At 51.3% G+C, this 57671-nt stretch carries 51 protein-coding genes and 1 tRNA gene (2 of these 52 only partly in view); 19 read left to right on the plus strand and 33 right to left on the minus strand.

Features of this window, described 5'->3' with window-relative positions; all coding sequences use genetic code 11:
* Positions 1-462: the 5' portion of a hypothetical protein gene (locus JXQ85_RS13670; RefSeq protein ID WP_421749495.1), read on the minus strand. Its footprint begins 15 nt before the window's first position; the window shows 462 of its 477 coding nt (coding positions 1-462); the start codon lies at positions 460-462; its stop codon lies off the left edge, out of view.
* Between the two features lie 89 nt (positions 463-551).
* Positions 552-1145, minus strand: a complete 594-nt coding sequence (locus tag JXQ85_RS13675; RefSeq protein ID WP_421749496.1) for a riboflavin synthase — start codon at positions 1143-1145, stop codon at positions 552-554.
* Positions 1146-1322: 177 nt separating this feature from the next.
* Here JXQ85_RS13675 and JXQ85_RS13680 point away from each other — a divergent pair, with 177 nt between their 5' ends.
* The 3 genes from JXQ85_RS13680 to JXQ85_RS13690 all read left to right on the plus strand — a co-directional run bounded on the left by JXQ85_RS13680 (position 1323) and on the right by JXQ85_RS13690 (position 5855).
* The gene (locus JXQ85_RS13680) at positions 1323-2615 is read left to right on the plus strand and encodes a capsule biosynthesis protein (RefSeq protein WP_421749497.1); all 1293 of its coding nucleotides are present in this window, start codon (positions 1323-1325) and stop codon (positions 2613-2615) included.
* Positions 2616-2712: 97 nt separating this feature from the next.
* Positions 2713-3849 carry a polysaccharide biosynthesis/export family protein gene (locus JXQ85_RS13685; protein ID WP_421749498.1) on the plus strand — a complete coding sequence of 379 codons (1137 nt, stop codon included), beginning with the start codon at positions 2713-2715 and terminating at the stop codon, positions 3847-3849.
* Complete coding sequence (locus tag JXQ85_RS13690) at positions 3849-5855, plus strand: capsular polysaccharide biosynthesis protein (RefSeq protein WP_421749499.1); 2007 nt, start codon at positions 3849-3851, stop codon at positions 5853-5855. The genes JXQ85_RS13685 and JXQ85_RS13690 overlap by 1 nt, the downstream gene beginning before the upstream one ends.
* On the opposite strand, the gene ribD is transcribed toward JXQ85_RS13690, so the two are convergent.
* The 3 genes from ribD to JXQ85_RS13705 all read right to left on the minus strand — a co-directional run bounded on the left by ribD (position 5852) and on the right by JXQ85_RS13705 (position 7983).
* Positions 5852-6952, minus strand: coding sequence for a bifunctional diaminohydroxyphosphoribosylaminopyrimidine deaminase/5-amino-6-(5-phosphoribosylamino)uracil reductase RibD (ribD, locus tag JXQ85_RS13695; RefSeq protein WP_421749500.1), 1101 nt, complete (start codon positions 6950-6952; stop codon positions 5852-5854). The two genes, JXQ85_RS13690 and ribD, sit on opposite strands and share 4 nt — an antisense overlap.
* Complete coding sequence (gene nrdR / locus JXQ85_RS13700) at positions 6949-7416, minus strand: transcriptional regulator NrdR (RefSeq protein WP_421749501.1); 468 nt, start codon at positions 7414-7416, stop codon at positions 6949-6951. The genes ribD and nrdR overlap by 4 nt, the downstream gene beginning before the upstream one ends.
* Before the next feature lie 150 nt (positions 7417-7566).
* Positions 7567-7983 carry a secondary thiamine-phosphate synthase enzyme YjbQ gene (locus JXQ85_RS13705; RefSeq protein ID WP_421749502.1) on the minus strand — a complete coding sequence of 139 codons (417 nt, stop codon included), beginning with the start codon at positions 7981-7983 and terminating at the stop codon, positions 7567-7569.
* 165 nt (positions 7984-8148) lie between these two features.
* Between JXQ85_RS13705 and JXQ85_RS13710 the strand changes: the two genes are divergently transcribed.
* Positions 8149-8871 (plus strand): family 16 glycosylhydrolase, encoded by a 723-nt coding sequence (locus JXQ85_RS13710; RefSeq protein ID WP_421749503.1) that lies wholly within the window; start codon positions 8149-8151, stop codon positions 8869-8871.
* Positions 8872-8886: 15 nt separating this feature from the next.
* On the opposite strand, the gene JXQ85_RS13715 is transcribed toward JXQ85_RS13710, so the two are convergent.
* From JXQ85_RS13715 to JXQ85_RS13735, 5 genes are all read right to left on the minus strand, one after another.
* On the minus strand, positions 8887-9153 hold the full coding sequence (locus tag JXQ85_RS13715; protein ID WP_421749504.1) for an HlyU family transcriptional regulator: 267 nt from the start codon (positions 9151-9153) through the stop codon (positions 8887-8889).
* Positions 9154-9209: 56 nt separating this feature from the next.
* Entirely contained in the window at positions 9210-11183 is a 1974-nt protein-coding gene (rpoD, locus tag JXQ85_RS13720) for an RNA polymerase sigma factor RpoD (protein ID WP_421749505.1), read from the minus strand.
* Positions 11184-11305: 122 nt separating this feature from the next.
* Positions 11306-13267, minus strand: coding sequence for a DNA primase (dnaG, locus tag JXQ85_RS13725; RefSeq protein ID WP_421749506.1), 1962 nt, complete (start codon positions 13265-13267; stop codon positions 11306-11308).
* Between the two features lie 89 nt (positions 13268-13356).
* A complete protein-coding gene (locus JXQ85_RS13730) occupies positions 13357-13662 on the minus strand; it encodes a hypothetical protein (RefSeq protein WP_421749507.1) in 306 nt (101 codons plus the stop codon).
* A gap of 102 nt (positions 13663-13764) precedes the next feature.
* Positions 13765-15195, minus strand: coding sequence for a Glu/Leu/Phe/Val family dehydrogenase (locus JXQ85_RS13735; protein ID WP_421749508.1), 1431 nt, complete (start codon positions 15193-15195; stop codon positions 13765-13767).
* A gap of 439 nt (positions 15196-15634) precedes the next feature.
* Here JXQ85_RS13735 and JXQ85_RS13740 point away from each other — a divergent pair, with 439 nt between their 5' ends.
* The 3 genes from JXQ85_RS13740 to JXQ85_RS13750 are packed head-to-tail and all read left to right on the plus strand — an operon-like array spanning position 15635 to position 18785.
* Positions 15635-17449, plus strand: coding sequence for a pilus assembly protein TadG-related protein (locus JXQ85_RS13740; protein ID WP_421749509.1), 1815 nt, complete (start codon positions 15635-15637; stop codon positions 17447-17449).
* Positions 17446-18000, plus strand: a complete 555-nt coding sequence (locus tag JXQ85_RS13745; RefSeq protein ID WP_421749510.1) for a TadE/TadG family type IV pilus assembly protein — start codon at positions 17446-17448, stop codon at positions 17998-18000. The genes JXQ85_RS13740 and JXQ85_RS13745 overlap by 4 nt, the downstream gene beginning before the upstream one ends.
* A gap of 5 nt (positions 18001-18005) precedes the next feature.
* On the plus strand, positions 18006-18785 hold the full coding sequence (locus JXQ85_RS13750) for a TadE/TadG family type IV pilus assembly protein (protein ID WP_421749511.1): 780 nt from the start codon (positions 18006-18008) through the stop codon (positions 18783-18785).
* Here JXQ85_RS13750 and JXQ85_RS13755 read toward each other — a convergent pair.
* Together JXQ85_RS13755 and JXQ85_RS13760 are read right to left on the minus strand one after the other, a co-directional pair.
* Positions 18782-19270, minus strand: coding sequence for a hypothetical protein (locus tag JXQ85_RS13755; protein ID WP_421749512.1), 489 nt, complete (start codon positions 19268-19270; stop codon positions 18782-18784). The two genes, JXQ85_RS13750 and JXQ85_RS13755, sit on opposite strands and share 4 nt — an antisense overlap.
* A gap of 72 nt (positions 19271-19342) precedes the next feature.
* Positions 19343-20386 (minus strand): aldo/keto reductase, encoded by a 1044-nt coding sequence (locus JXQ85_RS13760; protein ID WP_421749513.1) that lies wholly within the window; start codon positions 20384-20386, stop codon positions 19343-19345.
* Positions 20387-20588: 202 nt separating this feature from the next.
* Between JXQ85_RS13760 and metG the strand changes: the two genes are divergently transcribed.
* Positions 20589-22304, plus strand: coding sequence for a methionine--tRNA ligase (gene metG / locus JXQ85_RS13765; RefSeq protein ID WP_421749514.1), 1716 nt, complete (start codon positions 20589-20591; stop codon positions 22302-22304).
* Positions 22305-22395: 91 nt separating this feature from the next.
* Here the strand turns inward: metG and JXQ85_RS13770 are convergent, their stop codons facing one another.
* The 6 genes from JXQ85_RS13770 to JXQ85_RS13795 are packed head-to-tail and all read right to left on the minus strand — an operon-like array spanning position 22396 to position 27827.
* On the minus strand, positions 22396-23154 hold the full coding sequence (locus tag JXQ85_RS13770; RefSeq protein WP_421749515.1) for a LamB/YcsF family protein: 759 nt from the start codon (positions 23152-23154) through the stop codon (positions 22396-22398).
* Positions 23155-23168: 14 nt separating this feature from the next.
* Positions 23169-24155, minus strand: coding sequence for a biotin-dependent carboxyltransferase family protein (locus JXQ85_RS13775; protein ID WP_421749516.1), 987 nt, complete (start codon positions 24153-24155; stop codon positions 23169-23171).
* Positions 24156-24190: 35 nt separating this feature from the next.
* Positions 24191-24949, minus strand: a complete 759-nt coding sequence (locus JXQ85_RS13780; RefSeq protein ID WP_421749517.1) for a 5-oxoprolinase subunit B family protein — start codon at positions 24947-24949, stop codon at positions 24191-24193.
* The gene (locus tag JXQ85_RS13785; RefSeq protein ID WP_421749518.1) at positions 24949-26244 is read right to left on the minus strand and encodes a TRAP transporter large permease; all 1296 of its coding nucleotides are present in this window, start codon (positions 26242-26244) and stop codon (positions 24949-24951) included. The genes JXQ85_RS13780 and JXQ85_RS13785 overlap by 1 nt, the downstream gene beginning before the upstream one ends.
* A gap of 9 nt (positions 26245-26253) precedes the next feature.
* A complete protein-coding gene (locus tag JXQ85_RS13790; RefSeq protein ID WP_421749519.1) occupies positions 26254-26802 on the minus strand; it encodes a TRAP transporter small permease in 549 nt (182 codons plus the stop codon).
* A 53-nt stretch (positions 26803-26855) separates the two neighbouring features.
* Positions 26856-27827 carry a TRAP transporter substrate-binding protein gene (locus JXQ85_RS13795; protein ID WP_421749520.1) on the minus strand — a complete coding sequence of 324 codons (972 nt, stop codon included), beginning with the start codon at positions 27825-27827 and terminating at the stop codon, positions 26856-26858.
* 223 nt (positions 27828-28050) lie between these two features.
* Here JXQ85_RS13795 and JXQ85_RS13800 point away from each other — a divergent pair, with 223 nt between their 5' ends.
* A complete protein-coding gene (locus JXQ85_RS13800; protein WP_421749521.1) occupies positions 28051-28572 on the plus strand; it encodes a winged helix DNA-binding protein in 522 nt (173 codons plus the stop codon).
* Positions 28573-28708: 136 nt separating this feature from the next.
* Here the strand turns inward: JXQ85_RS13800 and JXQ85_RS13805 are convergent.
* From JXQ85_RS13805 to JXQ85_RS13815, 3 genes are all read right to left on the minus strand, one after another.
* Positions 28709-28795: transfer RNA gene (locus JXQ85_RS13805), tRNA-Leu, on the minus strand.
* Positions 28796-28961: 166 nt separating this feature from the next.
* A complete protein-coding gene (locus tag JXQ85_RS13810) occupies positions 28962-30296 on the minus strand; it encodes a hypothetical protein (protein ID WP_421749522.1) in 1335 nt (444 codons plus the stop codon).
* Positions 30293-31987 (minus strand): DUF3131 domain-containing protein, encoded by a 1695-nt coding sequence (locus tag JXQ85_RS13815; RefSeq protein WP_421749523.1) that lies wholly within the window; start codon positions 31985-31987, stop codon positions 30293-30295. Before JXQ85_RS13815 ends, JXQ85_RS13810 begins: the two co-directional genes overlap by 4 nt.
* A gap of 177 nt (positions 31988-32164) precedes the next feature.
* Here JXQ85_RS13815 and JXQ85_RS13820 point away from each other — a divergent pair, with 177 nt between their 5' ends.
* On the plus strand, positions 32165-34096 hold the full coding sequence (locus tag JXQ85_RS13820) for an ATP-binding cassette domain-containing protein (protein ID WP_421749524.1): 1932 nt from the start codon (positions 32165-32167) through the stop codon (positions 34094-34096).
* 294 nt (positions 34097-34390) lie between these two features.
* Positions 34391-35110 (plus strand): hypothetical protein, encoded by a 720-nt coding sequence (locus JXQ85_RS13825; protein WP_421749525.1) that lies wholly within the window; start codon positions 34391-34393, stop codon positions 35108-35110.
* An 8-nt stretch (positions 35111-35118) separates the two neighbouring features.
* Here JXQ85_RS13825 and JXQ85_RS13830 read toward each other — a convergent pair whose 3' ends face one another.
* The 4 genes from JXQ85_RS13830 to JXQ85_RS13845 are packed head-to-tail and all read right to left on the minus strand — an operon-like array spanning position 35119 to position 40829.
* Positions 35119-36417 carry a DUF3131 domain-containing protein gene (locus JXQ85_RS13830; protein ID WP_421749526.1) on the minus strand — a complete coding sequence of 433 codons (1299 nt, stop codon included), beginning with the start codon at positions 36415-36417 and terminating at the stop codon, positions 35119-35121.
* Between the two features lie 29 nt (positions 36418-36446).
* Positions 36447-38216: a glycosyltransferase family 2 protein gene (locus JXQ85_RS13835; protein ID WP_421749527.1), complete on the minus strand. Its 1770-nt coding sequence runs from the start codon at positions 38214-38216 to the stop codon at positions 36447-36449.
* A 13-nt stretch (positions 38217-38229) separates the two neighbouring features.
* The gene (locus JXQ85_RS13840) at positions 38230-39699 is read right to left on the minus strand and encodes an STAS domain-containing protein (RefSeq protein WP_421749838.1); all 1470 of its coding nucleotides are present in this window, start codon (positions 39697-39699) and stop codon (positions 38230-38232) included.
* Entirely contained in the window at positions 39699-40829 is a 1131-nt protein-coding gene (locus JXQ85_RS13845) for an acyltransferase (protein ID WP_421749528.1), read from the minus strand. Before JXQ85_RS13845 ends, JXQ85_RS13840 begins: the two co-directional genes overlap by 1 nt.
* Positions 40830-40975: 146 nt before the next feature.
* On the opposite strand from JXQ85_RS13845, the gene JXQ85_RS13850 reads away from it, so the two are divergent.
* Entirely contained in the window at positions 40976-41440 is a 465-nt protein-coding gene (locus JXQ85_RS13850; RefSeq protein WP_421749530.1) for an OmpA family protein, read from the plus strand.
* Between the two features lie 134 nt (positions 41441-41574).
* Here the strand turns inward: JXQ85_RS13850 and JXQ85_RS13855 are convergent, their stop codons facing one another.
* The gene (locus JXQ85_RS13855; RefSeq protein WP_421749531.1) at positions 41575-42045 is read right to left on the minus strand and encodes an Lrp/AsnC family transcriptional regulator; all 471 of its coding nucleotides are present in this window, start codon (positions 42043-42045) and stop codon (positions 41575-41577) included.
* Positions 42046-42144: 99 nt separating this feature from the next.
* Between JXQ85_RS13855 and putA the strand changes: the two genes are divergently transcribed.
* From putA to JXQ85_RS13870, 3 genes are read left to right on the plus strand one after another with little or no spacing between them, the layout of a single operon-like run.
* A complete protein-coding gene (gene putA, locus JXQ85_RS13860) occupies positions 42145-45576 on the plus strand; it encodes a bifunctional proline dehydrogenase/L-glutamate gamma-semialdehyde dehydrogenase PutA (protein ID WP_421749532.1) in 3432 nt (1143 codons plus the stop codon).
* A 56-nt stretch (positions 45577-45632) separates the two neighbouring features.
* Positions 45633-46379, plus strand: a complete 747-nt coding sequence (locus JXQ85_RS13865) for a rhomboid family intramembrane serine protease (protein ID WP_421749533.1) — start codon at positions 45633-45635, stop codon at positions 46377-46379.
* Positions 46376-46744: a GFA family protein gene (locus tag JXQ85_RS13870; protein ID WP_421749534.1), complete on the plus strand. Its 369-nt coding sequence runs from the start codon at positions 46376-46378 to the stop codon at positions 46742-46744. Before JXQ85_RS13865 ends, JXQ85_RS13870 begins: the two co-directional genes overlap by 4 nt.
* A gap of 44 nt (positions 46745-46788) precedes the next feature.
* Here the strand turns inward: JXQ85_RS13870 and JXQ85_RS13875 are convergent, their stop codons facing one another.
* Positions 46789-47580: an inositol monophosphatase family protein gene (locus tag JXQ85_RS13875; RefSeq protein ID WP_421749535.1), complete on the minus strand. Its 792-nt coding sequence runs from the start codon at positions 47578-47580 to the stop codon at positions 46789-46791.
* Positions 47581-47685: 105 nt separating this feature from the next.
* A complete protein-coding gene (locus JXQ85_RS13880; RefSeq protein ID WP_421749839.1) occupies positions 47686-48591 on the minus strand; it encodes a LysR family transcriptional regulator in 906 nt (301 codons plus the stop codon).
* Positions 48592-48687: 96 nt separating this feature from the next.
* On the opposite strand from JXQ85_RS13880, the gene metF reads away from it, so the two are divergent.
* Positions 48688-49554: a methylenetetrahydrofolate reductase [NAD(P)H] gene (gene metF / locus JXQ85_RS13885; RefSeq protein WP_421749536.1), complete on the plus strand. Its 867-nt coding sequence runs from the start codon at positions 48688-48690 to the stop codon at positions 49552-49554.
* 9 nt (positions 49555-49563) lie between these two features.
* Here metF and JXQ85_RS13890 read toward each other — a convergent pair whose 3' ends face one another.
* Together JXQ85_RS13890 and JXQ85_RS13895 are read right to left on the minus strand one after the other, a co-directional pair.
* Complete coding sequence (locus tag JXQ85_RS13890) at positions 49564-50574, minus strand: DUF2235 domain-containing protein (RefSeq protein ID WP_421749840.1); 1011 nt, start codon at positions 50572-50574, stop codon at positions 49564-49566.
* Between the two features lie 579 nt (positions 50575-51153).
* On the minus strand, positions 51154-51369 hold the full coding sequence (locus JXQ85_RS13895; protein ID WP_421749537.1) for a DUF1127 domain-containing protein: 216 nt from the start codon (positions 51367-51369) through the stop codon (positions 51154-51156).
* Between the two features lie 231 nt (positions 51370-51600).
* On the opposite strand from JXQ85_RS13895, the gene JXQ85_RS13900 reads away from it, so the two are divergent.
* Positions 51601-52671 (plus strand): Mrp/NBP35 family ATP-binding protein, encoded by a 1071-nt coding sequence (locus JXQ85_RS13900; RefSeq protein ID WP_421749538.1) that lies wholly within the window; start codon positions 51601-51603, stop codon positions 52669-52671.
* On the opposite strand, the gene JXQ85_RS13905 is transcribed toward JXQ85_RS13900, so the two are convergent.
* The 3 genes from JXQ85_RS13905 to ctaD all read right to left on the minus strand — a co-directional run bounded on the left by JXQ85_RS13905 (position 52668) and on the right by ctaD (position 56146).
* A complete protein-coding gene (locus JXQ85_RS13905; RefSeq protein ID WP_421749539.1) occupies positions 52668-53621 on the minus strand; it encodes a hypothetical protein in 954 nt (317 codons plus the stop codon). The two genes, JXQ85_RS13900 and JXQ85_RS13905, sit on opposite strands and share 4 nt — an antisense overlap.
* A gap of 285 nt (positions 53622-53906) precedes the next feature.
* The gene (locus JXQ85_RS13910; RefSeq protein WP_421749540.1) at positions 53907-54392 is read right to left on the minus strand and encodes a DUF2244 domain-containing protein; all 486 of its coding nucleotides are present in this window, start codon (positions 54390-54392) and stop codon (positions 53907-53909) included.
* 74 nt (positions 54393-54466) lie between these two features.
* Positions 54467-56146 carry a cytochrome c oxidase subunit I gene (ctaD, locus tag JXQ85_RS13915; protein WP_421749541.1) on the minus strand — a complete coding sequence of 560 codons (1680 nt, stop codon included), beginning with the start codon at positions 56144-56146 and terminating at the stop codon, positions 54467-54469.
* 321 nt (positions 56147-56467) lie between these two features.
* On the opposite strand from ctaD, the gene JXQ85_RS13920 reads away from it, so the two are divergent.
* Together JXQ85_RS13920 and JXQ85_RS13925 are read left to right on the plus strand one after the other, a co-directional pair.
* Positions 56468-56944 carry an NUDIX hydrolase gene (locus JXQ85_RS13920; RefSeq protein ID WP_421749542.1) on the plus strand — a complete coding sequence of 159 codons (477 nt, stop codon included), beginning with the start codon at positions 56468-56470 and terminating at the stop codon, positions 56942-56944.
* A 79-nt stretch (positions 56945-57023) separates the two neighbouring features.
* A protein-coding gene (locus JXQ85_RS13925) for an inorganic phosphate transporter (RefSeq protein WP_421749543.1) crosses the window boundary here: on the plus strand, positions 57024-57671 show its beginning. It continues 834 nt past the right edge of the window; the window shows 648 of its 1482 coding nt (coding positions 1-648); the start codon lies at positions 57024-57026; the stop codon falls past the right edge of the window.

Here is a 57671-nt window from a genome sequence, read left to right on the forward strand (position 1 = left end):
GTACTCCGCTGAAGTCAAGTATCCTGCGGCTTTGGCCGCTACCGGCCACTCGTGCTCCAAGGGCGCATCGCCGATGACCAAAACAGATCCGCTAGGCACCCGTTGCTCATGGATCAAACGTGACACTTTCTGGCGCATGATGCTCCAACTGTCCGTAAAATACGGCGCGATATCAGCTGCGTCCAATGGTATGTTTTCGCGCAACACCGACTGCGGTGTGTTTGGCGGATAAACCAAGGAAAGTTTCTTGGCATTGCGCACTGATTGCAAAGCAGCGTCTTCTGCTGCGGGCATCTTTGCACCACTTCCAACGATCCGTAAGGCATTGGATGAAAACATCAGTGCGAGAATATCTTGGCCAGAGGCCTGCCGAACTTTGGCGTAGGTTTTATAGTCCATTCCCAATTCCTTGGCGCGCGCCATACGCATACGAACAATCGATAAAGGAATAGTTTTACGCATCAATTTTCGCTGCGCAGAGCGCCATTGGTGCGTGCGCCAACGGTGCCCTGCTTCCATGCTCGGACCGTTGTTATGCCCGATGCCATACGTCAAAAAGAGGTCATTTCATTGAGGCGTGCGACATAGCGAGCCAAAGTGTCGATCTCGAGATTTACTTGGTCGCCGGTTTTCACATCCCCCCAAGTGGTCACCTGTTGGGTGTGCGGGATCACATTGATGCCAAAGTCACAGCCATTCACTTCGTTCACTGTCAAAGAAGTACCATTCAACGTAACAGACCCTTTCTCAGCGATGAACTTTGCTAGTTCCTTGGGAGCTCGGAAGGTGATCCGCGTGCTATCCCCTTCGTCTGTCATCTTAACAATTTCAGCAACACCATCGACATGACCAGAGACGATATGCCCACCCAGCTCGTCGCCGACCTTGAGCGCACGCTCTAGGTTCACGCGTTTACCTTCAACCCACGCCGCGAGGTTGGTTTTGGAGACGGTTTCGGCTGAGATTTCGACGTCATACCAACTGTCACCTAAAGCAATTACCGTCAGGCAAACACCATCCGAAGCAATGGACGCGCCCATGTCGATGGTCGAGGTATCATAAGCGGTTTCAATCCGAGCACGCAGATCTCCGCGCTGTTCGAGTTCGCGAATAATGCCAATATCGGAGATGATTCCAGTGAACATATCTGGCCTCGTTGCCTAAATCTAAATCGTGCTTCACAGGTAACGTCCCGGCTTTAAATAAACAAGCCGCCTTACTTTCGCCCTAGAGGTTAATTAACGTCATTGAAAAGGTGGCGCGATAAGCTGCCAAAAATCGAGAGCCAAATAACGGCTAAGGTAAACGGCACGAGCAGAGTAATGTTGCAAGCAGGCGGCGCAGATCGCGTCTTTCTCTTTCTTCAAGGGCCTCATGGACCCTTCTTTCAAGGCCTCGCTAAGATGCTCGGCCGATCTGGCGCGCAGTGCTGGCGCGTTGGCTTTAACGCGGGTGATGCGTTTTTCTGGAAAGATCGCGACCGGTTCATCCCGTTCAAAGAACAACCTGATACTTGGGGTGCCTTTTTCACTGATCTCATCGAAGATAAGTCCGTGACCGATATCGTGCTCTATGGCGATGTTCGCGACATTCACGCCGAGGCCATCACCATTGCAAAATCACGCGGTCTCAAAATTCATATCTTCGAAGAAGGTTACCTGCGCCCGTTTTGGATCACCTACGAACGCGACGGGTCTAACGGCAACTCGCGCTTGATGGATATGACGATCCCAGAAATGCAAAAGGCCCTGGAAGGGTCCGATCTAGATCCGCCGATGCCGCCAAGCCACTGGGGAGATATGCGCCAGCATGTGTTTTACGGCGCGCTGTACCATTGGTTTGTGATGTTCCGAAATCAGGCGTTTAAGAATTTCAAACCACATCGCGTGCTGAATGTGCGCCAAGAATTCCGCCTTTATCTACGCCGCCTATTGCGCATGCCGGTCCATGCCGCTGAACGCCAGATTGCAACCCGCCGCGTAAAGCACGGAGGCTTCCCTTACCATCTGGCGCTTTTGCAGCTGGAACATGACTCGAGTTTTCAAAAGCATTCCCCATTTGATACGATGGCTGAGTTCCTAGAGTTGGTGATTGAAAATTTCGCCAAAGGTGCCCCGCCGCACCATCATTTGGTAATCAAAGCCCACCCACTGGAAGACGGTCGCATCCCAATGCGCCGCACCATCAAGCGGTTGGCAGAAGAGCATGGCGTTTCTGACCGCCTGCACTTTGTGCGCGGCGGTAAGCTTGCACAATTGTTAAAGGATGCGCGTACGGCGGTGACAGTGAATTCGACTGCAGGTCAGCAGGTTCTTTGGCGCGGTATTCCGCTCAAGATTTTTGGTAAGGCGGTTTATGATCAGCCAGAATTTATCGCCAACCAACCCCTGCAGCAGTTTTTCGCAGGCGCCATACGACCAGATATGACCGCTTATCGCGAATTTCGCCGGTTTTTATTGGAAACCAGTCAGGTGAATGGCGGGTTTTATTCGCGTCGAGGCCGCCGCAAATTGATGCGCCAAGTGGTTGATATGATGTTGTCAGCAGAAGATCCGTATCAGGCGCTGGCCTCGGGTACAGCGGCCCCAAGGCAACAGTTGCGTGCGGTGAAATAACCCCCACGCAGTCTAGCGCTAGATTTTATTCCCAATTTCGGCTAACTTAGCTTCAAAAATATAAACCGAGGCAGAAATAGGTCGAGGAGACCGAGCAGTGAAACCCCAAACATCTCGTTGGGCGAAGGGTGTCGCCCTGATTGCGGCTTTGGCCGTTGTATCATCATGTGGCCTGCCCCGCCCGGGCCCAAATAAGCGTGAAATTTTTGCAGGCTCCGTGCAGCAAAAAGGCGATGCTTTTGTCATTTCTGTAAATGACCGTGTCAGCCGAGCAACCGCAGTGGCCCCTGCCCTTGGGTTTTCCCAAGGGTTTAAGAACGCAGGCACTCTTGGATCAGATACGATCCGACCTGGCGATGTGCTGTCCCTGACAATCTGGGAAAACGTCGATAAACCTTTGCTTGGTCCTGAAGGCCAGGTCGCAGCCGTGCTTGAAGAAGTTCAAGTTGATGGTGCGGGCTTTATTTTTGTCCCCTATGCGGGCCGCATTCGCGCTGCAGGCAATACGCCCGAAGCCATCCGTCGTATCATCAAAAGCAAACTCGAAGATCAGACCCCTGATCCACAGGTTGAAGTACGCCGCGCCGCAGGCGACGGTGCAACCGTATCAGTTGTCGGCACCGTTGGTGCGCAGGGTGTCTATCCGATTGAACGCCCAACCCGCACTTTGGCGGCCATGCTGGCACAATCCGGTGGCGTGACAATCGAGCCTGAAATCGCGCAGGTCACTGTGCTACGCAAAGGCCATACCGGAAAAATCTGGTTCCAAGACCTTTATGACAATCCACATTTGGACATCGCGCTGCGTGGCGGTGACCGCATTTTGGTTGAGGCAGACACACGATCCTTCACAGCCCTGGGGGCCACCGGCACACAAAGTCGCGTGACCTTTGAAAGCCAAAACCTTTCCGCCATCGAAGCGATTGCGCAGGTAGGTGGCTTGAACTCGGCAGCAGCTGACCCGAAAGGCGTCTTCATTTTCCGCAATGAACCAGCGCCCGTAGCGAACCAAGTCTTGGGCCGAGATGATCTGATTGGTGCGCAGCGCATGGTCTATGTGCTTGATTTAACTGAACCTAACGGCATGTTTAACGCACGTGATTTTGTCGTACGGGATGGCGATACGCTTTATGTGACTGAAGCGCCGTTCACTCAGTGGGATAAGACGATCTCGTCTATCACCGGTTCGGCAGCCTCCGTCAGCTCGCTGCAATCCGTGGCGACTGGTGGCTGATGCACCCTTCGTATGAAGATGACATTCAAACCGCCGGGGAGCCAACTTCCCGGCGGCTTTTTGTATATAACGGTGGCTTTTTAACGCAGCGCCGTATTCGACGTATTCTATCCTTATGCGGTTACCAAATCAGTCTTGGCCTTCCCGGTCCCGAAGACTTGGTTGGTGTTTGGGGGCAAAGCCCAACGGCATATCGCGGAGAAAAAATCGCTACGGATCGGGGAAATGACATTCTGCGCGTGGAAGACGCCTATCTGCGCTCGCTCTTTCCTGGGGCAAAAGGCGAGCCTCCTGTGGGGCTCTTTTTGGATCAGAAAGGTGTGCATTTCGATCCCAGCACACCGAGTGATCTTGAAGTACTTCTGGCCAGCCATCCCCTTGATGACACAGCGCTTTTAAACCGTGCACGCGGATGTATTGCGCGCATCAAAGACGCCCATCTCAGCAAATACGCCGCCAATCCGGTTGATGTGAAGCCACCGGAGCCGGGCTATGTTTTGGTAATTGATCAGACCCGTGGCGATGCTTCGGTTACAGCCAGTGGTGCGAGTGACGCGCATTTCAAAGAAATGCTGGTTATGGCGCAGGAAGAGCACCCCGGCGCGCGCGTTGTGATCAAAACCCACCCTGAAACGCAGCACCGTATTCGCCCCGGTTATTTTTCTGAGGCGGACTGCAATGAGCGGATTTCACTTTGGGACGCGCCGATCAGCCCTTGGGCACTCTTTGACGGTGCTGTCGGGGTATACACCGTCTCTTCGCAGATGGGATTTGAGGCGCTGTTTGCTGGCCATAAGCCCCGCATCTTTGGACAACCCTTCTATTCGGGCTGGGGTCTAACGCAAGACGAACGCCCAGTACCGCGACGCCATCGGCAACTGACCAAAGCGCAAATATTTGCTGCGGTCATGATCCTTTATGCTCGCTGGTATGATCCGTATCGAGATCAGCTGTGTGAACTTGAAGACGTGATTGCAGAGTTAGAAGCCCAAACCCGCTCTTGGCGCGAAGACCACAAAGGATGGGCTGCGCATGGCGTCCGCCTTTGGAAGCGCGGGCATTTTCAGAAATTCTTTGGGCGCTACATCAAAATGCGGTTTGAGCAACCTGCTGATACCGAACTTCCAAATATGACTTGGGGCTCAAAAGAAGGTCCATCAGGCACAACACGCGTCGAAGATGGTTTCCTGAGGTCGCGGGGGCTTGGGGCCGAGCTGATCCCCCCTCTGTCTTTGATTTGTGACACCACCGGGATCTACTACGACCCATCAAAACCCAGCGACATGGAAGCCCAAATAGCGCGACGTGCTGAACTGCGGCCGGATCAAGACCTTAGGGCACAGAAGCTTATTGAAAGCCTGCGAACACTTGGGGTGAGCAAATATAATCTGGATGGCGATCATCCGGATCTGCCAAACGGACCTCTCATTCTCGTGCCGGGGCAAGTCGAAGATGATGCTTCTATCATTTGTGGCACCGAAGACGTATCTACCAATCGCGCATTGCTTGAGGCCACTCGCACGGCGCACCCAGACGCAATGATCATCTATAAACCGCATCCTGACGTCGTCGCCGGACTGCGCGAAGGCGTGGTCTCTGATGCAGATTTGATTGCAGATATAGTGGTCGAAAGCGCGGATATGGCTTGGTTATTGGGTCAGGTGCATGAGGTCTGGACGATGACCTCACTCACAGGGTTTGAGGCGCTCATTCGTGGCTGCAAAGTCACCACGCTTGGGGCACCGTTTTATGCCGGTTGGGGACTCACCCATGACCTTGGAAAAGTTCCATTGCGCAGGCAAGCTGAGGTTTCCTTGACTGGATTGGTTCACGCAGCCCTCATTGACGCGCCCAGATACTATGATCCGGTTACAAGACAGCCATGTAGTGTTGAGGTTATTGTTCAGCGACTTTCAGAAAACCGACTTCCTAATCCCGGATTGGGAAACAGGCTCCTTGCGAAAGCGCAGGGGCTGTTCGCCAGCCGTACTAGCCTATGGCGTTAAGACGACGCTCTGCGCCAGATGGTTAAAACATCTGGACCCACACGACGCTGGCCGGATAAAGTGAACTTCGGTGCCATTGCAAGCCGCTCTAGGCCCAATGCACCAACTCCCGGAAACCCTTCGGCTCCAATCACTGATCCCGCGCTGAACACGATCAGCTCATCCACCAAATCTGCAGTCAGAAGCGACGCTGCCAGCCCGCCTCCGCCTTCACAGAACACACGTGTCAGCCCTTTGCTGCCCAACGCCTGCAAAACAGAAGCAGGCGACAGCTGCCCGCCTTCTAATTCGCAAGCCATCAATCCCGCACCAAGCCCTTCCCATGTGCGCATCAACTCAACGTCGGCATCATGCCCATGCGCCAGCCAAACAGGTACTTCTTTCGCAGTGCGTGCTAGGGTGCTCATCAGTGGCAAATCCAACCGACGAGAAACCACAACCCGGACCGGTTGATGATCTATACCAATGTCCCGCACGGTCAACGATGGATCATCCGCACGCGCAGTTCCGCCCCCCACCATGACAGCATCATGGCGCGCGCGCATCATATGCACTGCGCGGCGCGCTTCAGGGCCAGTGATCCATTGGCTCTCACCTGTCGCCGTTGCGATCCGACCGTCCAATGTTTGGGCCAGCTTGAGTGTTACAAACGGCCGCCCCTGTTCGGTCTTTAGGAAAAACCCTTGTAGATCGCGAACGGCTTCTTCAGCCATGACGCCCTGTGTGACTTCGATGCCGGCATCCTGCAGCATCTGAAAGCCTTTGCCCGATACGCGGCCATCACTGTCCTCAACTGCCACCACAACCCGTGCCACCTGCGCTGCAATCAGGGCTTCTGCGCAAGGAGGCGTTTTGCCGTGATGAGAACAAGGCTCCAACGTCACATATGCCGTCGCACCTTTTGCGGCCGCGCCAGCTTGCGCCAAGGCAACCGGCTCTGCGTGTGGTCGACCTCCGGACTGGGTCCAGCCGCGCCCAACAATGCGTTCATCCTTGACGATCACGCAGCCAACCGCAGGGTTGGGCCATGTCCGCCCTTGCCCACGCCGCCCCAGTTCAAGGGCGAGCGCCATATAGCGTCTGTCTGTCTGGGTCACTCTTCTGGCTTTATGTTCGGCCGGAGTTCAGAAACGAATTTGTCGAAATCATCTGCGGCCTGGAAGTTCTTATAAACGCTCGCAAAACGCACATAGGCAACAGTGTCGATGCGGGCCAAGGCCTCCATCACGATCTCACCGATTTGCTTAGAGCCAATATCGGTTTCACCCATGCTTTCCAAACGGCGCACAATGCCAGAGATCATCTGATCAATGCGCTCGGGCTCGACCGGGCGTTTCTGCATTGAAATACGGATAGAGCGTTCGAGCTTATCGCGGTCAAAATCTTCGCGGCGTCCGCTGGATTTCACGACAACTAGATCGCGCAACTGCACGCGTTCATATGTTGTGAACCGTCCACCGCAAGACGGACAAAACCGCCGTCGCCGGATCGAAACGTGATCCTCCGCTGGGCGGGAATCTTTCACCTGTGTATCAACATTTCCGCAAAACGGGCAGCGCATGACGGTCCCCCACTGTCTTTAAGCTGTACTGTTGTCCTTGGTCTTGATCAGTCCCAATTGGGCCAATTCCAAAGTTATCCACAGCCACTATAGGGCGTACGCTAGAGTTTGGGTAGAGGGGAAATGCATCCCCAATATCGTGGGCGAAACTTAGGCCAGATGGGCTACTACGTTCCGCGTATGGGGGGCGTTTCTGTGCTCAAACAGGTAAATCCCTTGCCATGTTCCAAGCACAGGCCGCCCATCACTGACTGGAATCGACAAGCTGACCGGCATCATCGCGGCTTTGATATGCGCAGGCATATCATCTGGTCCTTCGTAGGTATGCGTCAGGTATGACATCGACGGGTTTGTCGTGGGCGGCACCAAACGATGAAAGAAAGCCCGAAGGTCGCTCTGCACTTCAGGGTCAGCGTTTTCTTGGATCAGCAACGAACAAGAAGTGTGACGCGAAAAGAGCGTCAAGAGACCTTGATTTATGCCCTGTTTGGCGGCCCAACGGGTCACTTCACGGGTGAATTCATAAAGGCCTTGGCCCTGGGTTGAGATACTAAACACGGTCTGCATAGCGTCACCCTGAAACCAGAAGCGGGAAAAGGCAAGTCCCATCCGATGTGAGATGGAAAACGACGCGTTAACCAATTCACCGAATTTTAATTAACTTTTATTCATGCGGCCCCTAGCCTGTTAACACTTTGTTAACCAACGAGCCTTTGAGCAGGAGGAGCAGATATGTTGCGATCCGCATTACTCGCTTCAGCAGTTGGCGCAATGCCGTCCAGCGCTCAGGAAGGATTTATTGAACGTTTCAAATCCTTGAACTCCGACCGCTGGTACGTTGCTGAATACGATTTCAGCCACCCAAGTTTTGACACGGATTGGCGAAAGAGGAATGCCCGTATTGACGACGGTTTACAACTGAAGCTGTTGCCACATGTTATGGGGCAAAACGGCTTTGCTGGCGCTTCAATCCGCACTCATAAAACTCTGCACTACGGCGATTATAGTGCCAAGATGCAAGCTGCTCGCGGGGATGGATTGGTGACTGGCGTTTTCACCTACACTGGCCCCTATTACGGGACCCGCCATGATGAAATTGACATTGAGATCCTGGGACGAGACACCACCAAATTGCATGTGGCATGGTTTGTCGATGGCAAACTCAACCAACGCGACATCCCACTTGGCTTTGATGCTGCAGATTGCATTCATACATATCGCTTCAAATGGCAAGAGGATCGCATTGCTTGGTTAGTAAATGATCAAAAAGTGTTCGAAACCACGACACGGGATGCACCATTGCCGAAAGTTGCAGGTCGGTTTTACGCCAACCTTTGGGCCGCTGATGAATCGATATCAAATTGGGCCGGGCATACGCGGCCAGATCAACGCGCATCGGCTTTGATCCAAGAACTCAGGTTCGAGCCGCTTAAAGAACAAGAACTAACACATTGACTTTAAGGTGGAATATCAAAACAGGCGCTCGCCCATTTGATCAATTAACATCTTGGCTTTGCGGATGGCGGCTTCATTTGCAGCCTCTTCGGACTGAAACGTGTCTGCCCTGATCATCTGGTGCACTTTGAGGTCGCCCCCAATTTCTTTTTCAATCCGCGCCCCCAGACGGAACGTTCCGCCGTCCTTCTGTGAGGTTGAAAAAATCAGAAATCCCTCATGGGTTTCAGGTTCTGGCGCTTTTGCCTCTGCACCACCAAAGAGTTTTTTCAGAAAAGACATAACCATTCCCCCTAAAGGCAATACGCCCCCAAGTTTCCTTGGGGGCGCATTTTGAATTACTGATCCAGGAAGCTGCGCAGCTTGCGGCTGCGGCTTGGGTGCTTCAGCTTACGCAGCGCTTTCGCTTCGATCTGACGAATACGTTCCCGTGTCACGCTGAACTGCTGCCCCACCTCTTCCAAAGTGTGGTCGGTGTTCATGCCAATCCCGAAACGCATACGCAGAACACGCTCTTCACGTGGTGTCAGAGATGCCAGAACGCGGGTGGTGGTTTCCTTCAGGTTTTCCTGAATGGCGGAATCCAGCGGAAGAACCGCGTTTTTGTCTTCGATGAAATCACCGAGCTGCGAATCTTCTTCATCACCAATTGGCGTTTCAAGAGAGATCGGCTCTTTGGCGATTTTCATCACCTTACGCACCTTCTCAAGTGGCATTTGCAGCTTGGCTGCCAATTCTTCCGGCGTTGGTTCGCGACCGATTTCATGCAGCATCTGACGGCCAGTCCGTACCAGTTTGTTGATCGTTTCGATCATGTGCACTGGAATACGGATGGTGCGCGCTTGGTCGGCAATCGAGCGGGTGATGGCCTGACGGATCCACCATGTCGCATAAGTCGAGAATTTATAGCCGCGGCGGTATTCAAATTTGTCCACGGCCTTCATCAGACCAATGTTACCTTCTTGAATAAGATCAAGGAATTGCAGGCCACGGTTCGTGTATTTTTTCGCGATAGAAATCACAAGACGCAGGTTCGCCTCGACCATTTCTTTCTTGGCCTGACGGGCCTCTTTTTCACCCTTCTGAACCTGCTGCACAATGCGACGGAATTCAGGGATATCCAGACCAATGTATTGACCGACTTGCGCCATGTCGCCACGCAGTTCTTCGACCTTATCAACAGAGCGTTCCATGAACATCTGCCAACCACGGCCAGGCTTTTGCGACATTTCCTCGACCCATGTCGGGTCAAGTTCACGGCCACGATAAGCTTCGATGAACTCACGGCGGTTGATACGGGCTTGGTCGGCCAGTTTCACTATCGAGCTATCGATCGACATGATGCGACGGTTAATGCCGTAAAGCTGGTCAATCAGCGCTTCAATACGATTGTTGTGCAAGTGAAGCTCGTTCACCAGCTCAACGATCTCGGCACGCAGGACTTGGTATTTGTCTTCTTGCTTGGAAGAGAACGTATCGTCTTCGTTCAGGGTTGCGGAAATCCGGCTATCCTGCATTTCAGACAACATCGCATAGTCATCAGCAATGCGGTCCAGCATCTCAAGAACGCGTGGCTTCAGCGCTGCTTCCATGGCCGCGAGGGACAGGTTTGCCTGTTCGTCCTCATCGTCATCGTCGTCATTAGCAATCGGGTTGCCATCCGCGTCGAGCTCTTGTTCTTTTTCTTTCTTCTCAGCGTTCTCACCACTAGTGCTGGTAACGCTTTCTTCTTCGTCGTCCCCCATCTGGTCACCAAAGGTGGTTTCCAGATCGATAACGTCGCGCAGAAGAATGTCTTCGGACAGAAGTTCGTCGCGCCAGATGGTGATCGCTTGGAACGTCAGCGGGCTTTCGCAAAGCCCAGCGATCATCGTATTGCGACCAGCCTCGATGCGTTTCGCAATCGCGATCTCACCTTCACGGGACAGCAGCTCAACAGAGCCCATCTCGCGCAGGTACATCCGCACAGGATCGTCGGTACGATCCAGCTTTTCAGAGGTGCCAGAACCAAGCGTGACTTCGCGGTTTGCAGAAGAGGTATCCACCAAGGCAGTGGTCTTTTGCTCTTCTTCTTCGACTTCTTCGTCTTCGATAATGTTGATGCCCATTTCAGACAGCATCGACATCACGTCTTCGATTTGCTCAGAATTCACCTGATCCGGCGGTAGAACAGAGTTCAGGCGGTCATAAGTGATGTAGCCCTTCTCCCGCGCCTCAGCGATCATTTTCTTGACCGCGGTTTGGCTCATATCAAGAGAGATTTCCGCGTCCTGATCGTCGGGCTTACGGTCGTCGTTGTCTTTTGCGGCCATTTGCTGCTCCTGCAAAGTGAGGCGTAGGTGATTCGTAATACGAATCAATAGCGCGAATAAGTGATTCGTCCACCTACATACCCTGATTCGTTAGGGAATTCTTCCACAAACGGTACGGGTGTCTACCCCTCGCGTTTGCCAAACCCGATTCTCTCCATCAACGCGTCCAATGCGGCGCGTTCGTCTTTATCAATCGGCGCACCATTGTCGCCAACTTCGTATTCAGCAGAGTCTTCTTGCATGCTCCGCAAAGCTTTGTTGCGTGCTTCTGCAGCCTGACCCAATCGCCACGTCACCGCCTCGTCTGAAGCATCCCGCAAATCCTCTTCGGCTTCAGCCAATTCCGCCTGCCATCCGGCCTCTGCGGTAAGTTTTTGCAGCTCTTCAGAAACGGTTTGCCGCGCCAACTCGATGTCCCCTGGGCGGCGTACCGGCGGTGCAATACGCACATGTGGATGGCTCATGAGGAAATCAAGAGCTTCAGGGCCCATCGCATCCTCAATCACGCCGCGCAGATCCTGAACGCCGCGATGCGCCTGTCGCAACAGCAAATCACGCAAGAAGTTATGATCGCTGTCCTGACATACCAGACGGTCCAGACCTTCTTCGAATTCATCCAATACAGCTGGGTTTGCGATGATCGACGCCATGATCACCGCTTCGCGCATGTGGCGATGACGCGCTTCATCTGCCGAGACAACAAGCGAAGCCTTGGTGGCCCCCTTTGCTCCCGTTGGAACCCATTTGCCAAACTTCTTGGATTGGCCCGGACGGAATGTGCCACTCTTTTTGCCCCCCCCTGAAGGGCGGAAGAGTTGCCAGCGCAGATCTTTGATGGCTTGCCCGTAATGGGCGCGGATCGACGGATCTTTGATTAATTTGATCTTTTCGCGCAGCGCTTTATCGAGTGCGGCCTTGCGTTCAGGGCTATCAAAGTTCTTGCCTTCGATCTCTCGTTCCCAAAGCAGGTCCACCATCGGGCGGGCTTGATCCAATACGGCCTGAACGGCCTTGGCCCCCTTGGCTTTGATCAAATCGTCCGGGTCCTGCCCTTCAGGCATCATTGCAAAACGCAGACTTTGTCCGGCTTCCATCATGGGTAGCGCCAAATCAATCAAACGCAGGGCGGCACGCACCCCAGCTTTGTCGCCATCTAAAGCAATGATCGGCTCAGGTGATACGCGCCATAGCATCTGCAACTGGTTTTCCGTGACTGCAGTGCCGAGCGGCGCCACTGCCCCGCCAAACCCAGCCTCAACCAAGGCGATCACATCCATATAGCCTTCGGCCACAACCAACGGCTGTCCTTTGCCGGCGGCTTGGCGTGCCGGACCAAGATTATAAAGGTTGCGCCCTTTATCAAAGAGCGCCGTCTCTGGGCCGTTTAGGTATTTCGCCCGTGCATTTGGGTCTAGGGCACGACCTCCCATGGAAATGCAACTCCCACGGGGGTCGCGGATTGGGAAGGTAATACGGCCACGGAAACGATCATAAGGCGCGCGTCCATCGTCTGGCACCGCCGCGAGCCCGGCATCAATCACCAGTTTCGGGTCAATGCCCTTGCCAGTGAGATGTTTGAAAAGTTGATTGCCGTCTGGCGCATAGCCTATGTCAAACATATCCTGCGTGGCTTGGCTCATGCCGCGTCGTTCCAGATAAGCTCGTGCCTCTGCCGCCGCACCGGTTTTCAGCGACATGCGGAAAAATTGGACGGCCTGTTCCATCACATCCGACAGAGTTGCGCGCTTGTCGGCCTGCTGTTGCGCGCGCGGATCCCGGTCAGGCATTTGAAGCCCGGCCTCATCAGCAAGGATTTTGACGGCCTCAACGAAGCTTACGTTTTCGGTTTCCTGCACAAAATTGATCGCGTCCCCTTTGGCCTGACAGCCAAAGCAGTAATAAAACCCTTTTTGGTCATCCACATGAAAAGACGCGGTTTTTTCGTGGTGAAAAGGGCACGGAGACCACATATCCCCCTTGCCCGCATTGGACTTGCGATTGTCCCACATCACTTTGCGGCCGACCACCTGCACAAGGCTGGTGCGGGTGCGCAATTCATCGAGAAAGGCAGGTGTGATGCTCATGACGTACTATAGGAACGCGCCGCTTGGCATGTCCAGCGCGGTGCTTGGTTTGAAGGTTGATATCGTGGTTAACAGCAGATCAGCTCGGATCAATGATCCACGCAGGCTTCTGCGTATTTTTTGCCCGGCTCAAAAGTGAGCTCTTGTTCTGTCAGAGAATACACCCAACCAGAGAGAAATTGCACTGTGGGCTGATAGCGTTCTTCAACTGCGTATTTGCCTTGTGTCAGCGTCTTGATTGCACGTTTTTCGCGTTTGCCGTCCTGACGAAGTTCCACCAACTGAGTGACAATGGCGCCCAGCGCATCGCATTGATCTTGCTTGGCCTGTTTTGCCTCATCTGCCTGAGCAAATGTTGCCGCCAATAGAAATCCCAATGTCAAACCAATGCGCATAGATGTCTCCAGATCTTTGCACCAAACATGCCTGCGCCAGCCTTCCTCTGCAACCAGAAAAGCCCGCCGAAGCGGGCCTTTCCATTCACAATCGTTTGCAGATCAAAGACCTTTGGCGTGATAGCTTGCAGCCACTTTTTCAATGGAAACAAGATAGGCCGCAGTGCGCAAATCGGTCACGTTGTCCTGTTCATGCCAGCGATTTCGCATGGCCTGATAGGCTGTCCGCATCGTGTCATCCAAGCCAGAGCGTACCAGTTCAAGTTCGCCTGCACCCTTCAAATACTTATCTTTGAAGTTCGGCGACATTGACCATGCATCCCCTAGATAATCATCCAAACGCTGCAATTCGTCGATCACCAACTGATGGCGTGCCTCTTCTTGGCGACGTTGCATCCGTCCAAAACGGATATGGCTTAGGTTCTTGACCCACTCAAAATAGGACACCGTTACACCGCCAGCGTTGGCATACATGTCAGGAATAATCACAGTGCCTTTTTCGCGCAGGACGTCATCAGCACCTGCGGTCACCGGACCGTTCGCAGCCTCGATGATCAAAGGCGCTTTGATCTTTGCCGCATTGGAAAGATTAATCACCCCTTCAAGCGCCGCAGGGATCAGGATGTCGCAGTCTTCTTCAAGAACTGCAGCGCCATTTTCCACATAGGTCGCGCCAGGAAAGCCTTTGACGCCTCCGTGCTTCATGATCCAGTCACGCACCGCATCCACATCCATGGATTTGTCGCTGACCAAAGCACCATCGCGTTCGATGATCCCAACAATCTGTGCGCCATCTTCCTCTTTGAGGAATTTAGCCGCGTGATAACCCACGTTACCAAGACCCTGAACGACAATGCGTTTGCCGTCGAGCGTACCGCTCATACCGGCCTTTTCGATGTCACGTTTATCCCGGAAGAATTCTTGCAAAGCATACTGGACACCTCGACCAGTGGCTTCGACACGACCAGAGATACCGCCGGCATTCAGTGGCTTACCAGTGACACAGGCTTTGGCATTGATATCAGTGGTATTCATCCGCGCATATTGATCGGCGATCCATGCCATTTCACGCTCTCCTGTGCCCATATCCGGCGCAGGTACGTTTTGGGATGGGTGGATCAAATCACGTTTGGCCAACTCATAAGCAAACCGACGCGTGATCTGCTCAAGTTCATGCTCTTCATATTCACGTGGGTCGATGCACAACCCACCTTTGGACCCCCCAAAAGGAGCTTCAACCAAGGCACATTTGTAGGTCATCAGAGCTGCAAGCGCTTCGACCTCGTCCTGGTTGACACCAAGGGAGTAACGAATACCGCCTTTCACCGGCTCCATATGTTCTGAATGCACCGAGCGATAGCCGGTGAAAGTATGAAGGCTACCACGCAGACGCACCCCGAAGCGTACTGTGTAGGTCGCATTGCATACCCGTATTTTCTCTTCCAATCCCGGCGACAGGTCCATCAAGGACACGGCGCGGTTGAACATCATATCGACACTTTCACGGAAACTGGGCTCTTTTATAACGCTCATCTTATTCCTCCCGACAAGCTTGTGCGCGACTCTGGGTCGCAGGCAGCTCCACCCTACGCGGGTTTCGCAGTAAATGGCGAGAGACGAACGCCCAAAAATTAATCAGTTTGAAAACTTTTTTAAAAAGCTCTTCCAAATTGTGGCGCGCGCCTCGTGGTTTCTAATACAGAAACAGTTGCACAGCTTTACAGAAACCGTCGCTCAAAAAAGGGTTAATGCCTCTAAATCAGGCGTAAAAAGACGCAAAAGCCCCTTATTTCGTCTAAATTAGGCCCAAATCCCCTGTCAGACCTTATCGCGAGCAAATGTAACTTGAGCCTGCATGAATTGGCTCATTGGGGCGTAACGAACGAGGGACAGTATGGGACACCCTTTTAAAGGAAACTGGGCGCAAGCTCAGAGCATCGCTTCTCGGTTCCGCCGAGAAGAAGATGGAACAATGTCGCTTCTGACAATGTTCATCTTTGTGCTGGTTATTATGGTTGGCGGCATCGCCGTTGACGCCATGATGGCTGAGATGCGACGCACACAGCTTCAAGATACTCTAGATCGTGCAGTACTTGCTGCAGCAGCGCTTGATCAGCCGTTGGCCCCAGAAGTGGTCGTTCAGGACTACCTGGATAACCCACGTTTGGCTGGGACCATCAAAGATTTAGAAGTGAGCGAAGGCCTAGGCTTTAAATCTGTCCGCGCCACAGCCGAAACCACGTTTAAAACAAAGTTTATGCATTGGAATTGGTCCGATCGTATGCCAACCCGCACTGTAGACACAGTCTCAACAGCGAGCGGAGATGAAGCGGCGGTACCAATCCTGGATGAAGAAGGTAATGAAACTGGGAAATCCCAGCTCATCACCGACTACACCAATGCAGATTCGCTAAGATACAACTCCGATGCGATCACTCAGTTCACTCTGAACGCCACCAGCGCTGCTGAAGAGAGCATCGGCAATGTCGAAATCTCTATGGTTCTAGATGTGTCTGGTTCCATGCGATCCAACAACCGCCTGACAAACTTGAAGGTGGCTGCAAAGGATTTCGTGACCACGCTGAATAACACGACCGAAGATGGCAAACTGTCCATTTCGGTGGTGCCTTATGCGGCACAGGTTTCTGCATCAGAAGAGTTGATTCAACACTTCAACGTTTCGTCGGAGCATAGCTATTCAAATTGTGTGCACTTCTCTGCATCCGATTTCAATCAGATGGAATTGGATCCAGCGACACCGCTGACTCGTGCCATGCATTTTGATCCCTGGAACAACGGAGATGGACGCGCCTATAACCCTTCCCGCTTGGTTTGGAGCCCTGTGTGTCCGCCGGCGACGGATAGCAGCCGTGAAATCCTTGTTATGCAAAAGGATCCAACAGTGCTTCATTCCCATATCGATAACCTATGGGCCGGTGGTAACACCTCCATTGATGTCGGTATGAAATGGGGAACCGCCCTGCTTGACGATAGTATCCAGCCTGTGATCGACAATATGATCACAGATGGTCAGGTTCATAGTGACTTTGTGGGTCGCCCGCAGAACAACGATGGCAGCGACACGCTGAAAGTGATCGTCCTGATGACAGATGGCCACAATACATCGCAGTATTATATCCAAGATGATTTCCGCACAGGTGAATCTAACATCTGGTGGAACGACGAGGAAAAGAAATACTCAGTCTATATCGGTGAAGATACCGGTGATGAAGATGGCGACGGCGACTATGCCGAACCCATGTTTTACTGGCCTCATACTGGGCAATGGAAAGATCACGCCTATGGCGAAGGGTCTTACGAAGAAACCCAAACGGTAGATTCTGACGTTTGCAAATCTTATCGTCGCAATGGCACGTGCAAGCGCTATCGCAAGATCCATAAGACAGTGACGGTTAACGAGCCTGGTAGCGCCGAAGTTCTAAACTATCCAGATCTTTGGGCCTACACGTCGATCAAATACAATCTGTACAACCACTATCACCCTTGGATGAACGACAGTCAGGCGAACAGCGATTGGTACTATAGTGTTCGTAGCTCTTACGGCAATAGCACCAAGAATGCGCGTACCAAAGCGATTTGCGATGCCGCAAAAGCAGAAGGTGTCGTGGTCTTTACCATTGGATTTGAGGCCACATCTAACGGCAACAACGTCCTGAAAGACTGCGCAAGTTCGATCAACCACTTCTATGATGTGGATGGACTCGAAATCAGCCAAGCCTTTGAATCCGTTGCATCTTCCATTCGCCAGCTGAGGTTGACACAATGACCTATTTCTTCAAACGTAAACTGGATCACTTCCGTCGTTCTGAAGACGGTATCGTCGCCTTCGACTTTGTCCTGTGGGTTCCATTCTTTCTGTTCGTCATGTTGATGGGCATTGAAGTTGGCCTGGTTGGTGTCAAACACGTCAAACTGGAACGATCTATGGATGCAACCGTGCGTTGGGTGCGCTTGAATACTGGCGCCTCCCCGACACACGATGATCTTAAGGCGATGATCTGCTCAACCAATCCTGTTTCAGACTGCACGGAAAACGTGCAACTAGAAATGGTCAAAATGAACCTGCGTGATTGGCAGAATCTGCCAGAAACTTACCAATGCGTTGATCGTTCAGAAACAGTAGAACCGATGAGCGAACTCAGCCTCGGATTGGACAACGAACTGATGGTTCTTCGTGTCTGCGCTGAATTCAGTAACTTCATGCCTAGCACTGGACTGTACAACCTGTTCATCGGCACGAGCTCATTGTTTATCCCAACCGAAGGCGGCTACGGAAGCATCCGTAAAACCACAGCCTTTGTTCAGGAGCCGAGGTAATCGTTATGACAAATATTCTTCAGTTCACAAAAAAACGCCTAAAGCACTTCGCACAGAACCTCTCTGGTACGGTGTCTGTGGAAGCCATCATCATGCTCCCGATCCTGTTGTGGTTGGTTGCGGCGATGGCAGTGTTTGTCGATGTCTTTCGGACAAAATCCGCAATGGACAAAGCCGCGTTCACCATCTCTGATGTTTTGAGCCGTGAAACAAATGCAATCACGCCGGAATATCTGACAAATGTCCGCACTTTGTTTGAAGAACTCGCGGGCCTGGAAGATGACAGTGCATCGGTGCGAGTTTCCCTTCTCGAATGGGGCGTGGCAGATGCTGCAACCGGCGTCGACACACCTGACTCTGAACATACTGACGGCGAGCATGTAATTGATGGTGGAGACACTCCGCAAGGGACTGCGACCGGTTCCGACATCAATTGGGCACTCAATATCGCATGGTCGGAGGAACGCGGTGAAGCCTTCCTTCCTATGACCAGCGCTGACTTGACCGATATCGATGAATTCCTTCCTGAATTCGCGAAAACAGACACGCTGATCCTAGTAGAGACCTACTATAATTATCAGCCGCTCTATGACATCGGCCTGATGCAAGCAGGTTTCCGTAGTGAAGTTGATGAGGACACAATCGTAGGATACGATGAAGAGACCGGTGAACCGATCTACCAACGCATTGCTTGGGACCTTGATTTCGGTGCTCGGGACATGATGACATTCGTCTTCACCCGCCCGCGCTACGCCTCTCAACTGGTGTTTGATCCTGCAGGTTAAGCGTCCTCTGCCATCGCCCGTTCGACCAGCATGGCTTCAATCATCTGGGCGGCGGGCTTTGACTGAGACGCGGCAGTGACGCCACCAATCCCAACGCGAGATCCAAAACGCCACCAAAGGCCCGGCCGCCAGCGCGCCGGGCTTTTCTTTGATTTCAAATTCAGTGTGAACCCATTTGACGGCTTAAAGGCCAACATTCCGCGCGACACCATTTGAATGTCTTCAAACGCCGCGAGCACTTCGCCATTGCTATCAGACAACCCTGACTTGGTCAGAACAAGATGCGTCTGCGTCGCTTTGTTCATCCGTTCGGCAAGCCAAAGGCTCAGCCCGCCCAGCAGCAGTAGAAAAGCTTTCCAATGCAACTCAGCCGGCGTGGTCATGGCAACGTAAACCAATAGGCCGCCCAAAAACATCATCATCGCGATCGCCAAAACGCGGCGGATCGGAGAAGCTTCAATCACTGTGATTACGTCGTCAGACATGGTCCCTCCACTTTTAAGAGGTGTGTAAGGCAGACAAAGCTGCGTCACGAGCCCCAGAACTGGGTATATTTCTTAGTATGGCAGCGGAAAATCGCGGTTGATGCCATCGATTTTCTTTTTCAGCTGATCTGAAAGCACCAAATCCTTGCCTTCAATGATATGCGCCAATTGCTCGACGGTGGTCGCCCCGATGATAACCGACGTCATGAACGGACGGTCTTTGGCCCAAGCCAGTGCCATGTGAACCGGATCAATCCCATGATCTTGAGCCAGATCAAGATAGGCCTGCGTCGCCGCAAAGGCGCGTTCGGTATCACGACTGCCAAGCCCAGATCCAATACCAGCGCGTGAGCCGGGAGGGATTGCGCCGTTTTGGTATTTCCCTGTCAACAGACCTGTCGCCAGAGGCGAATAGGACAACAAGCCAACACCTTCATGCGCTGTCATTTCAGCCATGTCATTGTCGTACATACGATAGAGCAATGAGTATTCGTTCTGCACGCTTTCCATACGAGGCAACCCATGCTCATCAGCAAGCTGCAACCACTTGAGCGTCCCCCATGTGGTCTCATTGGACAGACCAACATGTTTGATCGTGCCGCGATCCACTTCAGCTTTCAAAGCTTCAAGCACCTCGCGCATTTGATTGGTAACATCATCGGTATTTTGACCAGATGGGTCATATGACCAGTTTTGACGGAAATGATAGCCACCGCGGTTCGGCCAGTGCAGCTGATAAAGATCGATATGGTCGGTTTGCAAACGTTTCAGTGAAGCTTCAACCGCTTCTCGAACCGTGCTGCCCATAATCGGCTTGCCGCCCCGAATATGCGAAAGCCCCTGCCCTGCGTGTTTCGTCGCAATCACAGTTTCATTGCGACGCCCGGTCTTTTGATACCAAGTGCCGATGAATTCTTCTGTTCGACCATAGGTCTGCGCAGAAATGGGTGTGACCGGATAAAGCTCGGCCGTATCCCAAAAGGTCATGCCGGCATCCATTGCCATATCCATCTGACGATGGGCATCCGCTTCTGAGGTTTGCGTGCCGTAGGTCATGGTGCCCAAGCACAGCTCGGAAACCTCAACTCCGGAATGTCCAAGTTTATTGTATTTCACGTCTTGCTCCCCTCGCATCTGTTAGCGCAAAATGAGCACTCTCCAAGCGGGTTGCAACCCACTATTGCAGCTCCCGACTAGGAATGATCAGAATTACCGGCTTTGTGAGCAAATCAAAGGCGATACGTCGGCCTCAGCCACTGGAACTGTAAGAAACTTTGGTCTAGGGAAGGCATAACGACGAGAAAAGGTATTCTTACACATGGCGCGCCATCTTATCACTTCGGCCATTCCGTATATCAACGGCATCAAGCACTTGGGCAACCTTGTAGGTAGCCAGCTGCCTGCGGACCTTTTTGCGCGCTATCAGCGTGCCCGTGGCAACGAAGTGATGTTCCTCTGCGCAACTGATGAACACGGCACACCAGCAGAATTGGCAGCCGCGAAGGCCGGTCAGCCCATCGACGAATACTGCGCTGAAATGCACGAAGTTCAGGCCAAGATCGCCGAAGGTTTTCGTCTGTCTTTTGACCACTTTGGCCGCAGTTCTTCAGCGCAAAACCACAAGCTGACCCAGCACTTTGCAGGGCGTTTGGCAGATGCGGGTTTGATCCGTGAAGTCAGTGAAACCCAGATGTATTCCCATGCGGATGGGCGGTTTCTTCCGGATCGCTATATCGAGGGTACCTGCCCTAACTGCGGTTTTGAAAGCGCGCGTGGCGATCAATGCGACAACTGCACCAAGCAGCTTGATCCAACCGATCTGATCAACCCTTATTCCACCATTTCCGGCTCCACCGAGCTGGAAGCGCGTGAGACTAAGCACCTACACTTGCGCCAGTCTGAGATGCGCGAAAAGCTAGCCGAGTGGATCGATAGCAAACATGACTGGCCTATTCTGACCACTTCGATTGCTAAGAAGTGGCTGAACGATGGTGACGGCCTACAAGACCGCGGCATCACCCGCGATCTGGATTGGGGCGTGCCTGTGATGAAGGGCGACGCACCTTGGCCGGGCATGGAGGGCAAAGTCTTCTATGTGTGGTTTGACGCGCCAATCGAATATATCGCCGCTTCCCAGGAATGGGTCGACGCTGGCAAAGGCGAAGATTGGGAGCGCTGGTGGCGCACAGACAAAGGCGCGGATGATGTGACCTATACCCAGTTCATGGGCAAGGATAACGTGCCGTTCCACACTCTGTCCTTCCCGGTCACCATTTTTGGCTCAGGGGAGCCGTGGAAGCTGGTCGATTACATCAAGTCTTTCAACTACTTGAACTATGATGGCGGACAGTTCTCAACTTCTCGCGGCCGTGGCATCTTTATGGATAAGGCGCTGGAAATCCTGCCTGCTGATTACTGGCGTTGGTGGTTGCTAAGCCATGCGCCAGAAAGCTCCGACAGCGAGTTCACGTGGGAGCAATTCCAAGGTTCCGTCAACAAAGACCTTGCCGACGTACTGGGCAACTTTGTCTCTCGCGTTACTAAATTCTGCCGCTCGAAATTCTCAGAAGCGGTGCCAGAAGGCGCTGAATACGGTCCAGACGAACTGAAGCTGATCGAAGAGCTGACCACCCGCGTACGTGCCTACGAAAAGCATATGGCGGATATGGAAGTGCGAAAGTCAGCGCAAGAACTGCGCGCGATCTGGGTTGCGGGCAATGAATACCTGCAGACCGTTGCGCCTTGGTCGTCGTTCAAAACAGACCCTGCACAGGCAGCTGTTCAAATCCGCCTCGCGTTGAACCTGATCCCGTTCTACGCGGTTTTGTCTGCACCTTTTATTCCAGATGCTTCAGCGTCCTTGCTGGCGTCAATGAATGCTGAAGACACCGCATGGCCAGATGATGTTGCTGCATCGTTGGCTGCCCTAAAGGTGGGCCATGTCTTTACCGTTCCAGAAGTGACCTTCCGCAAAGTCACAGATGATGAACGTGATGAGTGGCAAGAGCGTTTCGCGGGCACCCGCGACGCGTAAAACCCGCACACAATACAACAAAGCCCGGCGTTTCACTTCATATCGAAGCCAATACGCCGGGCTTTTTTGTTTTTTCTGAAGGCCTTAGCCGTTAGAGGGGCTGAATGCGCACGCCTCGGCGCTCCAACTCTGCCCGCACAGATTTTGCGATGTTGATGGCACCTGCGGTATCCCCATGCAGGCAGATCGTATCGATCTGTGTCGGAATTTTATGACCAGATTCCGCAATGATTGCGCCAGCTTCAACCATATCTGCAATCCGCGTCGCTGCATAATCCGCATCATGAATGACAGCGCCCGGCAGACTGCGATCCACCAGGGTCGCATCATCGTTATAAGCGCGATCTGCAAAGATCTCGCAGGCCATTTTGCACCCAAGCGCCTCAGCCGCGCGCTGTTGCGCCGTGCCTGCTAAAACCATGATGATCAAGTCGGGTTCCACAGCTAAAGCTGCCTCGTAACATGCTCGCGCCATGGCCTCATCTTCAGAACACATATTGGCCAATGCCCCATGCAGTTTCAGATGCCGCAGCCTACCACCCGCAGCTTTCACCATCGCCTGCGCCGCACCCAGCTGATACTGAACCAGCCGCGCCAAAGATGCGTGAGAAAAAGACATCCGCTGACGTCCAAAGCCATGAAGGTCTGGGAACCCCGGATGTGCACCAATGCCCACACCATTAGCGAGCGCTTTCGCCATGGTATCTGCCATCACGTCCCAATCGCCAGCATGAAATCCGCATGCCACATTGGCCGAGCTGACCACATCCAGCAGCGCCGCATCATCACCTTTGGTCCAAGATCCAAAGCTTTCGCCCATATCGGCATTTAGATCGAGTGTTTTGCTCATATTCCCTTCCCCTATTAACCGGGAATTTCATCAAATTCATCACCAGCGATCATGCCGCTGATCATGTTGTAAGACAGCAAGTCTGTCATGGTATGTGGATCGCGGATCAGCGGTTTAATCATGCGTGATAGCGCATCTATTGCTGCAGCTTCCTGACGTTCAATGGCAACGGCTTCTTCAATTTCAATAAAGCGAAATTGCAGTTCCGCCCCCGCCGGCGCCTGCGCCACCCGTGGTAAATCGCATGGTAAAACTGTCGCGATCCGGGGATAGCCCCCGATGGTCTGACACTCAGACATCAGAACAAAAGGCGTGCCATCGCCTGTGATCTGAATGTCTCCGGTCATCACGCTTTCAGAGACGAGGTTTTTACCATTTTCGACCTGGAACCCTTGCCCGACAGGATTTAATTTTACGCCCATGCGATTGGCCCGAGCATCGCGTTTCAGAGGTGTTGCTTGAAAGCGCGCCACCTCGCTGTCCGCAAACAGCCCCGTCTGAAAACTCCGTACAATGCGCACGGGACCGCCTAAGAACCGATCATCAGTTTCAAGGTAGTTGCCTGTCAGTCCTGCGAAATCCGCATTCAGCTCCAAAGCATCCCCAGCGGCCAATGGTTTACCAATGCCTGCTGACAGATGCGCCGATATAGCGCCAAGGCATGAGACGCCTGCAACTCCACCGCCGACATGCAAATACCCGTAGGTGCCTTCTAAGGCGGCCCCAATGGTCAGCCGCGCCCCTGCTGGCAGCAAATGGCTTGCGTTCCATTTCAGCACGGTGCCATCGATTTGTACCCGCATAGGCGCACCCGTCAACGCAATCCGCGTATCCTGATCGACGGACACCTCGCCACCAAGGCCCATCATTTCAATCACCGCGAGATCAGAACCCTGACCAAGCAAAGCAGCACCCTCAGTAAGCGCCTTTCGATCGGCGGCACCACCGCGAGACAGACCCGCTGAGATTTGTCCGGTGCGGCCAAGATCCTGCACTGTCATGCAAGGTCCTGCACGATGAATTGTCAGTGTTGCAGTCATTGGATGACCTCAAAAGTCGCCCCGCCAAGCGGATTGCAGAGTGTATCGTTTTGAAACGCCCGCAACGTATCAACCGAAACCGGTGTAAAAATCGCTTCATCCCCCGCACGCAATGCAAAAGGTGTTTCAGAATGTGGTTGGAACAGCTTCAAAGCCGTTTGCCCGATGTGCCGCCACCCTGTTGGGGTGGAAGCTGAGAACAAGACCATCTGGCGAATAGCGACTGCCAATGCACCTGCTGGGATTTGCCCGGTCAGCTCGCTTTGACGCGGAATATCCCATGCTTCGGGCAGCTCACCCAAGTAGGGTTGGCCAGGGGCAAATCCAATCGTTTGCACCCGCACACGCGTTTCCGATATCGACGCAATCGCCTCTGCTTCACTTAGGCCTGCCGCATCTGCGGCCTCACCCAATTGAGGTGCCAACTCCGTGCCAAATACGGTTGGAATGCGCCAGAACCGACGCCCTTCCGGCAATCCTGCTTGATCCCAATCAGCTGATTTTAAAAGTTTCTGCAGCTTTGATCGCAGCAGGTCATGCGGCAGATACAATGGGTCAAACCGAATACAGACTGACACAAGCGATGAAGACACATCTTCGACGCCATCCCAGTTTTCAGCAGCGACCGCAGAACTGAATGCGATGGCTGCCCGGTTACCTGCTTCGCTGAGCTTCTCATCGAAACTCACAAGCATGCCGTTAAATCCACCGGCGCGTATCATTGGGTACACACCGGTGTTCGTCTGATCTAGCATCACATCTGCTCCGGCAGGTATGTGACGATCTGTGGAAAGATCGAAATGGCAATCAGCGCGACGATCATCAGGAAAAAGAACGGCAATGCCGCACGTGCGACCGTTAAAATGTCGCGTCCGGTCAAAGATTGCAGCACGAAAAGGTTAAAGCCGACAGGCGGTGTAATCTGGGACATCTCGACCACAATGACCAAGAAAATACCGAACCACAATGGGTCAATGCCCGCCTGTAGAACCATTGGCATGATGACCGATGCTGTCAGAACCACAACCGAAATCCCATCCAAGAAGCAGCCCATAATCACAAAGAAAATGGTCAAAGCTGCCAAAAGCGTGAAGGTCGACAGGCCCAATGAGCCAATCCATTCCGCCAAGACGCGAGGAATACCTGTGAAGCCCATGGCAACGGTCAAGAAGGATGCCCCCGCTAGGATGAAGGCAATCATACAAGAGGTGATTGTTGCGCCCATCAAGCCATCCATAAAGCTGCGGCGCGTCAACGTGCCTGAGCTCCAGGACAAAATCAGCGCCAAGATCACACCCACAGCGGCCGCATCTGTTGGGGATGCAATGCCCGTATAGATGGATCCGATCACACCCAAGATCAGCAGAACAACCGGGACAAGACGACGCGAACGACGCAGCTTTTCACGGAAGGTTGCGCTGATATCTTCGGTTGGCAATGAGGCGCGGTTAAGCCAGGCCCAAATCACCACATAGCCCACAAAAAGCGATACCAATAAAACGCCCGGCAGAACTCCGGCGACAAACAACCTTGCGATAGATTGCTCGGTCGCAACCCCATAAACGATCAGAATGATTGAAGGTGGGATCAAAAGACCCAAGGTCGCGGACCCCGCCAAGGTCCCAATCACTAATTTTTCTGGGTAACCACGCTTTGACAGCTCTGGAATCGACAACTTACCGATGGTCGCCGCAGTGGCGGCGGATGATCCAGAAACGGCAGCAAAAATTCCGCAGGCGAACACATTCACATGCAAAAGCTGCCCTGGCAGGCGGTTCATCCATGGCGCAAGGCCGGTGAACATGTCCTCGGATAGTCGCGAACGGAAGAGGATTTCGCCCATCCAAATGAACAAGGGTAACGCCGCCAGGGCCCAAGAGTTGCTATGGCCCCACATCGTAGTGGCCATAACCAACCCTAGAGGAGCATCAGAAAACAGCGCCATCGCGGCCATGCCGACGCCAAGCAATGAAAAGGCAACCCAAAGCCCAGAGCCTAAAAAGACAAAGAGCAGGACAAGGAGAATGATAGATAGAACAGCGATAGACATGATGGTTTCCTATTCGCTCAGTAGGTTTTCGCCTTTGCCTTCCCAAGAGGCAGGACGCCCCTGAAGAAGACCGATTAGCTCATCGGTTAAGGCAAGGGTCAGGATCGCTAGACCGGTTACCACCGGCAGCTGCGGGATCCACAAAGGCACAGACACCATGCCAGAACTGCGATCTCCGAATTCAAGCGATTCATAGACAAGAAATCCGGCATACCAGGTGGCATAGGCAGTCATGCTCAGCGCGATCAGAACAACGGCAATTTCAACACCGGTTTTAACGCCCGCCGGAAGCCGCCCTGTCAGCAGCGTAACCCGAATATGCCCGCCAGCTCTGAGCGTATAGGCCAATGCTAGGAAACTCGAAGCTGCCAGGAAAAAGCCAGTAAAGTCTGCGTAAGACGGGATGGTTAGACCCAGTCCCTTCCCCCAAATTCCGGCAGAAACCTTATCTGCAAGGTTTAACATGACCTGTGCTGCGACAAGCGCAACAATGGCCAGAATGAAAAAGGCTGCCAGCACACCGGCCGCCTGATAGATGTTGTCCAAACCGCGACGCACGATTGTCCTCCCCATGGTGGATGAAAGCGGACTTGCCGCTTTCATCGTTGGTTTTATTGTTGATAGGCTTGCAGCAGAGCTGCGCCGTTTTCACCAGATTTTTCTTTCCAGTTCTCAAGCATCTGAGCACCGATATCGCGCAGACCCGCCATCAACGCGTCAGACGGCTCAACAATGGTGATGCCATTTTCTTTAAGCACAGCAACCTTCGCATCGGTTTCTGCTTTACTCATTTCCCAGCCACGCGCTTCAGCAGCTGCTGCAGCCTCTAGGACCGCTGTTTGAGTTGCCTCATCCAAACGACGGAATGACCGTTTGTTCACTACGACCACGTTCTTTGGAATCCAAGCTTGGATGTCGGTGTAGTGGGTCAAGAAGTCCCATGCTTTGGAGTTCGCGCCTGTTGAAGGGGATGTGATCATCGCTTCAACACGACCCGTGCTGAAGGCTTGTGGAATATCTGGAACTTCAACCTGAGTAGGTGCAGCACCTGCAAGGTTCGCAAACTCTTCCAAAGTCGCATTATACGTGCGGAACTTCAGACCTGCGAGGTCATCAACAGATGCGATTTCCTTTGTCGTATAAAGACCCTGTGGTGGCCAAGGCACAGCATAAAGTGGCATCAGCCCCTGCTGGTCCAGCAATTCAGTAACGATGTCTTTTTGTGCAGCCCACAGACGCTCGGCTTCTTCGTAGCTCGTCGCCAGAAATGGCAGTGCGTCAACACCAAAAGCTGCGTTGTCATTGGTCAAGAGACCCATGAAAAACTCTCCAGCTGGAACCTGGCCGCTGCGCACTGCTTTGCTGATTTCTGGGTGTTTGAAGAGGGACCCTGCAGAGTGCACCTTGATTTCGAGTTCGCCACCAGTGGCTTCAGCCACGTCTTTGGCAAAGTCGTGAATATTTACGGTGTGGAAAGTTGCATCTGGATAAGGCGTAGGCATGTCCCACGTATCGGCTAGAAGGCTTGTTGAAAAGCTCGCCGCGGCAATTGCAGCACCGCTGAGCACTCGAGTAATGAACATTTTTTATCTCCCTGAAATGTCACTTCGCACATTACAGACATAACGTTGACAATTTGTCAACGTTATGCTGACTTTATTAAATTCAATCTAACCCAGTGAAATTTAATAACGTTTCACAATTCACACGTTTCCAGGCAGTGTAACAGCGTTGAAAAAAGTTTAAGTCAGTAGCAAAATGTGAGAAAAAAGCGAACGATTCACAAAGGTATTTGGAGGTACAGCAATGTCAGAAAACGGAAAAGACACCCGTAGAATTGTATCTTCGCGCCATCTTGCTGAGGGTGAAGGCTGGGAATTGTCTGAATTTGAATTTGGACTGATGATCGTTTCAAACGCTTTCACTCGTTGGGTTTCTCGATGCATGGCTGCTGCAGGGCAACCGGACATGTCCTCGCTCGAAGTGCTTATCTTACACAATGTGAACCACCGAGACCGAGAGAAGCGCCTTTCAGACATATGCTTTTTGATGAACATCGAAGATACGCATACGGTGAACTACGCTCTTCGCAAATTGTTGAAGGCTGAATTGGTTACGTCGGACAAACAAGGCAAAGAAGTTTTCTACAGCACGACGGAACGTGGCAAAGCGATTTGCGATGCTTATCGCGATGTTCGAAAACAATGCTTACTGGAAGGCCTCGGTATGGACGGTGAAACCGGAGATGATTTTCGCGAAATTGCACGGAAACTTCGGGCACTATCCGGCCAATATGATCAAGCAAGCCGCGCCGCAGCTTCACTATAGGCAATTCTCGTCAGGCTTAGGATCGACACGAAAATCTGGACTGCGCCCCCATTCACTTTGTGGGGTCGAGGTCTTGCATCAAGATTGTATCGGGAAAAGTCAACTTTGATCTAATGAAGCAAAGCCAAATTGTCGGTGGTACCCTCGGCCGGACTCGAACCGGCACGGCCTATACGGCCTAGAGATTTTAAGTCTCCTGTGTCTACCATTCCACCACGAGGGCCAGTCAAATCCAAATCATCGACCGTGGCGCAACATAGCGGCGCAGTAGTCAGTGTAAAGTCTTTAGAAGCGCATTCGATAGAGAATAGCAAATCGACCTGTTAAGATTTCAAAATAAGCAAACCACCCCATGCAGAACACAATTTAGTGGTGTGCCCATTTCACATTTAACGCGCTTCAAACACCGATCGGAAATAGTTCGAAAGCAATTGATATTCACCATCAGGAACTGGAACCGAGACCGCTGGATCTGATGATCTCATTGGGTCTTGATTGAATTGACTGTTTTCAACCGATGCGTTGGTTCCATACTGATTTACCTCTGCTTCCACAGGCAGCTTTCCGATACATTCATGGGCCAGAACTTCAGGGAAAAGCACACGAATGGCCTCAGCCGGTTCCATCTTCATTACTGAAATCAAATAGTTCAAATGCAATAACGTTTCATGCATTTCCCCGGCTTGAAAACTAGCAAAGTCATGGCTCTCTTGCGTAGCAACCGGTGGCGGGCCAGGCTGGGTACTCTCGGGCATATCCTGCCCTTTACTGACACGAGTTCGATCCGTAGCAACGCCCTCACTTCGAAGTTTCGCGACTTCATCGCCGAGCATTTGAAGCGCCAGCTGAAGTTCATCCAAAGACGTGGTTTGATTCTCATGAGAAGAGACAGACATCTCGGTAGTCTTTGGTTGATCAAAAATCATCTCTCGAAGGACATTCAATTCACCCCGCACCTCCGCAACTTCGGGATCCCGATCAGCGGAACCAAAAGTCGTAGGTTGAGCCATCGGGGATTGCCAACTCGCAGCTTGTGTCAATAACGCCGAGGGTGCACTAGGCGACGCATTTGGTATTGGCCAATCTCTTGGTAGAACTATGTAATCTTGCTGCGCGCTGACCCAACGCAGATAAGCAGTTACTGCGGCAAAGCCAGTTAACGATATGCGATCAACTTCTTTTTGCGCCCGAGTAACAAGCAGATCCCCACCTTCTGAAAGCAAAATTTCCATTCGAGAATCTAAAGGGAGCAAGATATCGCTTGGTAAGTTTAACTGCGAAACTCCATCAATAATGGAAAATGCGTCTGTTTCCGTTGTGTTTTCGATCTCGAGTTGAATTTGATTTTTGCTATTCAAAGTGACGCTCATAGGCCCTTTACGCGCCATACACATATGAGTGCGCGGTCGGCAGATCACTTCAAAAATATCGGTATCTAACCTGGGCGTTGCCGCAAACCTTGCGTATCCATCTGGGTCAAAACGAAAATAAACGCCTTCCACAAGCCCTTCCTGAAAGGTTGGCCATCCAAAGGCTCCTCGCAGTTCCTGCCGGGCTTCATGGGCTCCGACCGCAAATGGGATCGATGTGTCCAGAATCGCTGCATCTAGCGAAAAAGAATTCTCTGGCGCGTTTGGATCCGTTGTTTGTGCACTCCCTGCCTGGCAAAAACCAATGGCCAGCACTGCTCCTGCCAGCGCGCGCAAAATACTGCTATGTATCAATAGTCAAACTCCTTCTGAATGGAGTGGCGGAGGGCTGGTAGCCAATCGTCACGTTGAATGGGATCGGGATATTTTCGGCGTTCTCTGACATCTTGATCACGAAACGCCGTGTACCAAACTTCTGTTTCACCGGTATAAGGCGTTAGAATTTTGCCCTGTACTTTATGAAGAAGCGACGTGAGGATAATGCCGTTGTTATTGGCGGTATAAATCTCAACGCGCCCTTGCCCACGTTCATAGAGCCCCTCGTACATCCCATTTTCAGGGTCATATAGTTCGATCATCGCTTCATACAGAACGTCGGTATATTCGGTGTCCCATAGCGCCCAGAGCCCCAATGCTGCCTTTGCTGCAACGGCCGCGTGGTCAGGCGTGTAATCCCCGCGCGGTGTTACGGTGTTCCATGGGTAGCCATCTGAAAAAATCGTGTCATATGTGAAATAAGGTGGGCCTTTGACGTTGTGTTCTGAACGCGCTGTCATGAAGCCTGTTCGGCGCCAGCGGTTCTCTTGCACCATGTAAATCCGATCTGCAAATTCAGCTCGCCAGCCATCAGAATGCACCCAGCTTTCAGAGCTATCATCATGGGGCATGTCAAACCCAAGTTCTAATCCGTCTTGCAAATAAGACTCAGTTACAACGTAGTTCTGACTGTGGAATATGCGCGGGTCGCGCCCGTCATAGGGCACTTGAATTCCGAATATGGATGCGGTCAGAAAAGGCTCTGCACGATGCGCCATGATCGGTCGAAACCCCCAAAGTGCAAATCCCTTGGCAGCGTATTCTTCGTATCCTAGCCGCCCTTCTTGAGCATAGACCGTTTCACCCGTTTCCTTATCGACATAAGCACCGAATAATAGCCCTTCTTCGGAAACTGCATTTGCAAAATCCCACTTAAGCAGAACGCTATCGATGGTGTTTCCAAGGTGTGGATATCTATTCTTCAGGATTCTCATCCAGACCATAAACCGGCCAATATCCAACGCGGAAAACCCGATTTCTCCGGCCTTGTTGGTATAGTCGACTTTAAGACCACTTTTCGTGTGATACACTTTGTTCGGCATTTCATTGCGGAACAACTCAAGACCCTTAATTGTTGTCAGCAACAATGTGATGCGTCGATCAAATTCGGGCTTTTCGATAATGCATAATTCATACGCGGCAACCGCACCCGCAATATAAGAAGCGGTATCCCACAGCGTCGTTGAAGGGTAATTCCCGACCGAATTTGCTAATCCCGTGGTCTCCTGCGTGAATTTTTCAAAGTAATGCCAGGCAACCTTCGCGGCCCTCATTTCTCGATCATTCAGAAACCCGCGCCGTGGTCGAAATTTTCGGACGTATTCATTGCGGTCGGTATAGCCGTACGCCAACTCGGCCCCGAGATCCAACTTCTCAAAGTAGTCCACGGGCATTTCACACATACGGGGCGGCTTAACATTTCGCTTTTCTTCATAAAAAACGCTTGTGGTGACGCTTGGTATTCCCCCCCGCATAACGGCAGGCAACTCATCTAAATGGCCACCCGCAATGATCGGATCGATTTCATTCTGAAAGCTAAGGTATCGAGATTTTGCTGAAGAGGCAGCAAACCAGGACGCGCAAATGGTTGCTGTAACCGCCAAGCAAAGCCAAACGACCCGACCACTCAAAGAGCGTTTTTCTGAAGCAGAGCCAATTTCTTTCGCCATCGATTTTCACAACCCAATTTGTCGTTCGCAACAACGATAGCCACATCATCGTTAACAAAAATCCAACATCGATTAGAAATTTCGAAAATTCTTTGTCGTTTAAAATTTCTCGAGTTGGTCAATTAAATTTTCACTACTCGGCTCTAAACGTAAGACCGAAAACATTAGGAGCAGAACATGGCAAACACTGAGAACTTCAATCTCGCCGCACCTGCCTCTCCAACGAATGAGCCACAGGCACAGCTCGCAATGAGGGATCGAACCATACCAGGTTGGGTCATCGCAATCAGTGGTGCATTTACACTTGCCATTACCTGCTGTGTCATCGGAATTGTTTTGTTAAGCGTGCTTTTGCATCGCTTAGTCATCGAAACTGGCGAAAGCAGGATGTCATTTATCCTACTTGGGCTCGTAGGATTGCTTGCTCTTGCAATCACCCTTCTTGAATTTGCGCAAATAAAAGCCTTGTCGGGCTTCCGCCGATTAAGAGAGCTACAGGCCATCAAAATCAACGCGATGCTTTGCTTTCCAATTGCTCTGATTGTGTTCTTTATACACCCGCTTGCAGGTCTGATATCACCGTTGGTGATTTTGATTGGGTCCATCACGATTTGGCAATTATCAAAACGTGAAACGCAAGAAGCGCCTTGGGTATTTGACCCGCTGGAAGCTATTTCACTAATGGCCGGCCGCGACGCGACAGGCGCCCATCATGCGGCAAACAACCAGTATAGCCATGCGCTGTCAAAAGGGGTCAGAAAAGCAAGCTTTTGGCTGGCAATCGGCGCAGGTGGAGCGGTTGGCACCTACCTTGTTTCTGAAGAGATATTGATGCCAGGGATCGTCGTAGCGTTAACACTCATTTCTGCTTGGAACGTTGATAACTGCCTGATGTTCATCGAAGAGTATTTCTCCCAGAAACTCAAAAAGCCAAATCAGAATGTAAGCAATACGACGCTGGACCATTCTGGGATCGACCCAGTCGCCGGCTTGCAGATTGAAAACTTAGACGTCGTGTCCTCAGAAGATCACGCTTTGATATCCCAATTAAACCTTTCTATTGAGCCTGGGGAAATCGTGGGCCTCATCGGCGAAAGCGGATCCGGAAAGTCACTGCTGATGCAGGCGATTTCAGATCCTTTTTCGATCGAACATGCTAGTGTTTCCGGCGCAATCCAATTAAATGGACAAAACCTGTGGCTGCGATCTTCAGGTGCACAAAGTGTTCCCTTGGTATTCTTACCTGAATATCCAATTATCATGGCGGCATCCGGATCACATAATCTTAATTGTTTTCAAGGCGATGACGTCACTGAGCGTGGTCGGTTTTTTCTTGAGCAGATGGTTTTTTCAAGAGAGTTGGTCGAAAATATCTGCAAAATTTCGGATGCGCGTAGACTGCCATCGATGCACCAGAAATCCCTCGCAATTTCACGCGCGTTTGCGATTGGTCCACAAGTCTATCTATTTGACCGCCCGGAAGCGTCGCTACAGTCTGCGCAAATTTCAGCCTTTTGCAATCGGCTTGATACTGAAGCACGTCTAGGTCGATGCGTTCTAATATGTTCTGACAATCGAACAATTTTGGATAAATGCGATCGACTTATCGTCCTCCAAGGTGGCGCCATTGCTGATTTTGGTCCCACAAATGAAGTACGTGCACGACTGGATAGCGGCTGGCATCGATTTATTGGCACTCGCGAGTTAAAGACCGAAGCAGCTTTGGAAGAATGGATCAGATCTCACTTCCGGCGGAATGGGGATGAACACAACCGACAAAAGGCATGTCGTGTGGCCACAGAACTTTTAGCATTTTCCTGCCGTGAGGCCATCGAGGAACAAGGCAATCAAATTGAATTTTTCTTTAAAAACTTCAAAGGCCATTGCATCCTAAAACTGCAAGACGGGTCTCCGTCAACGTCATCTGGGCACATTCAGGCAGCACAGAAAATTGCAGATTCTGAAATCGAGAATTCGGGCCGCAACCCTCTCGCAAATGTTCTAATTGAATCGAGTAATGTTGATTTCAGGTCCGAAGAGCTTGGGCGTCAAATCATCTGCAAATTGCGGACCTACGATCCAAGGCGGCAAACGCCCAGCCGGTTATAAATCAATAATTTTGCGACTAGCATTGATCTAGTATAATGCCCAATAACTTGTGCGATCCGGTTGCGGGATTCATTGGCACATTTGGTCAAACAAACTTAGTTAATCATTTTGAATTTACTCGAGGCGTGCTGGGTTTCAGCTGGCTTCAAGGCAAGTTTTGAGGTGCATTAATTTCTGCCGTTCTTCGGATAAATTGATGTTGATCCTACACAAAATTCTAATTCTGGCCCAATTCTGAATAGCTTGATGACACAGCTGCCAACGATATTGAAAGAATGAGTTGGGAGCTTAGCGATGCGTCTTTTACTAATTATGGCCTGGTCATTATTATTCTCATCAAGTGCGTTTACAAATTCCGAGGGTTCAAATCGCACCGAAACGGTACGAATTGAATACGACATTTCGGTGGATGGACCTGCAATTTTCTATCGCATTCACAATGCGAAGCGCAAAGAAGTGTGGCGTGTGGATTGTATGCGTCCGTTGCGCAATTGTATTGCCCGATCCAATGGATTGGTTTTGAGTTTGGATGCAAATGCAAAACCTTGGATCATTGCGGCACGCAGGCCGAATTCAAGAGTATCAATACAAGTTAGAAATTACGCAATCGACATCCCTGACCTCCTAAACCGTCCTCTTTCAGAAAGTGAAGTAGCCTATCTCTCTTCGGACCACAGCTTCATCGTAATAGAGAGTGATGCAGAGGTGCTGCTGCGAGCAGCCACAACAGGATTAGACCAATTGGTCTCATATCTTCTATGGATCAGAAGCCCTCAGGCGCTGACAGTGAGGGATGCAAGATTGTGGACGGATTTCAAAGCAAGTGAGCTGGGCAAAGCTCGATTATCAACGGAAGTCTTGGCGTCCAACAAACTGCAACTACTCAGAAGAAACGAGGTCAATGATCGATACATTCGACATCAAATACCAGCGACAAAGCCACAAGTAGAATTCGCAATCAAATCCCAAAAAGGTGCTTCCTTCTACTCAGCCAGCGGCAGAGCAGGTTATTGAACTCGGCTCTAGTAACGCCACATAGGTCCCAGCAACTTAAAATGGATTGCCTCAATAATCACCGCGTTGGTGTTTAGCGCAAAAACGCTATTCAATTCGCGATCAAGTTCAAAAATACCTGCCGCCCATCCAAAATCTGGATGCGCGGTTCCAGCCACATGATCAACCAAATCACTCGTGTAGTTTGTATCAAACACCGCGTCCCACCCGAATGCCGCCTTTGTGCTGACGGTTCTAAATTGTGGGTAACTCGTTCCATCTTCTGTCACTACGGCCCATTCTTCGCCGTCCGAATATACTGATGAGTATAAGAAAAAAGGATCTTGATTAATATGATCCTCAGAAACCGCCGTGAATTGCCCACTAGATCGATACCGGTTTTCTTGCGCGGCGAATACATGACTGGCAAAGAGGTGTGTTTCTCTATCCCAACCCATTTCGAAAATCTGTAATAGATAAGGCTCGCTTAGAATTGGGCTGATCGCATCAAATGACTGAGAAACCCGCGTATCTGTCGGCAGCTCAACGCCTTCAACGGTTACCCAATCTAATGATCGCTTCGCCGATGTAGCTTCAAAAACATCGAGCCCCCACAAAGCCGCAGCTCGTGCAGCATATTGCTCGTATCCCAAACGACCTTCTTGCAAATACTTGATTTCGTCATCGATGACCGCCGCGCCCCAGAGCTCCCCGGCGGAGGCCATATTCGAGAAATTCCACTTTCGAACTATTCGACGGACAATTTCGGAATGCGCTGGAGATTCTTTTTCCAGAGCTTTTAATGCCATTAAGGTTCTACAGATATCTAAAGCTGACCACCCGATCCCAGTATCTGAAACTTCGTTCTGATAATTCACCATCTCAAGCGTTCGGGTGTCATAAGCTTTATTCGGCAGCTTGCCATCAAAAAGCGGAAGAACTTCCAAACTCAACAGGAGTCTCTCAATCCGAGATACAAACTCCAATTCTGAGATAAGGCCAATTTTTTTGGCTCCAATAAGCGCAAATATATATGATCCCTGATCCCACATGGTGGTTGATGGAAACCCGGCAACGCTATCGACCAGCCCTGTCTCGCCTCGTGTATTTTGCTCTATGTAACGCCAGGCAACCTTGAGCGCTCTCCTATCCAAATCTGTCAACTCACGTTGCGGCGCAATTGGAATTAGGTCAGGCGAACTGTAATCGAGGTGTTCTCGAAAATTGGTTTCCTTTCGTCCTACGGTCAATTCAGTTCCAATCGCGGTTCCAGATGCAATCAAAAGTCCCGCTAAGAATATAAAACTAGATCTTTGAATATAAGCCATCTCAGGGTTCGCTTTTACTATGTCAGGATCTACACCGAGTTTTCATTCAGCTTTGTTGGCAACGCCGGGTTGCTGAGCATCGATAGTGTCATTCGAAGCAAAGCGATGAGGCTCCAAGACAGCCAAAATACATTAACAATTAAAAAAGATAGCGAGTGAGTATCGCGATTTAGGCAATACATCAGAACGCCCCAAAAAATTGAAAAGCCAAGCACGGACAATAGGATAAGGTTTGGAAGCGCGAATCGAATTGATACCTTTGAATCTGGAAGTTTTGGAGTTGTTGGAAATTTCGGTTTCCGGCCTAGAGCAACAAGAAAAAAGGCCCGTAATTGGATCGCAATTGTCCCAAATGCAACCACCTTTGATCTGTGAAATGACGCGCCTTTACTGGTGACTGACATCGCCAGTTCGTTGCAAATCAAAAGGGGTAAAAGTCTCGCAAAGAAGTCGACGGAAAAGGACTCGATTGGTGCATAACCGGTGAGCAATGAGTAAGCAGGTGAAAGAACCATAATCGATAAAATGAACACCGATAAATAAGACCAAAAGGTCGCAAGATAATGTAACCTTACCCTCCAAGGCATGTTGGAATTCCAAAGTGGGTTTGCATTCAGAAGAATGTCAAAAGTCCCTCCTGCGTATTTTAGTTTTTGAATGGCCCAAGCTGATACTGACCAAGGTGAAAGCATCTGCGCTTCGATCTTGGGATGATAAACCGACTTCCAACCGTTTGTGTGTGCTTGGATAGATGTGAAAATGTCTTCGGACACATGATATTTAAAGGGTTGAATCTCGATCCTTGGAGAGAGCAACTTACTTTCGGCTCGCCCATGGGCCCCAGCTTTGAGTGCGATTGTTTTTGCCTTTTCCAACAATGCGTTTTGCAACACGGCTTCGCGTCGATGAATTGAACCGGCCCCGCAACAAAAGGACGCCCCGTTTCTATTCCGCCGACGTTGAATAAGATCGAAAAAAATAGTTGGATCGGAATGAAAATGATCTGCACCAGTTTTTTCACTGCCAGATACAAGCCGAAAAAATGGTGCAAATTTTACGGCCCACTCGCCAATTTTATTGGCAAGCCAATCTTCCCAACGGCGCCCTTCAGATAGATCATAAAACCAATGCGGGGTTTGCACCCAGGACACTTTTGGATCTTGAAAATAGGCCAATGTATTGCTGAGGAAACTCGGAAACAATCGAGTATCGGCATCACATATTACGAAGTATTCACCGTCAGTTCTAAGCAAAGCATTCGCGAGATTTCCAGCTTTAAACCCCCGGTTTCCGCTGCGAGATAAGTAGTTAATACCGCATCGCGATGCGAGATCCTGCATGTCGCCTCTGTCTCCGTCATCCAGCAGGTATATAGATACAGAAACAGAACCGTTGACGGCCAATTGCTTTGCAGCAGAGATAGATGGCTCAACGACCTCAACAGGTTCATCAAATGTCGTTAGAAATATGTCGACCGTGATGTACCTGTCAGGTGTTTTTTCTGACCAAAACTTCGGGGGTGAATGACCTTCTGGAAAAGAGTCTTTCTCAGCCCAAATATCATAGTAAAATATCAAGGTTCCACAAAAGGCTAACGTTTCACAGCTCGCGACCAGCACTGAAAAACCCATTGCCTCAGGGTTCAAGCTCTCAAGCCACCTCCAACTCAAATACCAGAATCCGAACCCAATCGTGATGCTCGCCAAAAGCTGCCAAGTCACGGTTTCTTTTTCCGAGAGCGGTTGAAATTCAGGTGCTACGCGATCGCAAAAATGATGGAAATAGGGTTCCTGTTTCATTTCAAAAACGACCTTATGCGGTTTTTTGAATTGCGTGCATCGGTGCCGGAAAATCGGCAGAAACCCCCATGATATGATTTGGAAAACCCCTAGAGTATGATCTCAAATCTAACACACCATCCTTGTGAATGAGCTGATTTTGCCCCCAATACCCCTGCTCTAGTTCCGTTCCGGGCATGACGATACAATTGTTTAAAACGCAGTTCTTTGCGATGTGAGCGTTCGCTTGAACGATTGTCACTCCTGACAACTCTGCCCCGGCTTCGACAGTTGCGCCATCGCCTAGATAACAGTTGTCTTGTAGCGCAACTTGCCTAGAAACTTCAGCATTAGCTGCAATAGAAATACCAGGTTTTACTTGGCGACCTATTGCATTTAATCCGCGGGTTTGGCTGTTCATTGCCGCCCTTAAAGCCTCAGAATATTGGGATAGGCTCGAGACCTTTAAATTTAAGTATCGCGCTGAAAACGCTTGTACTTTTACACCAGACTGACGAACAAATGAGACTAACTCCTCATCATACAAGCCACGTACTTCAATTGGTAGCAGGTCAAATAGCTTTGGGGATAAAATCATAGCCCCACTCGAGAATTTCGAAGAATTGGGCACAGTTTCTGGCTTTGAAACACTTTTCACCAGATCAGCAGCTGTAATAATTTGTTGCTTGTGATGCAGCTGATTGAGGTTTGTCATATGAAGCGGCTTGCTGTCAGCATAGGTAATATCAGCGCCTGCCGACCTATGTGCGTTCATCATCTCTCCTAGGTCAATGGCGCAAAAGTCATCACCTTTAACAAACAAAAAATCATCCGTGAATGACCCATGAAAGCCTTGATGCGCACGAAGAATATCAAATGCTCCCACGAAATGACCTGGGTGAATTTCTTCGAATTTGGATATGATCCGCGTACTAAAGACGTTCTGATGATATCGCGGCCTCTTTTGCAGCAATGCGTTTATCTCTGTCATCGCGTTTGTTGAATTTAGATAGATATTCTGCACACCGAAACGTTCCAACCAATCAAGGTTCCGTTCTAAAACTGAGCGGCCCAATACATCTAAAAGCGGATTTGGAAATCGACTGAACAAATTTCGATCAGAGCCACAGTGAATGAATACTTTTGTCTGCGAAAGCTTGAGCTTACGAAGACCTGCGCCCTTCAAAGCGTCTTGAATTGAAGATGATATATTGAGGCCGCGATCCAATCCAAATGTCGAGAATTTCCGAGAAACAAAACCAGGAAGGCAACAAAATTCAATATGCGCCGATGGATAAAGCGCGGGCAATTCAGACAGTGCGACCAAGCCAGATGCGTTTAGTTTTCGGCACCCCGAAAGTTCGATAATTATCCCAGATCGACCATGTTTTATCAGATCCTCAATCTTTGTTGATAGGATCTGCAAGCAACTAGACTTTGTGAGCGCACCGGAGAGTTTGATCACCGCAATTCCATCATGCGCTTCAGTTATTTCCATCCGCATCACTGCAACCTCCTTGTTTGAGAAAATAACCCGTTGAATTTAGGAAATGGGCCCAATCCGACCGTCCAGGCCAAGTGTTTGGATTGTGATAATTGACGAACCAAGAGATAGCTTGCCGGTAAGACCAATAGAATTTTGGAAGACACCTGGACAGTTGGCGACGAATCAAACGGCCTTAACACTATCTCACAGAGATCAAGAAATATTGGATGGCAAAGATAAATTCCAAACGAGAACTTAGCCCATTTTGAAACCGAGCTCGGCCAAGATTTATGACCCAAGACCAGGCAGCCACAGAACAAAAGTGCAGGCATGAGGAAATCGGCCCAATACCCAGGAAGATATGAAAATTGCCAAGCCCCTGTCTGGATAGTCTTAATCGTTGCAATTAATTTAAACAGGAACAGGATCACACTGCACAAGAGTATAAGCGGGCACCATTGACTAAGGTTTTCTTTGGACGTTTTCTGCCAAATTCCGACCGCAGCGCCGGCGATAAGCCCGTAGCCAACGTAGGTTAAAACCTTGATCAAACGGGTAAGATATCCAAGGCCTTCGGTTCCCCAAAATTGCGCATAGACAAACCCATCTAGTTCCCTTCGTGCCAGCAAGAAGAAAATCACCAAAACTCCTAAAACAGGATAGGTCACGGCCAGTTTAAAAACTGGATAAAACAACAAAAGGCAGAACAAGGTTGGGAGGAAATGCATATGGTATTTCACATCGCCAAGCACCAAAAATCCTAGCCAAGACAGAGGATCAATAAGCTGCGCTTTGGCATCAGATAAATACCCAAATTGGGTGGCTTTAATGAGCCCAAATATTGCGAAAAAAAATGTCCAAAACAGAAAGGGGATCAATAGCCTTTTAGCCTGCTCACGAAGCGTTTCGACATAGCCCCGTGAACGCCGATCTAAGGACAGCAATAGTAAAAACATCGAAATCATTAAAAAGAGCTCAGTTCGTGCTGTATAAAAAAGTGACCTAAGCGCCAAGGGGATCACGCGTTCAACAGGCTCGTAGTTGACCCAGGGAAGTCCCATTGGATCAGCGGTGCTGTGAAGCCCAACCATCGAAAGCCCGGCGATAAGCCGCAAGCAATCTAGCCAAACCATGCGTTGATCATTCATAAATCGTCCCTCGTCTTTCGACAGCTTCAACGAAAAGGATCGATAAAAAGTAAATTTTACAAACGGTTGCGGAAAATAATTTCTGAACCAAATTGTCTTTCTGTTAACAGTTCGATGCTAGCCAGTCCTATCAAGAGGATCGGCAAATGGTTTCAAAACGACTTGTTATTTCTACTGTCTGCGCTGTGTGTGTTTCAGGAGCTGTGACAGCACAAACTCTTGAATTTGACAGCATTCCTTCGGTCATGCCCGGTCACCCCGGTGGAGTGATTGGAGAAAGCCACATTTTCTTCCCACAAGGCGGGACCGACATAGATCAGCTTGGTAAAATGCAAATTAAGTTGCTTGGCGAACTCTTAAATGGGGAAACACTCGGCACTGCTTGTATTCAATTAATCGGACATTCCGATACAGGTGGTCAGCGACAAACCAATCAACGAATTTCATTGAAACGAGCGCAGGTAGTCAAAGAGTCGTTGTCACGTGTTTTAGATTCTGGCGCGCGCATTCAGAACGTTAGCGCAAAGGGGGAAAGCGCCCCCTTGCCGGCGAAATCTCCTGGGAGCAAATGGCAAAGGCGTGTTGAAATTCGCGCAGCCCGCTGCAGCTAACTGTTTGATCCGCCGGTTTGATCTGGGCATGACTACAAAGCGCTTTTTCGTGCCATTTCCAGATATAAGCTACTATCCCATTGCGGCATGTAACGTAATGGAGCGACTGGCCCGCCGAAAGCTAGGCCTTAAGCTTAACCCTCACCTCCAAATTCTTTGACGGCTTCCATAACCACGAAGGTTGAGGTGCTTGCGACATGCGGCAAGGTTGAGATCTTTTCACCCAGAACGACGCGATAAGATGCCATACTCGAAGTGCGCACCTTCAGAAGATAATCAAAGTTTGATGCGATCATATGCGCTTGTTCGATTTCGGGCAGCTGCCTTACTGCTGCATTAAATGCCTTTAGCGCTGCCTCGCGCGTATCATTCAACTTCACTTCGATAAACGCGACGTGATCCAGTCCTAAACGGACCGGATCCAACATCGCTTTGTAACCTTTTATCACCCCTTGAGCCTCAAGACGCCTGAGGCGCATCTGCGTCGGAGATTTGGATAATCCAACTTGTTTTGCCAAGGACGTAATTGAGGTGCGCCCGTCACTGGCCAGAACCTCAAGAATCTTGGAATCAAAAGCGTCCAACTCGACATCACCACTTCGCATATGAAATCTCCAAATTTAAGTCGAATCGACTATCAAGCCTTAACAATAAAGGAAATTCGACTGAATATTTGGATATATGCTTACCCAAGAAATCAATTCATGGAAACCCCGATGACTTCCTGCCGTCACTTAATCGATACCACAACCTACGCATCTGAAACTTTATTGGTGCAAGAGCTGATCACGTCTGCCGATCTTGATCCGGCACAACGTGACGCCATATCCAAGTCTGCAGCCAATTTTGTGCGCCAAATCCGTGAGCAGTCAAAGCCGGGTTTGATGGAAGTCTTTCTTGCTGAATACGGTCTCTCGACGGATGAAGGGATCGCCTTGATGTGTTTGGCAGAGGCGCTGTTGCGTGTTCCTGATGCGGAAACAATTGACGCGCTCATCGAAGATAAAATTGCCCCTTCTGATTGGGGAACGCATTTGGGGCAATCAACATCGTCCTTGGTCAATGCATCCACCTGGGCATTGATGCTGACAGGCAAAGTGCTTGAAGAAGAACAATCCGGCATCATCGGAACACTCAAAAGTGCTGTGAAACGGCTAGGCGAGCCGGTTATTCGCACTGCGGTTGGCCATGCAATGAAGGAAATGGGCCGCCAATTTGTATTGGGTGAGACCATTCACAGCGCCATGGAGCGTGCGTCGGAATACGAACAGAACGGGTTCACCTATTCATACGACATGCTTGGTGAAGCCGCAAAGACTGATGCCGACGCGATGCAATATCACTTGGCATATTCACGCGCGATCACCGCAATCGCGACGGCCTGTACGAACGACGATACGCGTAAAAACCCAGGCATTTCTGTAAAATTATCTGCACTCCACCCCCGCTACGAGTTACCGCAAAAAGACCGTGTCTTACAGGAGTTGGTGCCGAGACTACGCTCGCTTGCACTATTGGCGAAATCAGCTGGAATGGGTTTGAACATCGACGCTGAAGAAGCAGATCGCCTGAGCATTTCGATGGACGTCATTGAAACTGTTTTGGCTGAACCCGCGCTCAAGAACTGGGATGGGTTTGGTGTGGTTGTACAGGCCTACGGCAAACGCGCTGGGGCGACACTTGACTACCTTTATCACCTCTCTCAGCGACTTGATCGCAAAATCATGGTGCGTTTGGTCAAAGGCGCCTATTGGGATACCGAGATCAAACGTGCACAGGTTGAAGGTCTTGAAGGCTTTCCTGTTTTCACGCAGAAAACAGCCACCGATATCAGCTACATCGCCAATGCGCATAAGCTGCTGGGCATGACGGACCGGATCTATCCGCAATTTGCCACTCATAATGCCCATACGGTTGCTGCTATTTTGGAAATGGCGGATGATCCTCAAACTTTTGAATTCCAACGACTTCATGGCATGGGTGAAAACCTGCATGACATCGTTAAAGATCAGCATGGCACACGATGCCGGATTTATGCACCGGTCGGCGCGCACCGCGATCTACTGGCCTATCTTGTACGACGCCTGTTGGAAAATGGCGCGAACAGTTCCTTTGTAAACCAGATCGTTGACGAAGATGTTCCACCGGCAGTGGTCGCGCGTGATCCATTCGACGCCTACACGCATGATGGATCAAACATTCCAAACGGGACACAGCTATTTGCGCCGGCACGTATAAACTCGAAGGGCTTTGATCTGCACGATGTGCCGACACTTGAACGGTTTGAAGCATCACGTTCCCCCTTTCAATCAACCCAATGGCATGCCGTTCCTCTGATCGCCTCAGAAGGATCAGAACTCCTGTCACTACCAGTGAAAAACCCCTATTTGCCATCCGACGATTTAGGCACGGTTTCACATGCAGATAGCACTATCGTTGAAGCAGCGCTGAGTGCTGCAAAACCTTGGGATGCTTCACCTAAGGAACGCGGAACCGTGCTTGCGAAAGCCGCCGATCTTTTTGAAGAAAACGAAGGGGTGTTCTTTGCAATGTTGGCGCGGGAGGCCGGCAAAACTCCTTTGGATCAGGTGGCCGAGCTGCGCGAAGCAGTGGACTTCTTGCGCTACTACGGGGCAAACGCGCCAAGTGCACCAGCTGCCGGCGTCTTTTCCTGCATTAGCCCTTGGAACTTCCCACTCGCAATTTTCACTGGCCAAATCTCTGCGGCTCTGGCGGCTGGCAATGCAGTCCTTGCAAAACCTGCGGATCAAACCCCATTGATCGCATTTGAAGCGGTGAAACTGTTGCATGAGGCCGGTGTGCCCCGCCATGCGCTGCAATATCTACCAGGGTCCGGGGCGAAAGTTGGCGCTGCCATCACCTCAGATCCGCGCGTGAACGGTGTATGCTTCACAGGGTCCACCGCAACTGCGCAGCGCATTCGAAAGGCCATGGCAGCCCATATGGCCCCTGGCACGCCTTTCATCGCAGAAACCGGTGGCTTGAATGCCATGATCGTCGATTCAACCGCTTTGCCAGAGCAAGCCGTCACTGCCATTGTTGAAAGCGCGTTCCAATCTGCTGGGCAACGGTGCTCCGCATTGCGCTGCCTCTATTTGCAAGAAGATATTGCCGAGACATTCCTGACAATGTTGCAAGGAGCCGTGAAAGAACTGCATCAGGGCAATCCATGGGAGTTCCGAACCGATGTTGGGCCTGTCATTGATCTGGCCGCGCAGCAAAATATCGCGAACCACATCGAAAAGGCTCAAAAAGACGGCCGCGTGTTATTTTCGATGAACACGCCCCAGACTGGTACTTTCATTGCACCGACGATCCTAAAGATTGACGGCATTGATGATCTCAAAGAAGAAATCTTTGGCCCTGTACTGCATGTCGCAACCTTCAAGGCTTCAGAATTGGACGCTGTCATTGATGCAATCAATGCTACCGGCTACGGGTTAACATTTGGTCTGCAGACGCGGATCGATGATCGTGTGCAGCATGTGTCGGACCGGATCAATGCAGGCAACGTCTATATCAACCGCAATCAGATCGGTGCAATTGTTGGCAGCCAACCCTTTGGGGGTGAAGGCCTCTCAGGTACGGGACCTAAGGCAGGCGGGCCGCATTACTTGTCTCGTTTCAAGCAGGTGACACCCAAAATTAGCACTGACACTTTCACAGAGCCGCAAGGAATATCCTCCATGCAGAAAGCCATAGACACAGCGCCCGAAGGCGCGCCGATTGAAACAGTGACTTTGCCGGGGCCAACCGGCGAATCCAACCGTCTTTCGACTGAGCCACGTGCCCCCGTATTGTGTCTGGGGCCGGGTCATCAGACCGCTCAGGAGCAGGCCGCTGAAATCCAAAAACTCGGTGGACGTGCCGTGGCTGTCAGTGGATTGCTTTCACCTCATGATCTATTGAAACTAAAAGGATTTTCTGGCGTCATATGGTGGGGAAATGAGGAAAGCGCGCGTGCCTACGAACAAGCGCTTTCTGAGCGAAACGGCCCCATCATCCCATTGATCGTTGGTGCACCAGACAAGACGCGCGCCCGAGCAGAACGCCACGTCTGTGTCGACACCACAGCTTCTGGCGGCAATGCGGCTCTTTTGGGCGGCTCTGCTTAAGCATCGATTGACCGGGGCGTCTTGACGCCCCGGTCAATCCCGGCCAGCGTGTGGCCATGTTTCCAATTCGAGACCACAACCCGTCCGGTCGCCTGCCCTTTGTGACCTATGCGCTGATCGCGATAAACATCGCGGTCTTTCTTTATTCTTGGCCGTTGGCTGACCAGCCCCGGCTCCTCGGCGCGTTTTACAACGATTATGCCATGTTCCCGGATCGCGTATCGACCGGCCAGGACCTACAGGGGCTGTTCACATCGATGTTCCTACACGGTGGGATCATGCACCTTGTTGGAAATATGCTGTTTCTCTGGATTTTCGGCGACAATATGGAAGATGAAATGGGCCATATTGGTTTTCTCGCCTTCTATATCATTGGCGGCATCGGTGCAGGTATGGCGCAGGTGCTTTCCGACCCGTTTAACCAAATTCCTACGATTGGTGCATCTGGTGCGGTCGCCGTCGTGATGGGCGGATACCTACTGCTTTTCCCAAAGGCACGTGTTGATATTCTATTGATTCTAATCATCTTTTTTAAAGTGTTCACCTTACCCGCCTGGATCATGCTGGGCCTGTGGTTTGGGCTACAATTGGTGAACAGTCTTGCAGTTGACAGCTCTGCAGGAGGGGTAGCCTATTGGGCCCATGCTGGCGGGTTTATCATCGGCGTGATCCTGACAATCCCCCTATGGCTCAGGCTGGGTGGCGCGTCCTTCTGGCGGACCACCGATGGGCATCCTCCGCACCCGGACGCCACTTATTCATTTAGACGCACAAATATTCCCAAAGTGAGAAAACGCAAATGAGCTATCGCCTGACCTGCCACTGCGGAGCTGTTGAGATGGATGTGACCCTTTCCGAGGGCTTAGAGACTGCCCGACGCTGTGATTGTTCTTATTGCCGCCGCCGTGGCGCGATTGCGGTGAGTGCACCGGTTGAAGGAGGCGTGAAAATCCTAAAGGGCGCGGACAATCTCAGTCTTTACCAATGGGGCACGGGCATAGCCAAACATTACTTTTGTAAAACCTGCGGGATTTACACACACCATCAACGCCGCAGCGACCCTAGTCAGTACGGCATTAACGTGGCCTGTTTGGAAGGGATCAACCCTCGTGATCTAGGGGATGTTCCTTGGATGGATGGCACCAATCACCCGAAGGACCGCGCATAAAAAAGGGCGCTCAAAGCGCCCATTTTTATAAATATTTCAGCGCGTTAATAGCCGCGGATCACTTTTGAGAATTGATCCCAAATCGGTTCATTTGCAGCCAACACAGAGCCGGTTTCCAGAATATTGTCGCTGTCTTCCAAACCGCGCACGAAACCACCGGCTTCTTTCACGATGATAATGCCAGCAGCCAAATCCCATGCATTTAGGTTACGCTCCCAATAGCCTTCGTATCGACCCGCAGCCACATAGGCGAGGTCCAATGCAGCGGAACCAAAACGGCGCACACCAGCACAGGTTGGCATGATACGCGCAAGGTCTTGTAGGGTATCAGGCAAATCGCGACGGCCTGCGAATGGCACGCCGGTCGCGAAAATGGATTCAATCATACGGTTCCGACTGGAAACACGCAGGCGTTTGCTGTCGTTCAACCAAGCACCTTCGCCTTTTTCAGCGTAAAACATCTCGTCTTTAGCAGGGTCGTAAATCACGCCTGAAACGATTTCACCCTTGTGTTCCAAGGCAATCGAAATCGCCCAATGCGGCAGACCGTGCAGATAGTTTGTTGTGCCATCAAGCGGGTCAACGATCCAACGGCGTGTCGGGTCTTTGCCCTCTTCTTCGCCGCCCTCTTCGGCCAGCCAGCCGTAAGTCGGACGCGCGCCCATCAGCTCTTCTTTTAGGATGTCCTCAGCAGCGATGTCAGCTTTGCTGACAAAGTCGCCTGCACCTTTAGAAGACACCTGCAGGTTTTCCACTTCGCGGAAGTCTTTCACCAGAGACCGCCCCGCCTTACGCGCGGCTTTCATCATAATGTTAAGATTGGCGCTGCCCTGCATCATCCGGCTCCTTTGACGTCAGATTGCGCGGATACACCCAGACGCCCCTTTTGCCAAGAGCATAAGGGAGACAGAAGGTTGTTTTTTACTTGGTTTTTACACCAATCAGACGCTTTGCAGCTTCTTGGCCTCAGTTCCCGCCAGTCGGATTAAATCCTGCATATATGGTTTCTCAAGATCGTCGGTTCTCGTGGCCGCGAATAGCCCTCGCGTTAACCCGTCTTTTGTCAGTGGACGCGTCACATAATCAGAACTGTATTTCACCTCACGGACCACCCAATCCGGCAAAACAGATATGCCGCGATTAGAGGCAACAAGTAGTAAGATCACAGCTGTCAATTCAGCCTGACGCACGCGATCTGGCTCTACTTTGGCAGGGGTGAGCAACTGGCTAAAAATATCAAGCCGAGAACGTTCGACCGGATAGGTTATCAACGTTTGACCACGGAAATCTTCCGCATCGATCCAGTCTTTCTGGGCCAGAGGGTGACCGCTAGAGGCAACAAAAACAGGATTGTAGTCAAACAAGTGTGAGAATTCGACGCCGGGCATGTCCTCGGGATCTGAAGACACCACAAGATCGACTTCTTCCTTCTGAAGTGCTGGCATTGCGTCAAACGCAAGCCCCGGACGGATATCAACATCCACGTCAGGCCACTTTTTGCGGAACTGTTCGAGCACTGGAAAGAGCCATTCAAAGCAAGCATGGCATTCGATCGCAATATGAAGCCGCCCAGAATTCCCGGCGCGTAGCCCAGAAAATTCATCTTCTAGCGCCTGAACCTCTGGCAAAATCCGCTCTGCTAAGCGCAATAGGCGCATACCTGCAGCCGAAAGCTTCATGGGTTTAGAACGGCGCACGAATAGCTCAACGCCTGCTTGATCTTCCAAACCTTTGATTTGATGAGACAAAGCCGACTGCGTGATATTCAATTGATCCGCTGCGCGCGCCAAACCACCGCATTCATGGATCGCCTTCACCGTACGCAGGTGACGGAACTCGATGTGCATCTTCATGTGAAACTCATATTGTTATTGAGTATTATGAAGTTTTCTCACAACCCTACACGTGTCACAAGGGGACAACCTAAAAAACGGACGAGAAAAATGACCGCACCGAAAATCTCTTTTGAGTTCTTCCCGCCAAAAAACCTAGAGGCATCTTTCCGCCTTTGGGACACTGTGCAGGTGCTGTCTCCGATGCAACCTCGTTTCGTTTCTGTGACCTATGGCGCTGGTGGCACCACCCGCGAATTGACCCGTGATGCTGTTGCGACATTGCACAAATCCAGCGGTCTGAACGTTGCGGCGCATCTGACCTGCGTAAACGCGACCAAAGAAGAAACTTTGAAGATCGCAGATGATTTTGCGGCTGCAGGCGTCACCGACTTGGTCGCCCTGCGTGGTGATCCACCTAAAAACAGCGGCCAGTTCCAAGCGCACCCAGAGGGTTTTGCGAATTCTATCGAGCTGATCGAAGCCCTGGCTGACACCGGAAAGTTCAATGTCCGCGTTGGCGCTTATCCTGAATCTCACCCAGATGCGGCGGATCAGGCTGCAAATATCAATTGGCTTAAGGCAAAGATCGACGCTGGAGCTTCCGAAGCACTGACTCAGTTCTTCTTTGAGCCTGAAACCTTCCTGCGGTTCCGTGATGCCTGCGTAAAAGCTGGTATCGATGCTCCGATCATTCCAGGTATTCAGCCAATCGAAAACTGGAAAGGCATTCGCAATTTCGCAACGCGCTGTGGGGCGTCTTTCCCAACTTGGCTGCAAGATGCATTCGAAAAAGCAGAACGGGATAACCGCGAAGAGTTGCTGGCCACAGCCCTTTGCACGGAATTATGCGATGCATTGCGCACTGAAGGCGTCGACCACTTCCACTTCTATACACTGAACCGCCCGGAACTGACCCGTGACGTCTGCCACGCGCTGGGTGTTACCCCGGTTTCAAAGTTGGAAAATGTGGCCTAAGCCAAAGACTTAAGCACGTTTACGAAGGGGTCGATATTTCGGCCCCTTTATCTTTTCATAGCGATTCACGCTGTGGTGAATAGCCTCTGATGGATCTGAGCCAGGCTTGCGTTTTTTGCGGATGAGAAACAACTTTCCCCAGCCCGTCCATGTCCCAACAGAGGGCGCATTGACGTCCTGCGGATAATCCACCTGCCACCCTTGAGGCAAGGGGAGACCTAAAGCCTCAGACTTTTCCAGCATCCAAACAAATGGAATATTTGCCAGAGGGCGGCTTGCTTCGTGATCTAGCAATTGACCACCGACATCCGGATGAGAGCCGCGGAACCACATCTGTTCTACACGACCTTCAAATCCTTCATTGAGGTGATCATCACACTCCCAAAGGACAGGCTCGAAAACCGCTCGGTTTTCGTTCAATGCTAAGGCCTGAAAGCCGTGCCGCACCGACTGACCAAGGTGGTGGTTGTGAAAGGCGTGCCGCTCTTCGGTCAAGCGCCACAGCAAAGGTAGCCGCAAGCCAAGCGCTTTGACGGTGTCCCATACGCCGATCATTTCGATCTCTGCAGTCTTGTGACAAAAACTTTCGCCAAAAGCCGTGGCCGCATCACTATCTGGTGCGCATTCATAATGGCGATAGGCCAATTTTACGTTTCGTTCGGTCGCATGCTGTGCTTCTAACAAGCCGACCCGGTCGATGACACCCGCCAAAGACCGTGCAGCAAAAGCCCCACGTGAATATCCAAAGAGGAAAATCTTGTCGCCCGGACGATAGCGCGATGCCAGAAATCCATAGGCGCGCCGAATCTGGCGGTTGATCCCCTTCCCCATCATCACATCCGGCGCATTGCGCCATTTTGTGAATTGAACCCCTGCCTCATAATACAGCGACACTGGGGGAACGGCCCGTTTCAGCAATTGATAGGTCTGCCCTGCATTGGTCAGCATACCATCTGCAAGGGAAGCCATCGTTCCATCGAGGATCACAACATGAACCTGTGGCTCGCGCTTTGACGCCATATCACCCTGCAGTCCCGAAACCTTTCGGCGGAACAATGTCTGCAGTTTTAAGGCCCAACGCGGTGTTTTCACGGTTTCTTTCTTTCAGCTTCGATGGTTGTCTTACTTATAACATAGTGCGTCTGCGATCACGGGTCATCGCATGGTCACGCAACTTCATGTGACAACTATTTCACGATCTTAGTTAAGATTTTGCCATGGGAACGCGGCAGCAACAGGGCAACGCTATGCCGAAACTTGTCAGATTCTTGTAAATCTTCCCCAAAAAATGACCCCAGAAAACAGAAACGGCGGCGCCAGGGAGGAGGAAGGGCACCGCCGTTCTAGTTAGCGTCCGGCCAGGGAGGAGGTAGGCCGTTCGCATCCGGTTGGGCCCGATGGCCCGAATGTCAGGTCCGGCGATGCTCAGGGAGGAGGAGGAGCACCGCCGGTCTTGCAACAGAAACCCAAGGGAGGAGAGGGTTTCCGTATCTGTAGGCCTTTTGGCCTGAATAACTGCGGCGACTTCAGGGAGGAGGAGGAAGTCGCCGCTATCTTCAAAGGACCAGGGAGGAGAAGAGGTCCCTCGAATTCAAATACTTATGCGCCGTATACCGCTTCGCGAGCAGTGGCGATGATGCCGGAACGTGTCAGGCCCAAGTCAGCCAGTTCACGGCCAGACAACTGGTGGAGTTCTGAGATCGTCTGACGGTACAAACGATATTGTTGGTACTTCGCCCAAGCTGCAGCGAAGAAGGACTCTCCGGTGTGACCAGCTGCGATTTGAAAACCGTTGATCTGTGCTGCGTTTGCCATTTTGATACTTCCGAACTCATTCTCATGTCTTGTGATAAAGATATAGAGAAATGCTGCACCTGCACAACGGACAGACTTGCAAAGCCGCTATGCAGAAAATGAATACCGAGGTATTCGATGAAAAACCCATCATATTTTGCGGCAAAATGTACAATCCACAGTCAGCTTTAGAACGATTATGGGTTGCACCGGCGCGCCATCCACGCAGAGTGGCGCAAAAGGAGACCAGCCATGGCCGCAACCGAACAGCAAATCAAAGACGCTCTTGAAAGCCTAGGGCTGCCAGATGGCGGAAACCTCATCAGTAGGGACATGATTCGTGCGCTGTCCGTAGAAAATGGGGTTGTCCGCTTTGTTATCGAAGCCCCAACTCCTGAACTTGCACGCCGTATGGAAGGCCTGCGTCAGGCGGCCGAACAAGTAGTCGGTCAAGTTGCGGGTGTGACATCTGTCCAAGCAGCGCTGACAGCCCATGGTCCGGCCGAACAAAAGGCCCCACCAAGCTTAAAAGTTGGTGGCCACCCAAAGCCACAAGACGGCCCAATGAAGATTTCAGGCGTGAAACGCATTCTTGCCATTGGGTCTGGTAAAGGTGGCGTTGGCAAATCCACGGTTTCAAGCAACCTCGCTGTGGCCTTGGCAAAACAGGGCCGCAAAGTTGGTTTGCTAGATGCGGATATCTATGGCCCGTCGCAGCCGCGTATGATGGGCATTCAAAAACGTCCGTCTTCGCCTGACGGAAAAACTATCATTCCATTGCAGTCCCACGGCGTAACGCTGATGTCGATTGGCTTTATGTTGGACCCGGACAAAGCCGTTGTTTGGCGCGGGCCGATGTTGATGGGTGCTTTGCAACAGATGCTGGGGCAAGTGCAATGGGGCGAATTGGATGTGCTTCTGGTTGACCTGCCACCGGGCACCGGTGACGTTCAGCTGACTCTCTGCCAAAAAACCGAACTGACCGGCGCTATTTTGGTTTCGACCCCGCAAGACGTCGCGTTGATTGATGCACGCAAAGCGCTCGATATGTTCGCCTCCTTGAAAACACCCGTGCTTGGCATGATCGAAAACATGTCGACCCATATTTGCTCAAACTGTGGTCATGAAGAACATATCTTTGGCCATGGTGGTGTCGCTAAAGAAGCAGAGAACCTTGGCGTGCCCTTGCTTGGCGCATTGCCAATTGATCTAGACACACGTTTGGCTGGAGACGCCGGTACACCGATTGCGGCAGGTGATGGCCCAATGGCAGAGGCCTATGGGCGGATCGCGGAAGGCTTGATTAAAGGTGGCATGGCTTAAGCCATAGCCCCCTGCCCTGTGGCGCTTGCTGGGCCAAACAGCTTTGCACGCTCTTTCACATATTTTTTGTGCCGCTTGACGTCGTGTGGCACAGAAACCAACTGACCGATTTTCGGCTCAATTGTCGAATGGGCCAGCAAAGCCCTTTGCAGTTTTACCGACAAACGTTTGTCAAAGGCACAGGGCGTAAAGTGCCCATTTAATCCATTTAAAAACACCGCGACGGATAATTCTCCGACGTGAAGATCAAAATAGTGGGTTTCTGGCTCATTCAGCAGCTGAGATAGATAAGCGCATTCATCTTTTCCATCCGGTACAAAACGACTGCAGTTCAGACCAAGAATAGTAATATGCCCTTTGATCTCTTTGCCGCGTGACATCACCGAAACAGGGATCATACAGACGCGGCGGCGACGAATAAGGCCCAGGACAATCTTTGACAGATACTTCATTCCGAATGCGGCTGTGATACAAGATCCGGCTAGAAAAACCGTTAGAAGGATCTGCACAATCAGGTTGGAGGATCCAAGACCTAGTCTCTCCAGCAAGCTTTGCCGTTGATCTGCATGTAGCTCCGCGGGCGCGCCACCAGTGTCTTCTGTTTCATTTTGATCATTATCACCAGTATCGCCTGCACGCTTGGCCCAGCCCATATTCTCGATCTCAGTTAACTCAGCCGGACTTTCTGTGCTGACCTTCAGCGCATCACTACCTTCGTTGCGGATCGCGCAGCCCGTGACCGAGTCGAATTCAGGTTCTTTGATCTCATGTTCCGGCAACAACTCTTTTCCAGTGTATTCCCGTTGCTTACGATCAAGCGCAAACCAATCGACTTTTTCCGGGTCATCGTTCAGCGCTTGGCGCTCCGCCTGACGGATGGAAACGATATCGCAATTTGCATTTGCGGAAAGTGTGTTGATGTTCTCTGCATGAACAGGTTGAAGAACCATGCCAAAGGCCGAGCCAAGCAATATTCTAATAGATCTATCTAAATTTGTGATCCGCGCGAAATTCAAGCCAGCCACCGCCCAGAGACTCCGTTGCAGCGTAAATCCATACCGCATTCACTCACCTCAAGTTGTTATCATTTTGATACAAAAACAACTCAGGGTAGTTATCTTGTCAAATTATTTCTGGGAATATCAACTGTCTGCGACAATATAATCTGTCACATCGATAGATTTCGTCTCAATATTTAAAGCACATTCGCATGCTCGTTTGAGCAGGTTTAGCGCTTACTTGCTGTTGTTTAGGAATTTCGAAAGGTCTAGAAACAAAGATTTTCGCTCGTCTTCTGATAGAAATCGTCCAATTTCTACGGTTTTTCCATTGCCTGTCAGAGTCACATAGTGCTCAACTGGTCCACCGTCCTTATGTATCTCAGCGCGCACCCAATAGATGTTACAGTGCCATCGCAGCTCAGGTCCCTTCGCTGGGCGATGGATCAGCGTCAGGTCATCCCCTGCCCGCTCCAGGACCTCACTGATCTGACGATCTCGATTAGAGCGTTTCAACGCCCACCATAAGACAGTCACCGCCGCCGCAAGGAAGGGCAACATCCACCACAGCAAGGCTGTGCCCAAAACCGATAGCAGAGGTAGCATCATAAGGACTGACGTTAATCCAACCATTAGAGCAAAGCCCTTAGGCGAAAGTGAGTTGTACGCCGACAGGGTCAGTACAACCGGCCCCTCAGGCGTCTCTGTCCAATGATACGGCATGGTCAAAGTTCCAAGTGAACAAAAAGAAAGGCCCCGGAAAAACCGGGGCCTCGCTGCAATTTCCAAGAGCGGGATTAGTGCGCGTGGCCTTTGTCCCAGTCTTCCTGTTTTGGCAGGATTTCGAATGTGTGCTCTGGTGGTGGGCACGGCAGTGTCCATTCCAGAGTATCAGCATATTCGTTCCAGTAGTTGTTTTCTGTCACACGACGACCTTTGAAGACACCGTAGAACATGATGCCGAAGAACAGCAGGAAGGACGCGAAAGAAATGAACGCACCGTAAGAGCTGATCTTGTTCCAGTAAGCGAAGGCTTCCGGGTAGTCGATGTAACGACGTGGCATGCCCTGACGGCCCAAGAAGTGCTGTGGGAAGAAGGTCAAGTTCGCGCCGATGAAGAACAACCAGAAGTGGATTTTCGCTGCCATCTCTGGGTAGTGACGGCCCGACATCTTACCGAAGTAGAAGTAGATACCCGCAAAGATCGCAAAGACCGCACCCAAGGACATCACGTAGTGGAAGTGTGCCACAACGTAATATGTGTCGTGGTATGCACGGTCCACGCCAGCCTGCGACAGAACGATGCCTGTTACGCCGCCAGCAGTGAAGAGGAACAGGAAGCCGAATGCGAAGAGCATAGGCGCTTTGAACTCGATAGAGCCGCCCCACATGGTCGCAATCCAAGAGAAGATCTTAACCCCGGTCGGAACCGCAATGACCATCGTGGCCATCATAAAGTAAGACTGTTGTGTCAGCGACATACCAACGGTGTACATGTGGTGAGCCCAAACAACGAAGCCCAGTGCACCAATCGCGATGATCGCCCAAACCATTGGCAGGTAACCAAAGACTGGTTTACGCGCAAATGTTGCAATCACGTGAGAGATGATACCGAAGCCCGGCAGGATCACGATGTACACTTCCGGGTGTCCGAAGAACCACAGGATGTGTTGGTACAGGATCGGGTCACCGCCGCCTGCTGGATCAAAGAAGGTTGTGCCAAAGTTACGGTCGGTCAGCAGCATGGTGATCGCGCCGGCCAGAACTGGCAGCGCCAGCAGGATAAGCCATGCAGTCACAAAGATGGACCAAGAGAACAGCGGAACCTTGAACAGGGTCATGCCAGGGGCACGCATGTTCAGGAAGGTTGTGATCATGTTGATCGCACCAAGGATCGAAGATGCACCAGAAACGTGCACGGCGAAGATCGCCAGATCCATGGAAAGGCCTGCCTCAGAGGTCGACAGCGGTGGGTACAGAACCCAACCTACACCGGAACCCAGCTGGCCGTTGCCACCTGGAGAGAACATGGACGCCACACCCAAAGATGTACCCGCAACGTAAAGCCAGAAGCTTAGGTTGTTCATACGTGGGAAGGCCATGTCCGGCGCACCAATCTGCAGCGGCATGAAATAGTTACCAAAGCCACCAAATAGCGCTGGGATAACAACGAAGAACATCATCAAAACACCGTGGTAGGTGATGAAAACGTTCCAAAGGTGCCCGTTAGGCGTACAGCCTTCGGTGGTTGCACCGAGGCTCAGGAAGCGGCTGCCTTCCTGACACATGTATTGAACGCCTGGTTCCATAAGTTCCAGACGCATCCCGACAGTCAGGGCAACGGCGATCAAGCCGACGACTGCGGATACGATGAGGTAAAGGATACCAATGTCTTTGTGGTTCGTGGACATGAACCAGCGCGTAAAGAAACTGCGGTTGTCCTCGTGGTCGTGGCCCTGAATGGCTGCGTCTGCCATGCCTCGCCTCCTGTTGAAGTGCATGTTTGGCGCAAGAGTATCCTCTTCCGCCCGGATTCCTGCACGTTTTAGAGTGCTACGGCCTGCGCGGCAATGACCGTCTTTGACGCAGATCAAGAAAAAACGTCGCGGGGGCTGAAATTGCCCGTCTCTTTCCCAATATAGTCTCCCAAGTTTCACGGGGTGTCAGGCGGATGTGCTCAAATACCTGCCTGTAATCGGCCTTTGCTGGGTGATTTGCAATTTCCGCGTGTATTTATTAAGTTATTCGCAATCAAATCAGGCCAAAGGCCGCAGAAATAACGAGCGCAGGCAATTCGGATGAAAAATCCACTGAAATTCATGTGGGGGGAAATTCTCTCCCCTCTTTTGCAGCGGCCCAGCCGTTTGCAGGTCGCAGCCCTTTGCTATCGCAATGGATCAGCAGGCCGCGAAGTTCTTATGGTGACAAGTCGTGATACCGGCCGCTGGATCATACCAAAGGGATGGCCCATGCGCGGTAAAGATTCGAGCGAAGCCGCCCTTGTTGAAGCCTGGGAAGAGGCCGGAGTGCGCTCCGGCCAGACCGAAGACCGCGCGCTGGGGTATTTCAGCTACAAGAAACGCAAGCGCGCAGGGTGGCCACAGCCAGTGAAAGCTCTGGTCTACCCGGTAGAAGTGCAGGAAATGTCTGACCAATTCCCGGAAGCAAGCGAACGCACACGCAAATGGGTCAGCCCGGAAGAAGCGGCCAACCTCGTGTCCGAACCGGAATTAAAGAAAATCCTGCAAGACTTTCAGGTCTCACTGCGGACTTAATTGTCATAAAACTGTTACAAAACTGTTGCTTTCGCGCTTAGGCCCCAATACTCCCGCTTGAAAATATCGGGGGACTTTCATGTCTAACAATCTTGATCCGCGCCATCTTGAGACGCTGGACCGTGACTTAGGACGGCTTTCAAATCTTGAAAGCGCAACGTCCTTTGCAGCGCGGCCCATCATCGGCGGTGGCATTGCGCTTGTCTTCATTGCGGTTGCTGGTTTGGCTGCCGCATTGTTCTTTGGGCAATCCAGTAACACACTGATTGTAGCCATTGCGGCGGCCTTTGGCGCTTACATGGCGCTGAACATTGGCGCAAATGACGTTGCCAACAATATGGGTCCTGCCGTTGGCGCCAAGGCGCTATCGATGGGCGGCGCCATTCTGATTGCAGCCGTCTTTGAAAGCGCGGGGGCACTTCTGGCGGGCGGCGATGTGGTGAAAACCATCGCCAAAGGCATCATTGATCCTGAAAGCCTTGGCACAACCGAAGTCTTCATCTGGGCCATGATGGCTGCCCTGCTGGCATCAGCGCTTTGGGTCAACTTGGCAACGTGGGTCGGCGCACCTGTGTCCACAACACACTCAGTTGTTGGCGGCGTCATGGGCGCTGGTATCGCGGCGGCAGGCTTTGGCGCTGTGAGCTGGGGCACGATGAGCAAAATTGCAGCCAGCTGGGTCATTTCCCCGGTGCTTGGCGGTTTGATTGCGGCAGGTTTCCTTTGG

Source organism: Cognatishimia sp., from assembly GCF_049116455.1.
Taxonomy (GTDB): Bacteria; Pseudomonadota; Alphaproteobacteria; order Rhodobacterales; family Rhodobacteraceae; genus Cognatishimia.

Bases quoted from the DNA above. Each gene is read 5' to 3' on its own strand.
- metG (WP_421749514.1), top strand. From the start codon at position 20,589: ATGGCGCGCCATCTTATCACTTCGGCCATTCCGTATATCAACGGCATC.
- JXQ85_RS13830 (WP_421749526.1), bottom strand. From the start codon at position 36,417: ATGGCTTATATTCAAAGATCTAGTTTTATATTCTTAGCGGGACTTTTG.
- JXQ85_RS13845 (WP_421749528.1), bottom strand. From the start codon at position 40,829: ATGAATGATCAACGCATGGTTTGGCTAGATTGCTTGCGGCTTATCGCC.
- putA (WP_421749532.1), top strand. From the start codon at position 42,145: ATGGAAACCCCGATGACTTCCTGCCGTCACTTAATCGATACCACAACC.
- JXQ85_RS13735 (WP_421749508.1), bottom strand. From the start codon at position 15,195: ATGAGCGTTATAAAAGAGCCCAGTTTCCGTGAAAGTGTCGATATGATG.
- JXQ85_RS13840 (WP_421749838.1), bottom strand. From the start codon at position 39,699: ATGCGGATGGAAATAACTGAAGCGCATGATGGAATTGCGGTGATCAAA.
- JXQ85_RS13785 (WP_421749518.1), bottom strand. From the start codon at position 26,244: ATGTCTATCGCTGTTCTATCTATCATTCTCCTTGTCCTGCTCTTTGTC.
- JXQ85_RS13780 (WP_421749517.1), bottom strand. From the start codon at position 24,949: ATGCTAGATCAGACGAACACCGGTGTGTACCCAATGATACGCGCCGGT.
- JXQ85_RS13870 (WP_421749534.1), top strand. From the start codon at position 46,376: ATGAGCTATCGCCTGACCTGCCACTGCGGAGCTGTTGAGATGGATGTG.
- JXQ85_RS13740 (WP_421749509.1), top strand. From the start codon at position 15,635: ATGTCGCTTCTGACAATGTTCATCTTTGTGCTGGTTATTATGGTTGGC.
- JXQ85_RS13825 (WP_421749525.1), top strand. From the start codon at position 34,391: ATGCGTCTTTTACTAATTATGGCCTGGTCATTATTATTCTCATCAAGT.
- JXQ85_RS13920 (WP_421749542.1), top strand. From the start codon at position 56,468: ATGAAAAATCCACTGAAATTCATGTGGGGGGAAATTCTCTCCCCTCTT.
- JXQ85_RS13675 (WP_421749496.1), bottom strand. From the start codon at position 1,145: ATGTTCACTGGAATCATCTCCGATATTGGCATTATTCGCGAACTCGAA.
- JXQ85_RS13775 (WP_421749516.1), bottom strand. From the start codon at position 24,155: ATGACAGTGCAGGATCTTGGCCGCACCGGACAAATCTCAGCGGGTCTG.
- JXQ85_RS13865 (WP_421749533.1), top strand. From the start codon at position 45,633: ATGTTTCCAATTCGAGACCACAACCCGTCCGGTCGCCTGCCCTTTGTG.
- JXQ85_RS13800 (WP_421749521.1), top strand. From the start codon at position 28,051: ATGTCAGAAAACGGAAAAGACACCCGTAGAATTGTATCTTCGCGCCAT.
- JXQ85_RS13755 (WP_421749512.1), bottom strand. From the start codon at position 19,270: ATGTCTGACGACGTAATCACAGTGATTGAAGCTTCTCCGATCCGCCGC.
- JXQ85_RS13770 (WP_421749515.1), bottom strand. From the start codon at position 23,154: ATGAGCAAAACACTCGATCTAAATGCCGATATGGGCGAAAGCTTTGGA.
- JXQ85_RS13880 (WP_421749839.1), bottom strand. From the start codon at position 48,591: ATGCACATCGAGTTCCGTCACCTGCGTACGGTGAAGGCGATCCATGAA.
- JXQ85_RS13730 (WP_421749507.1), bottom strand. From the start codon at position 13,662: ATGCGCATTGGTTTGACATTGGGATTTCTATTGGCGGCAACATTTGCT.
- JXQ85_RS13910 (WP_421749540.1), bottom strand. From the start codon at position 54,392: ATGCCGTATCATTGGACAGAGACGCCTGAGGGGCCGGTTGTACTGACC.
- JXQ85_RS13905 (WP_421749539.1), bottom strand. From the start codon at position 53,621: ATGGTTCTTCAACCTGTTCATGCAGAGAACATCAACACACTTTCCGCA.
- JXQ85_RS13705 (WP_421749502.1), bottom strand. From the start codon at position 7,983: ATGCAGACCGTGTTTAGTATCTCAACCCAGGGCCAAGGCCTTTATGAA.
- JXQ85_RS13680 (WP_421749497.1), top strand. From the start codon at position 1,323: ATGTTGCAAGCAGGCGGCGCAGATCGCGTCTTTCTCTTTCTTCAAGGG.
- JXQ85_RS13895 (WP_421749537.1), bottom strand. From the start codon at position 51,369: ATGGCAAACGCAGCACAGATCAACGGTTTTCAAATCGCAGCTGGTCAC.
- JXQ85_RS13815 (WP_421749523.1), bottom strand. From the start codon at position 31,987: ATGGCGAAAGAAATTGGCTCTGCTTCAGAAAAACGCTCTTTGAGTGGT.
- rpoD (WP_421749505.1), bottom strand. From the start codon at position 11,183: ATGGCCGCAAAAGACAACGACGACCGTAAGCCCGACGATCAGGACGCG.
- metF (WP_421749536.1), top strand. From the start codon at position 48,688: ATGACCGCACCGAAAATCTCTTTTGAGTTCTTCCCGCCAAAAAACCTA.
- nrdR (WP_421749501.1), bottom strand. From the start codon at position 7,416: ATGCGCTGCCCGTTTTGCGGAAATGTTGATACACAGGTGAAAGATTCC.
- dnaG (WP_421749506.1), bottom strand. From the start codon at position 13,267: ATGAGCATCACACCTGCCTTTCTCGATGAATTGCGCACCCGCACCAGC.
- JXQ85_RS13820 (WP_421749524.1), top strand. From the start codon at position 32,165: ATGGCAAACACTGAGAACTTCAATCTCGCCGCACCTGCCTCTCCAACG.
- JXQ85_RS13690 (WP_421749499.1), top strand. From the start codon at position 3,849: ATGCACCCTTCGTATGAAGATGACATTCAAACCGCCGGGGAGCCAACT.
- ctaD (WP_421749541.1), bottom strand. From the start codon at position 56,146: ATGGCAGACGCAGCCATTCAGGGCCACGACCACGAGGACAACCGCAGT.
- JXQ85_RS13715 (WP_421749504.1), bottom strand. From the start codon at position 9,153: ATGTCTTTTCTGAAAAAACTCTTTGGTGGTGCAGAGGCAAAAGCGCCA.
- JXQ85_RS13750 (WP_421749511.1), top strand. From the start codon at position 18,006: ATGACAAATATTCTTCAGTTCACAAAAAAACGCCTAAAGCACTTCGCA.
- JXQ85_RS13900 (WP_421749538.1), top strand. From the start codon at position 51,601: ATGGCCGCAACCGAACAGCAAATCAAAGACGCTCTTGAAAGCCTAGGG.
- JXQ85_RS13850 (WP_421749530.1), top strand. From the start codon at position 40,976: ATGGTTTCAAAACGACTTGTTATTTCTACTGTCTGCGCTGTGTGTGTT.
- JXQ85_RS13710 (WP_421749503.1), top strand. From the start codon at position 8,149: ATGTTGCGATCCGCATTACTCGCTTCAGCAGTTGGCGCAATGCCGTCC.
- JXQ85_RS13875 (WP_421749535.1), bottom strand. From the start codon at position 47,580: ATGCAGGGCAGCGCCAATCTTAACATTATGATGAAAGCCGCGCGTAAG.
- JXQ85_RS13855 (WP_421749531.1), bottom strand. From the start codon at position 42,045: ATGCGAAGTGGTGATGTCGAGTTGGACGCTTTTGATTCCAAGATTCTT.
- JXQ85_RS13745 (WP_421749510.1), top strand. From the start codon at position 17,446: ATGACCTATTTCTTCAAACGTAAACTGGATCACTTCCGTCGTTCTGAA.
- JXQ85_RS13890 (WP_421749840.1), bottom strand. From the start codon at position 50,574: ATGGCGTCAAAGCGCGAGCCACAGGTTCATGTTGTGATCCTCGATGGA.
- JXQ85_RS13835 (WP_421749527.1), bottom strand. From the start codon at position 38,216: ATGAAACAGGAACCCTATTTCCATCATTTTTGCGATCGCGTAGCACCT.
- JXQ85_RS13795 (WP_421749520.1), bottom strand. From the start codon at position 27,827: ATGTTCATTACTCGAGTGCTCAGCGGTGCTGCAATTGCCGCGGCGAGC.